General features: G+C 62.6%; 46 protein-coding genes and 1 pseudogene (2 of these 47 cut by a window edge). 17 read left to right on the top strand and 30 right to left on the bottom strand.

The features are described from left to right. Nucleotides 1-1,046 carry the 3' portion of a glycerate kinase type-2 family protein gene (locus C4S68_RS10595; protein WP_160115099.1) on the top strand. Its footprint begins 322 nt before the window's first position, so only the last 1,046 of its 1,368 coding nucleotides appear in the window; its start codon lies off the left edge, out of view; it ends in the stop codon at nt 1,044-1,046. Nucleotides 1,047-1,083: 37 nt separating this feature from the next. Here the strand turns inward: C4S68_RS10595 and C4S68_RS10590 are convergent, their stop codons facing one another. The 6 genes from C4S68_RS10590 to C4S68_RS10565 all read right to left on the bottom strand — a co-directional run bounded on the left by C4S68_RS10590 (nt 1,084) and on the right by C4S68_RS10565 (nt 9,041). Next, nucleotides 1,084-2,757 carry a M48 family metalloprotease gene (locus C4S68_RS10590; RefSeq protein ID WP_103933027.1) on the bottom strand — a complete coding sequence of 558 codons (1,674 nt, stop codon included), beginning with the start codon at nt 2,755-2,757 and terminating at the stop codon, nt 1,084-1,086. Nucleotides 2,758-2,949: 192 nt separating this feature from the next. Further along, the gene (locus tag C4S68_RS10585) at nt 2,950-4,176 is read right to left on the bottom strand and encodes a threonine ammonia-lyase (RefSeq protein WP_103933026.1); all 1,227 of its coding nucleotides are present in this window, start codon (nt 4,174-4,176) and stop codon (nt 2,950-2,952) included. A gap of 133 nt (nt 4,177-4,309) precedes the next feature. Continuing rightward, nucleotides 4,310-5,542, bottom strand: coding sequence for a DUF2264 domain-containing protein (locus C4S68_RS10580; RefSeq protein ID WP_235011513.1), 1,233 nt, complete (start codon nt 5,540-5,542; stop codon nt 4,310-4,312). 96 nt (nt 5,543-5,638) lie between these two features. Further along, nucleotides 5,639-6,784, bottom strand: a complete 1,146-nt coding sequence (locus tag C4S68_RS10575) for a D-alanine--D-alanine ligase family protein (RefSeq protein WP_103933024.1) — start codon at nt 6,782-6,784, stop codon at nt 5,639-5,641. A gap of 315 nt (nt 6,785-7,099) precedes the next feature. Then, complete coding sequence (gene ychF, locus C4S68_RS10570; RefSeq protein WP_103933023.1) at nt 7,100-8,200, bottom strand: redox-regulated ATPase YchF; 1,101 nt, start codon at nt 8,198-8,200, stop codon at nt 7,100-7,102. Nucleotides 8,201-8,300: 100 nt separating this feature from the next. Continuing rightward, complete coding sequence (locus C4S68_RS10565) at nt 8,301-9,041, bottom strand: MgtC/SapB family protein (RefSeq protein ID WP_200821526.1); 741 nt, start codon at nt 9,039-9,041, stop codon at nt 8,301-8,303. 222 nt (nt 9,042-9,263) lie between these two features. Here C4S68_RS10565 and C4S68_RS10560 point away from each other — a divergent pair, with 222 nt between their 5' ends. The 3 genes and pseudogenes from C4S68_RS10560 (at nt 9,264) to C4S68_RS10550 (ending at nt 12,114) form a co-directional block, all read left to right on the top strand. Next, on the top strand, nt 9,264-10,283 hold the full coding sequence (locus tag C4S68_RS10560) for an Atu2307/SP_0267 family LLM class monooxygenase (protein WP_103933022.1): 1,020 nt from the start codon (nt 9,264-9,266) through the stop codon (nt 10,281-10,283). 233 nt (nt 10,284-10,516) lie between these two features. Next, nucleotides 10,517-11,460, top strand: a pseudogene (locus tag C4S68_RS10555) (IS481 family transposase). A 117-nt stretch (nt 11,461-11,577) separates the two neighbouring features. Continuing rightward, the gene (locus C4S68_RS10550; protein WP_103933021.1) at nt 11,578-12,114 is read left to right on the top strand and encodes a DinB family protein; all 537 of its coding nucleotides are present in this window, start codon (nt 11,578-11,580) and stop codon (nt 12,112-12,114) included. Nucleotides 12,115-12,300: 186 nt separating this feature from the next. Here C4S68_RS10550 and C4S68_RS10545 read toward each other — a convergent pair whose 3' ends face one another. From C4S68_RS10545 to C4S68_RS10535, 3 genes are all read right to left on the bottom strand, one after another. Beyond that, on the bottom strand, nt 12,301-13,623 hold the full coding sequence (locus C4S68_RS10545) for a TROVE domain-containing protein (RefSeq protein WP_103933299.1): 1,323 nt from the start codon (nt 13,621-13,623) through the stop codon (nt 12,301-12,303). 1,294 nt (nt 13,624-14,917) lie between these two features. Beyond that, nucleotides 14,918-16,300 carry an asparagine--tRNA ligase gene (gene asnS, locus C4S68_RS10540; RefSeq protein ID WP_103933020.1) on the bottom strand — a complete coding sequence of 461 codons (1,383 nt, stop codon included), beginning with the start codon at nt 16,298-16,300 and terminating at the stop codon, nt 14,918-14,920. Between the two features lie 120 nt (nt 16,301-16,420). Continuing rightward, nucleotides 16,421-17,308 (bottom strand): sugar phosphate isomerase/epimerase family protein, encoded by an 888-nt coding sequence (locus C4S68_RS10535; protein ID WP_103933019.1) that lies wholly within the window; start codon nt 17,306-17,308, stop codon nt 16,421-16,423. A gap of 105 nt (nt 17,309-17,413) precedes the next feature. Here C4S68_RS10535 and C4S68_RS10530 point away from each other — a divergent pair, with 105 nt between their 5' ends. After that, nucleotides 17,414-18,172 (top strand): SGNH/GDSL hydrolase family protein, encoded by a 759-nt coding sequence (locus C4S68_RS10530; RefSeq protein ID WP_103933018.1) that lies wholly within the window; start codon nt 17,414-17,416, stop codon nt 18,170-18,172. A gap of 223 nt (nt 18,173-18,395) precedes the next feature. On the opposite strand, the gene ggt is transcribed toward C4S68_RS10530, so the two are convergent. Beyond that, nucleotides 18,396-20,231 (bottom strand): gamma-glutamyltransferase, encoded by a 1,836-nt coding sequence (gene ggt / locus C4S68_RS10525; protein ID WP_103933298.1) that lies wholly within the window; start codon nt 20,229-20,231, stop codon nt 18,396-18,398. 225 nt (nt 20,232-20,456) lie between these two features. On the opposite strand from ggt, the gene C4S68_RS10520 reads away from it, so the two are divergent. Then, nucleotides 20,457-20,969 carry an Hsp20/alpha crystallin family protein gene (locus C4S68_RS10520; protein ID WP_103933017.1) on the top strand — a complete coding sequence of 171 codons (513 nt, stop codon included), beginning with the start codon at nt 20,457-20,459 and terminating at the stop codon, nt 20,967-20,969. A gap of 404 nt (nt 20,970-21,373) precedes the next feature. Beyond that, complete coding sequence (locus tag C4S68_RS10515; RefSeq protein WP_103933016.1) at nt 21,374-22,480, top strand: hypothetical protein; 1,107 nt, start codon at nt 21,374-21,376, stop codon at nt 22,478-22,480. 185 nt (nt 22,481-22,665) lie between these two features. Here the strand turns inward: C4S68_RS10515 and C4S68_RS10510 are convergent, their stop codons facing one another. Beyond that, entirely contained in the window at nt 22,666-26,430 is a 3,765-nt protein-coding gene (locus C4S68_RS10510) for a carboxypeptidase-like regulatory domain-containing protein (RefSeq protein ID WP_160115098.1), read from the bottom strand. Between the two features lie 347 nt (nt 26,431-26,777). On the opposite strand from C4S68_RS10510, the gene clpB reads away from it, so the two are divergent. After that, nucleotides 26,778-29,459: an ATP-dependent chaperone ClpB gene (gene clpB / locus C4S68_RS10505; protein WP_103933014.1), complete on the top strand. Its 2,682-nt coding sequence runs from the start codon at nt 26,778-26,780 to the stop codon at nt 29,457-29,459. 64 nt (nt 29,460-29,523) lie between these two features. Here the strand turns inward: clpB and C4S68_RS10500 are convergent, their stop codons facing one another. Next, nucleotides 29,524-30,669, bottom strand: a complete 1,146-nt coding sequence (locus C4S68_RS10500) for an acyltransferase family protein (RefSeq protein ID WP_160115097.1) — start codon at nt 30,667-30,669, stop codon at nt 29,524-29,526. A 174-nt stretch (nt 30,670-30,843) separates the two neighbouring features. Between C4S68_RS10500 and C4S68_RS10495 the strand changes: the two genes are divergently transcribed. From C4S68_RS10495 to C4S68_RS10480, 4 genes are all read left to right on the top strand, one after another. Then, nucleotides 30,844-32,040, top strand: a complete 1,197-nt coding sequence (locus tag C4S68_RS10495) for an acyltransferase family protein (RefSeq protein ID WP_103933012.1) — start codon at nt 30,844-30,846, stop codon at nt 32,038-32,040. A gap of 7 nt (nt 32,041-32,047) precedes the next feature. Further along, nucleotides 32,048-33,628, top strand: coding sequence for a hypothetical protein (locus tag C4S68_RS10490; protein WP_103933011.1), 1,581 nt, complete (start codon nt 32,048-32,050; stop codon nt 33,626-33,628). Between the two features lie 131 nt (nt 33,629-33,759). Beyond that, a complete protein-coding gene (locus C4S68_RS10485; RefSeq protein WP_103933010.1) occupies nt 33,760-35,466 on the top strand; it encodes an NAD(P)/FAD-dependent oxidoreductase in 1,707 nt (568 codons plus the stop codon). Continuing rightward, nucleotides 35,463-35,840 (top strand): hypothetical protein, encoded by a 378-nt coding sequence (locus C4S68_RS10480; RefSeq protein WP_103933009.1) that lies wholly within the window; start codon nt 35,463-35,465, stop codon nt 35,838-35,840. The genes C4S68_RS10485 and C4S68_RS10480 overlap by 4 nt, the downstream gene beginning before the upstream one ends. Nucleotides 35,841-35,864: 24 nt before the next feature. On the opposite strand, the gene folK is transcribed toward C4S68_RS10480, so the two are convergent. Both folK and lpxC read right to left on the bottom strand, forming a co-directional pair. Beyond that, nucleotides 35,865-36,356, bottom strand: a complete 492-nt coding sequence (gene folK, locus C4S68_RS10475) for a 2-amino-4-hydroxy-6-hydroxymethyldihydropteridine diphosphokinase (protein WP_103933008.1) — start codon at nt 36,354-36,356, stop codon at nt 35,865-35,867. After that, entirely contained in the window at nt 36,349-37,272 is a 924-nt protein-coding gene (lpxC, locus tag C4S68_RS10470) for a UDP-3-O-acyl-N-acetylglucosamine deacetylase (RefSeq protein ID WP_103933007.1), read from the bottom strand. The genes folK and lpxC overlap by 8 nt, the downstream gene beginning before the upstream one ends. Before the next feature lie 200 nt (nt 37,273-37,472). Here lpxC and C4S68_RS10465 point away from each other — a divergent pair, with 200 nt between their 5' ends. Beyond that, nucleotides 37,473-38,621, top strand: coding sequence for a M20 family metallopeptidase (locus C4S68_RS10465; RefSeq protein WP_235011512.1), 1,149 nt, complete (start codon nt 37,473-37,475; stop codon nt 38,619-38,621). 61 nt (nt 38,622-38,682) lie between these two features. Here C4S68_RS10465 and C4S68_RS10460 read toward each other — a convergent pair whose 3' ends face one another. The 6 genes from C4S68_RS10460 to C4S68_RS10440 form a co-directional block, all read right to left on the bottom strand. Continuing rightward, nucleotides 38,683-39,261 carry a Maf family protein gene (locus tag C4S68_RS10460; protein ID WP_103933006.1) on the bottom strand — a complete coding sequence of 193 codons (579 nt, stop codon included), beginning with the start codon at nt 39,259-39,261 and terminating at the stop codon, nt 38,683-38,685. An 83-nt stretch (nt 39,262-39,344) separates the two neighbouring features. Further along, nucleotides 39,345-40,307, bottom strand: coding sequence for a D-hexose-6-phosphate mutarotase (locus tag C4S68_RS10455; protein WP_235011511.1), 963 nt, complete (start codon nt 40,305-40,307; stop codon nt 39,345-39,347). A 38-nt stretch (nt 40,308-40,345) separates the two neighbouring features. Next, nucleotides 40,346-41,140, bottom strand: coding sequence for an endonuclease III domain-containing protein (locus tag C4S68_RS10450; protein ID WP_235011510.1), 795 nt, complete (start codon nt 41,138-41,140; stop codon nt 40,346-40,348). 117 nt (nt 41,141-41,257) lie between these two features. Beyond that, on the bottom strand, nt 41,258-41,881 hold the full coding sequence (locus C4S68_RS10445; protein ID WP_103933004.1) for a hypothetical protein: 624 nt from the start codon (nt 41,879-41,881) through the stop codon (nt 41,258-41,260). A 15-nt stretch (nt 41,882-41,896) separates the two neighbouring features. Beyond that, entirely contained in the window at nt 41,897-42,061 is a 165-nt protein-coding gene (locus C4S68_RS23180) for a hypothetical protein (protein ID WP_160115096.1), read from the bottom strand. A 17-nt stretch (nt 42,062-42,078) separates the two neighbouring features. Further along, a complete protein-coding gene (locus tag C4S68_RS10440; protein ID WP_103933003.1) occupies nt 42,079-42,714 on the bottom strand; it encodes a CDP-alcohol phosphatidyltransferase family protein in 636 nt (211 codons plus the stop codon). Between the two features lie 240 nt (nt 42,715-42,954). On the opposite strand from C4S68_RS10440, the gene C4S68_RS10435 reads away from it, so the two are divergent. Then, on the top strand, nt 42,955-44,382 hold the full coding sequence (locus tag C4S68_RS10435) for an MFS transporter (protein WP_103933002.1): 1,428 nt from the start codon (nt 42,955-42,957) through the stop codon (nt 44,380-44,382). Nucleotides 44,383-45,038: 656 nt separating this feature from the next. Here C4S68_RS10435 and C4S68_RS10430 read toward each other — a convergent pair. Together C4S68_RS10430 and ruvX are read right to left on the bottom strand one after the other, a co-directional pair. Beyond that, a complete protein-coding gene (locus C4S68_RS10430) occupies nt 45,039-45,518 on the bottom strand; it encodes a GreA/GreB family elongation factor (RefSeq protein WP_103933001.1) in 480 nt (159 codons plus the stop codon). 197 nt (nt 45,519-45,715) lie between these two features. Beyond that, entirely contained in the window at nt 45,716-46,186 is a 471-nt protein-coding gene (ruvX, locus tag C4S68_RS10425; protein WP_235011509.1) for a Holliday junction resolvase RuvX, read from the bottom strand. Nucleotides 46,187-46,434: 248 nt separating this feature from the next. Here ruvX and C4S68_RS10420 point away from each other — a divergent pair, with 248 nt between their 5' ends. After that, the gene (locus C4S68_RS10420; RefSeq protein WP_103932999.1) at nt 46,435-47,181 is read left to right on the top strand and encodes a hypothetical protein; all 747 of its coding nucleotides are present in this window, start codon (nt 46,435-46,437) and stop codon (nt 47,179-47,181) included. 32 nt (nt 47,182-47,213) lie between these two features. Here C4S68_RS10420 and C4S68_RS10415 read toward each other — a convergent pair whose 3' ends face one another. Further along, nucleotides 47,214-47,948, bottom strand: coding sequence for a hypothetical protein (locus tag C4S68_RS10415; protein ID WP_146072103.1), 735 nt, complete (start codon nt 47,946-47,948; stop codon nt 47,214-47,216). Between the two features lie 200 nt (nt 47,949-48,148). Between C4S68_RS10415 and C4S68_RS10410 the strand changes: the two genes are divergently transcribed. Beyond that, complete coding sequence (locus C4S68_RS10410) at nt 48,149-48,976, top strand: TIGR03435 family protein (RefSeq protein ID WP_160115095.1); 828 nt, start codon at nt 48,149-48,151, stop codon at nt 48,974-48,976. Between the two features lie 199 nt (nt 48,977-49,175). Here the strand turns inward: C4S68_RS10410 and dnaN are convergent, their stop codons facing one another. From dnaN to rpmH, 6 genes are all read right to left on the bottom strand, one after another. Further along, entirely contained in the window at nt 49,176-50,339 is a 1,164-nt protein-coding gene (gene dnaN, locus C4S68_RS10405; RefSeq protein ID WP_235011508.1) for a DNA polymerase III subunit beta, read from the bottom strand. A gap of 885 nt (nt 50,340-51,224) precedes the next feature. Further along, nucleotides 51,225-51,812: a Jag family protein gene (locus C4S68_RS10400; protein ID WP_103932996.1), complete on the bottom strand. Its 588-nt coding sequence runs from the start codon at nt 51,810-51,812 to the stop codon at nt 51,225-51,227. Between the two features lie 243 nt (nt 51,813-52,055). Next, nucleotides 52,056-53,828, bottom strand: a complete 1,773-nt coding sequence (yidC, locus tag C4S68_RS10395) for a membrane protein insertase YidC (protein WP_103932995.1) — start codon at nt 53,826-53,828, stop codon at nt 52,056-52,058. Nucleotides 53,829-53,914: 86 nt separating this feature from the next. Then, entirely contained in the window at nt 53,915-54,193 is a 279-nt protein-coding gene (gene yidD / locus C4S68_RS10390) for a membrane protein insertion efficiency factor YidD (protein ID WP_235011507.1), read from the bottom strand. Nucleotides 54,194-54,227: 34 nt separating this feature from the next. Further along, nucleotides 54,228-54,659, bottom strand: a complete 432-nt coding sequence (gene rnpA / locus C4S68_RS10385; RefSeq protein WP_103932994.1) for a ribonuclease P protein component — start codon at nt 54,657-54,659, stop codon at nt 54,228-54,230. 132 nt (nt 54,660-54,791) lie between these two features. Beyond that, on the bottom strand, nt 54,792-54,947 hold the full coding sequence (gene rpmH / locus C4S68_RS10380; RefSeq protein WP_103933293.1) for a 50S ribosomal protein L34: 156 nt from the start codon (nt 54,945-54,947) through the stop codon (nt 54,792-54,794). A 615-nt stretch (nt 54,948-55,562) separates the two neighbouring features. Between rpmH and dnaA the strand changes: the two genes are divergently transcribed. Next, nucleotides 55,563-56,981 carry a chromosomal replication initiator protein DnaA gene (gene dnaA, locus C4S68_RS10375; RefSeq protein WP_103932993.1) on the top strand — a complete coding sequence of 473 codons (1,419 nt, stop codon included), beginning with the start codon at nt 55,563-55,565 and terminating at the stop codon, nt 56,979-56,981. A gap of 194 nt (nt 56,982-57,175) precedes the next feature. Here dnaA and C4S68_RS10370 read toward each other — a convergent pair whose 3' ends face one another. Beyond that, nucleotides 57,176-57,671, bottom strand: partial view of an NADP-dependent oxidoreductase gene (locus C4S68_RS10370; protein WP_103932992.1) — the 3' portion only. Its footprint extends 431 nt past the window's final position; the window shows 496 of its 927 coding nt (coding positions 432-927); its start codon lies off the right edge, out of view; its stop codon occupies nt 57,176-57,178.

The following is a 57,671-nucleotide window of genomic DNA, read 5'->3' as shown; positions in this document are numbered from 1 at the left end:
CCACCAACGCCTTCCACGCCGCCCGCGTCATCCTCGACGACCTCGCCCGCGCCACGCCACGCACGCTGGTGCTCTTCCTCATCTCCGGTGGCGCCTCTGCCATGGTCGAGCTCCCACTCTCGCCCGCCATCACCCTCGACGACCTAGCCGCCTTCCACCGCGCCTTAGTCGCCGCCGGCCTTCCCATCGATGCGATGAACGCCCTCCGCAAGCACCTCTCTGCCGTCAAAGGGGGCCGCCTCGCCGCCGCGGCACAACACGCCGCCGCTCACATCACCCTCCTCGCCTCCGACGTCCCACCTGGCCGTGAAGACGTCATCGCCTCCGGCCCAACGCTGCCCGATCCAACCACCCTCGCCGACTGCCGCAAGCTCATCGCCGATCTCGCCTCCCGCCCCAGCGCACCGCCGCTCCCTGCAGCCGTCATCGACGTCTTCTCCTCCAGCAACACCCCCGAAACCCTCAAGCCCGGCGATCCAGCCTTCGCCCACGCTTTGCACTCCACCCTGCTCTCCTCGCGCGACCTTGCTCAGGCCGCCGCCGAAGCCGCCCGCTCCCTGGGCTTCCATACTGAAATCGATCCCATCTCCGAAGGCACCTCTGCAAACCCCGAGTTCGACTATCGCGACGTCGCCACGCACCTGCTCAACCGCAGTGCCGCGCTCGCGACTATCCACCCACTCACCTGCCTCATCAACACTGGAGAGATCGCCGTGCCTCTCGGCTCGAATCCCGGAGAAGGTGGACGCAACCAACAGTTCGCCCTCTACGCCGCAACCGAGCTATCGCGCCGTCGCCAACCCACCACAGTCCTCAGTGCTGGCTCGGATGGCATCGACGGTCACAGCCTCGCCGCTGGAGCCATCTGCGATCAGACGACTGTCGCCCGCGCCAGCTCACTAGGCCTCGATCCTCACGAAGCCCTCGAGCAGTTCAACACCGCTCCCCTGCTCCGCGCGCTCGACGCCCAGATCCTCACCGGCCCCACCGGCAATAACCTACGCGACCTCCGCCTCATCCTGACGTCAGCCTCACAACTCGCCTGAACTCGCGACCCGAAACCCGAAGCCGAATCAAGTCTTTCTAAACCACGTTCAGCAACCAGATCACTCCACCCGCCACGCAAGCTCCTGCCGCCGCAGTCTGAATCCACCGCGAGTAGCTCCGCTCCACCAGCGTCTCGTACTCTACGGGAGCTTCGCTTCCATCCTCGCGCTTGCCGAAGAGCGTAATCATCCCCGAGCCGCTGTTCTTCACCACCTTGGCCTCGACCCGCGCCATCTCCACGTAAGGCTTCAGCCCGCGCCGATACCAGCCCTGCACCGTCACGCGGTTCCCGATCAACCGGTTCACGCTCGTCATAGCGAAGAACAGCCGCCCAAGCGGCACGCTCGAGCGATACAGCAAATACATCATCCCCGAGTCATCCTGCAGCACCAGGTCGGGGCTCCAGAATGCCCCCGGCACACCATTGCCAATCACCTCGCCTTCGATCTGCACCGCCCGCGGCCGCATCTGCGATACCGTCACATCCTCCAGCAGATCCTGTACCTTCGCCGCCTTGAAGCTCCCGTGATACCGGTAAGCAATCCGGACCGCCCACGTCGCGCCCAGCGCAATCACCATCAGCGGTAGTGTCTTCTCCGGAAGATCCAGTGGCAGCTTCCGCCCCACCCACGCATAGCTCAGCAGAAGGAAGCCCAGCGCATACGGCAGCGCCCACACCACGAACTCGATCGGGAAGCCTACCCAGTTCACCTTCCGCGCATCCTCCGGCAACGGATACGCCGGCTCCTGTCCCAGCTTCACCGCTTCCTTGTTCAGCGCCTTCAGGCGCAGCGCCGTAAGCGGATGCGTCGAGTTCAGCTCATACACCTTCGCCCACGGATTCACCAGGTCCCAGCGCATCACCCGCGCGGCCTCGTCAGCGTTGGTAGCCAGCATCAGCGCCTCGCCTCCGCTCGCAGCCGAGATCCCCATCAGCCCCAGCTGCGTCCCCAGTTGCAGGCTCCGCTCCGCGTCCTTCTTCGTGTCCTTGGACGCGCCCTTATCAGCCTTGGCCTCCAGCGCTTCGCTGCGCTCCTTCACCATGCCGTAGGCAATCTTCATCAGCGCCGAGCTCAACGCCGATGGCGTACGCGTCACTTCAGCCGAGAAGTGATCCGCTCCATACTCCCGTGTCCTGCTCAGAAACATCACCAGGAACTGACCCACCCAGTACGAGACATACGCAGCATAGCTCACGATCCGCAGATTACTCACGCTCCGTGTCCACACGTACACCTGGTACAGCAGCAGCGGAGCCAGCGCCCCCAGCGTCATCACCGCAAAATCATAGTGCGCGATGTGCCCCAGCTCATGCGCCAACACCGCATTCGCTTCTTCCTCGCTGCAGATCTTCAGCAAGCCCTCGGTCACCACGATCCGCGCGTCTCGCCGCAACCTGCCGAACGCAAATGCATTCGGAGTGCCGCTATAGATCACGCCCATCCGCGGCACAGGAATCCCGCGCTGCTTACACAGGCTTTCAATGAACTCACGCTGCGCCGCAGGCATGGCGTCTGCACTGAAGTCGATCGAGAACACCCGCTCGATCAACCACGGAGCCGCCACGTACTGCAGCCCGATGAAGGCCACCGCAAACGCGAACCCCACCCAAAGCGGAGCATCGGCATGCAGCAAGGCCAGGTCGGCCACCACGAACACCAGACCGTACAACACCAGCAGAACCGCTAACGTCCGCCCAAGAAATCCCATCGCATACCTCTCGACCGCACCAGGAATCCGTAACTACGTCTGTGCAAGAGAGAATACACGCGCCCTGCGGCGACACAAGCAAATTTGCGCTTACATCTTTCGAAGCGCCGCGATCGCAGGCCCACGAACGCCGAAGCCGCTAACGCAAAGCGCTATCCGCGCAGCGCGCGGCTACCGGCACCGCCGCTGCCCCTACAGCACCCGGCTGTGCCGATATCCCTCGCGCGTCAGCGCTGCAAGCAACTCATCCACCTGCTCGCGCCCACGCGTCTCCATCGTGATATCGATCGTCGTATCTCCCAGGTTCACGCCGTAGTAGGCCCGGTTATACAGCGTATCCACAATGTTCACGCGGTGATTCGCAATGATCTCCGTCAGCTCCAGCAGCGCTCCTGGCTTGTCCAGCAGATGAATCCGCAGCCGGATCATACGCCCATCCTGCACCAGGCCTCGCTCGATGATCCTGCTCAGCAGCGTCACATCGATATTGCCGCCGCACACCAGCACGGCCGTCTTCGTGCCCTTCGGCAGCGACGTCCGCTTCTGCAGCAGTGCAGCCAGCGCCGTAGCGCCAGCACCTTCGGCCAGCGTCTTCTCGCGCTCCAGCAGCGTCAGGATCGCGCTCGCGATCTCATCCTCGTCCACTGTGACGATCTCGTCGACATACTTCGCCACCACCGGATACGTCACGTCACCCGCACGGCGCACCGCAATGCCGTCCGCAATCGTCGTCCCCGGCTCCAGCGTCATCGGGCCATGCCCGCGGACCGCCGCCTGCATCGACGGCAGCCGCGCCGTCTGCACGCCCACCACGCGAATCTTAGGGTTCGACTCCTTCACCGCGCACGCGATGCCGCCAATCAGCCCACCGCCACCGATCGGAACCACAACGGCCTCAAGCCCCTCGACCTGCTCCAGCAGCTCCAGCCCGATCGTGCCCTGCCCCGCCATCACCAGCGGGTCATCGAACGGGTGGATGAACACCATCCCCTGCTCTTTGCAAAGCCGCATTGCTTCGTCGCACGCCGCGTCGTAATTTGCGCCATGCAGCACCACCTCCGCGCCAAACCCGCGCGTCGCCTGCACCTTCACCAGCGGAGTCGTCAGCGGCATCACAATCACCGCACGAATCCCACGCTGCGTCGCGTGATACGCCACGCCCTGCGCATGATTGCCCGCCGAAGCCGCCACCACGCCGCGCGCAGCCTGCTCCGCTGTCAGCGTCGCAATCTTGTTCAGCGCACCGCGCTCCTTGAAGCTGCCCGTCATCTGCAGGTTCTCGAGCTTCAGGTACACATCCTGCCCCGTCAGCCGCGTCAACGTCCGCGAGTGCGCACAGGGCGAGTAATAGATCGATCCGGCCAGCCGCTCGCGCGCCGCAAGCACATCCGCCAGACTCAAAGTCTTTCCGCTGCTCATCCCTCTATGGTAGCTCTCCGGCAACAACATCCGGACTGGCATCTGGCCCTCTGGAATCTGGAAGCTGAACCCCCAACCCAGAACCCGAAACCCATGCCCCGAAACCCGATCACGCGCTCTTCCGCATCAAGCCTTACCCTTCCAGCGCATGGTCTGCGGGAACATCCTCACCCGCCCACACCTTCTGCGATGTCCAGCGCACATCCCCACACGACCAGAACCGATCCGACTCAGCGAGACCAAGCGGCAGAAACACCTCCGAACACAGGTACAGGCTCCCGGTCGAAATGTACGTCTCACCCAGCGCCGGCTGGTGCCCCGCAACCCCGATCGTCAGCCACCCCTTCGCATCGAACGTCCCCGCCGCTCCCAATGTCTTTTCCATGACCGCAGCGAGCCCGCACCGCACCTGCTCCGGGCTCACCCCCTCCGGCAACATCCCCCGCAACGCCGCGTCTGCCAGCAAATGAAACGCCCCACACCGGTACGTCATCGACCGCCCCACCACCGGATACGTTCCATCCGGAGCAATCATCCGCTCCTGGATCGCCGCATACCGCCGCGCCCGCGCTCGTTCGTCCTCGAGCATCGCCGCCCACGCCTTGCTCTCACCCTTCATCTCTTCCAGGACAGCCAGCAGAAACGGATGAATCACGAAGGAGTCGTAGTAGTCCGCGTGATACCGCGGTCCATCGCCGTACACCCCATCGCCGACGTACCAGCTCGCGTGCTCCCGTAGCGCGAACTCCACGCGCACCCGGTCCCACGCTTCGCCCATCGCATGCAGAGCCGCCTCGATACACGCCGCAAACAGCAACCAGTTGTTGAATGGCAGCGAGAACTTACGCGTCGTCCTCAGTGCTTCCGCCAACTGCGCTCTCACCCTCGCTGGCAGCTGCTCCCGCAAGACCGTCGGAGCTCGCAACACCGCCAGCGACAAAAACGCCGCATCCACCACGTTCTGCCCTTCCGCCCCAAACTCCAGCGCATCCGGAGACCCCGCATCCAGCCCCACCCCGAGCCCCGCCTGCGCCATCGCGACGTATCGCGATCGCAGCTCACCCGCGGCGCCCACCGTCGGCCCATGCTCCAGCCACGGCGCGATCCCGCTCAGCAACCGCCCCACCGCTTCGAGGTACGTCGTCCGCCTGCGGCTGGCCTCCATGCCTTTGGCGCACTCCACCGGCATCGTCGCCTTCAGCCTGCCCCGGCTCAACGCATCCAGCACAGGATACGCAACCCGCTCCATCTGCCCCAGCCAACACCCTCGATCATTGCGCGACCCGGCCGAAGAAGTGGCTGCAGCAGGCAAAGCTGCACAAACCACCGCTGGAACCACACCCTTCAGCACCTCACGACGTCGCACAAACTCTCCAAAACTCCGAGATCCGCTATCGGCGAAGCCGCTAACGCGAAGCGCTGCGGGGCGAAAGCCCGCTAACGGCGAAGCCGCTGCCTCAAGCTACTTGCTAAACCGCGTCTGCAGCTTCTCCGCGTGCCGCTCCATCCCCAGCGCAATCAACCGGTCGATAAGCTTCGTATACTTCAACCCGCTCGCGCCCCAAAGCTTCGGGTACATGCTGATCGACGTAAACCCCGGCATGGTGTTCACCTCGTTCAACACAAACTCTGCGGGCTTACCCTTCTTACCCTTCGTCGCCGGCGCCATCAGGAAGTCCACCCGCGCCAACCCAGCCAGATCGCAAGCCTTGAAGGCCTCAATCGCCATCGCGCGGATCTTCTTCTCCTCCGCCTTGGTCAGCTTCGCAGGGATAATCGAAACGCTCTCGTCCGGCCCATCCAGCTCGTACTTGGCCTCGTAGTCGTAGAACTCCTTCGCCGGCACAATCTCACCCACAACGCTCGCCTCGACGACATCGTTGCCCAGCACCGCAATCTCCAGCTCCCGAGGCTTCACCCCCGGGCCGCCAACACCCTGCTCCACCACGATCTTCCGGTCGAAGCCTGCCGCCAGGTCCATCGCCGCATCCAGCTCGCTGCGATCATGCACCTTGCTGATCCCCACCGAGCTGCCCAGGTTCGCCGGCTTCACAAACACCGGGTACACCAGCGTCTTCTCAATCTGCTTGCGAACCTTCCTCGCATCGGCCTTCCACTCCGCGCGCAGCACCGTCACGTGCGGCGTGATCGGGAGCCCCGCAGCCTTGAACAGCCGTTTCATCACGTCCTTGTCCATGCCCGCGGCCGACCCCAGCACACCCGAGCCCACATACGCTATATCGGCCAGCTCAAACAACCCCTGGATCGTCCCATCCTCACCGAACGTGCCATGCAGCACCGGGAAGACGATATCCAGCCCCGTCGTAGCACCCGGCTCCGCCGCAGCCGCAGCAATCGTCAGCCCGCCACCTGCGTTGTCATCCTGAGCGGAGCGAAGGACCTGCTTCTCGTCGGCGGAGCCACCCAGCAACCCCTGCGCCTCCGCCCCCTGCAGCCATCGCCCATCCTTGCCGATGCCCAGCTCCACCACGTCGTACTTCTTCCGGTCGATCGCCTTCAGAATCGACCGCGCCGACCGCAGCGACACCTCATGCTCGCCGCTCTTGCCCCCAAACAACACACCCACCCGTAGCTTCTTCTTCGCCATTCCCACAGCCTACCCCTCCTCCCACACGCATCAACCGAAAACTCAAAACCCGTAACTCGAAGCTCAATCCTGCGCTATTCCGGCTTCAACCAACCCACCATCCTGCTGAAAGCTTTCCGTCTCTGGCTGCAATGATCCCCGCAGCATCTTCTCGTAGCTCTACCCCTCGCAGCCCATAGCTCAACAGAGTTCCTCTCCCGTCCACACCTGGCAACCTCGCCCCTCTACAGCTTTAGCTCTGTCTCCCCAAGTGAAGAAAGGCCCCGCCCGCACAGCGGACGAAGCCCTCTATTCACTACCCTGTACTGTCTGCCCCTACACATTGAACTTGAAGAACAAGATATCCCCGTCCTTCACCACATATTCCTTGCCTTCCGACCGCAGCAGCCCTGCTTCCTTCACCGCCTGCTCACTCCCCAGCCGGAACAGGTCTTCGCACGCGTAGCAGTCCGCTTTGATAAACCCACGCTCGAAGTCCGAGTGGATCACGCCCGCCGCTCCAGGAGCCTTCGTGCCGCGCTTGATCGTCCACGCCCTTACCTCCTGCACGCCCGACGTGAAGTACGTGATCAACCCCAGCAAGCGATACGCCGCATGGATCAACCGGTTCAGCCCCGGCTCCTCCATTCCCAGCTCCGCAAGGAAATCCTTGCGCTCCTCTGGGTCCAGCTGCGAGATCTCCGCCTCCATCGCGCCGCAGATCAGCACCACCTCGCTGCCCTCTTCGGCCGCACGCGCCTTCACCTTCTCCGTGTACGCATTGCCGTTCGCCAGCGACGCATCATCCACGTTCGCCACATACAGCATCGGCTTCATCGTAATCAGAAAAAGGTCCCGCGCCGCGAGCTTCTCGTCGTCCGCCAGCTCCACCACCCGAGCCGGCTTGCCCGCACCCAGCGTCTCGCGCAGCTTCGTGATCGCCGACCACTCGCTCTTCTGCGCCGGCGTCGCGCTCGCGCTCTTGGCAATCTTCTCTGACTTTGCGGCACGCTTCTCCACGGTGTCGAGATCCGCCAGCATCAGCTCCGTGTTGATCACGTCGATGTCGCTCAGCGGGTCCACCTTGCCCGCCACGTGGATCACCTCGTCGTCCGCAAAGCACCGCACCACGTGCAGAATCGCGTCCGTCTGCCGGATGTGCGACAGAAACTGGTTTCCCAGCCCCTCACCCTTGCTCGCGCCCTCCACGATGCCCGCAATGTCCACAAACTCCATCGTCGTCGGCACGATCGAGTTCGGCTTCACCATCGTCACGATGCGGTCCATGCGCGCATCCGGAACAGGCACAATGCCCACGTTCGGATCGATCGTGCAGAACGGATAGTTCGCAGCCTGCGCCTCGGCAGACGTCAACGCGTTAAAGATGGTGGACTTGCCCACATTCGGCAGCCCTACGATTCCACAATTCAATGGCATAGTTCTCTCAAAATTCCTTCATCTCTATTGGAACATGCGGCCAGGGTTCACTGGCATCTGGCCAACTGGAGTCTGGCATCTGATCCCCAGTTCCAAAGCCCTACTCCGCCTCCGGATCCGTTCCCGTTACATCCACCGACTCCACCCAAGGCAGCCGCCTTAGCTCGCTCGCCAGCTCCTGCAGCGCCGCGTTGTCCCCTGCGTGCGACTCCAGCAGAGCCTGAAACAACACCGTTTGGGTCTCCTCGTTCTTCTCGGTTCGCAACGTCGTCAGGACCAGCGAGTGATACTCCACACCCTTCGTCAGCGCTTCCTCCGCTTCCTGCTCATGCCCTTGCTCGCACAGCATCCTCAGCCGGTACAGCACATGAGGATTCAGCGCCGCCAGCGACTTCTGGTCGATATACCGCGACAGCGGCCTCAGCCCCGAGTTGATCCCTATCAGCAAAGCCGTCACGAACACCGCATCCAGCAGCTCACCCGCACCCACACAGGCTCCCACCGCCGCCGAGCACCACAACGTCGCCGCCGTATTCAGCCCCCTCACGTTCGCACCGTCCTTCATGATCGCGCCCGCGCCCAGGAACCCCACTCCCGACACCACGTACGCAATCACCTGCGTTGTGTTCGGCGCGACCGACAACCCAAGGTCCACAAACGTCGCCGCGCCCAGGCAAACCAGCGTGTTCGTTCGCAACCCCGCCGCGCGCTGCCTCCACTGCCGCTCCGCCCCGATGCAAACGCCCAGCGCGAGCGCAATCACCAGCCGAACCACCGTCGCCTGCCGCAAATAGAGCACCGTGTGCTCCACAAACGCACGCGCCGGCGGAAGATCCATCATTACAACTCCAACGATCATCTCTGGAAGCATATCCCGCCCCCATAACGCCGTCGTTTTCAAGAACCCGAAACCCGATGCCCAAAACCCGCGACCCAATCCGCATCCTTTCCATCCACCCGGCAACAAATGCCACGCCGACGGGTACCCCACGTCTCGCTTCTGAGACGTGGGTTCGCAGGATCTCAAAGGATCGCAAGTCCCTTCTCCCTCATCCATAACCTCATGCAGATCGGAATCGATACCTTCGTCGAGCGCGTCGTCACTCCCAACGACCCCCTCGCCCGCAACTCCGCGGAACGCGTCGCCCAGCTCCTCGAAGAGGCCGAGCTCGCCGACCGCGTCGGCCTCGACCTCTACGCCATCGGTGAACACCATCGCGAGGAGTACGTCGCCAGCGCACCCGCGATCCTGCTCGCCGCCATCGCCGCTCGCACGAAGAACATCCGCCTCGCCAGCGCCGTCACGGTCCTCTCCTCCGACGACCCCGTCCGCGTCTTCCAGCAGTTCGCCACCCTCGACCTCATCTCCAACGGCCGCGCCGAGATCATCGTCGGCCGCGGCTCCTTCATCGAGTCCTACCCGCTCTTCGGCTACGATACGAAGTTCTACGACGAGCTCTTCGCCGAGAAGCTCGACCTCCTGCTCGCCCTCCGCGACGAGGTCCACGTCCACTGGGAAGGCCAGCACCGCGCTTCGCTCACCGGCCAGGGAGTCTGGCCCCGCCCCGTGCAGAACCCGCTCCCCATTCGCCTCGGAGTCGGCGGCACACCTGCCTCCTTCGCCCGCGCCGGGGCCCTCGGCCTCCCGCTCACCGTCGCCGTCATCGGCGGCGAACCCCACCGCTTCCGCCCCCTCGTCGACCTCTACTACCAGGCCGCCGAGCGCGCCGGACACGACCGCGCCACCCTCGACGTCGCCCTCCACTGCATCGGCTACCTCGCTGACACCGACGACCAGGCCGCCGACGAGCTCTGGCCCGCCTACCAGCACACCTTCTCCCGCATCGGCCGCGAACGCGGGTGGGGACCCACCACCCGCGCCGCCTTCGACGCCCAGCGAGGCCCCACCGGGGCCTTCCTCGTCGGCTCGCCCCAGACAGTCGCTGCCAAGATCAAGCGCTTCTCCGAAGCTCTCGGCGGCATCTCCCGCGTCACCTTCATGATCTCCGGCGGCATGCTCTCCCACGACAAGGTCCTCCATTCCATCGACCTCATGGGCACCCAGCTCAAACCCCTCGTCTGATCTCGCAGAACCGATGTGCCAGGTGGGACAAGTCTGAGACCTCATAGCTCAATCCCTCGCGGCTCGTAGCTCAACAGAGTTCCTCGCACCTGCTCACCTGGAGACCTCGCCCCTCTACAGCGCATAAGAACCCGCGCATGAGAGCCTTCTAGTTGTGAGGTTTCAATAGGTTGTCCATCGGATCGAGAACTGATTAGCTGTGTTTGCGAAGACGCAGAGGATCAGGAGGTCCGATGGACTACCACCAGCGTGCCCGACTGACGTTGTTTGGTCGAGAGCAACTTGCGAAGCGGGTTTTGGGAGAAGGTCTCACGTTGAAGCTGGCCGCGGCCAGCTTCAACGTGAGCGCGAAGACAGCGGCGAAGTGGGTTCGGCGGTATCGCGAAGCTGGTGCGGCGGGTCTGGGGGACCGCAGTTCGCGCCCGCATCGGCTGCGGAAGCCCACCACCGACGAGTTGGTACAGCGTGTTGAGACCTTACGGCGGGACCGTTGGACGGGGTTGCGGATCGCGCAGCAGACGGGTCTGAGCCGGGCCACGGTGAGCCGCATCCTGCGCCGGCTGAAGCTAAGCCGGATACGCGATCTGGAGCCTCGCCCTGTGGTGCAGCGCTACGAACATGCGGCGACCTTCTGCATCTGGACATCAAGAAGCTGGGCCGCATCGTCAGGCCGTCGCATCGCGTCACCGGCAACCGCCAGGACTCGGTCGAAGGCGCGGGCTGGGAGTATGTCCATGTGGCCATCGACGATCACTCGCGCATCGCCTTCTCGGCGATCTATCCGGATGAAACAAAGGCTTCGGTGCTGCACTTCCTCGACGCTGCGCTAGCCCACTATGCGAGGCTTGGCATCCGCTTCAAGGCCATCCTCACCGACAATGGGCCAGCCTATCGCTCGCATGCCATGGCCACAGCCTGCCGCAAACTCGGACTCAAGCATCGCTTCACCCGGCCTTACACCCCACGCACCAACGGCAAGGGCAAATGCTTCATCCAAACCGCACTGCGCGAATCGGCCTACGCCCGCACATACCAAAACTCAAACGAACGCAGCCAGGAACTCCGCCCCTGGCTGCACCAGTACAACTGGCATCGGCCGCATGCTAGCTTAGGCCTGTCGCCACCGATCAGCCGATCAGCTCTCGACCAGAACAACCTGTTGAGACTCCACAGCTAGTGCCCCACATCTCGCCTCTGAGATGTGGGTTCGCAGAAATCTCGTGGAAACTCACCCAACGAATCCTGTTGTCCCCCGTCCAAGCTCTGCGTACCCTGTTCCCGAGGAAAATCCAACATGCGTCCCACGCTTCTCGCCGCAGCAGCCGTCTGTGTCCTCGCCCCTTCGATGGCATCCGCCCAGTCCGCTCCACCCACCCCCGGCGTCGGGCCCGAAGTCAATCGCAGCTACACCGGCCTCAAAGACAACATCCTCAAGTCCGCCGACAAGATGCCCGCCGACCTCTACAGCTACAAGCCCACACCCGACATCCGCGTCTTCGCCCGCATCCTCACCCACGTCATCGAGGCCCAGGTCCGCAGCTGCGGCATCGTCAACGGCACACCCACCGCCGAAATGGCGAAGACCCCCGCCGAGACCGCCCCCAAGCCCGAGATCGTCGCCGCCCTTAAAGCCTCCTTCGACGCCTGCGACAAGGCCTACGCCTCCATCACAGACGCCAACGCACTCGACCTGCTCTCCGCCGGCCCCGTCAAGCGCACCCGCGTCAGCCTCCTCTGGGGCAACGTCTCGCATGACAACGAGCAGTACGCCCAGCTCGCCACCTACATGCGCCTCAAGGGCATCACTCCCCCCAGCGCCTCCGAGAAGTAGCGCGTACGCAACATCTTCCCCGCATCGCTCATCAGCTCGAAGCTCATCGCTCAACAGATCCACTCGCACCTGTCCACCTGAAGACCTCGCCCCTCTACAGCTCAAAACAACAAAGCCGCCGCAGCCCGGCCCTCTTTCGAGGACCAGACCACGGCGGCTTTTCCTTACCCGGAAGCGAGCCGCAGCCTAAGCCGCGGCCTGCTCCTCCATCGCGCGGATGTACTCCACAACAGCCTCGCTGAAGCCGTCGATGTGCATCCACGCACCGTACCCCACGCCGTTCTTCGCGCTGGCCACATTGATCACGTAGCCCTTGCCCTTCGGCGCAGGCACGCGGTCATGCGACTGCTCGTCCGTCACGACGATGATCCGGTCGTACCGCTCTTCGATCCGGTCCAGCGCCGAGCCAAGGTACGTCGCCATGTGCGGCTGGCTGGCGTCCATCGCATCGCGCAGCCCAAACCCACGACGCGCAGGCACCAGCTTCAGCGTGTTCGAGAAGGTGTACACAGCCACCCGCTCGCACATCTCGCGCAGCAACACCGCAAGACCATACGCCGCATCCGTGCGCCGCATCTCGTTGCGCCCGGACAGACGGTCCGTCATCGAACCCGACACGTCGACCAGCACCACCGTACGTCCCGGCAACTTCGGGACATCCGCAAGCGCCCGGAACATAGCCGCCTCCAGCGCCTCTTCCCACTGCGGCGCATACCGCGCAGCAGCCAGGAATCGGAACGGCAGCACACGATCCGTCTTCATCGTGGCCAGCGCACCCAGCACCAGCCGCTCGTCGACGCCCGCAGCCTGCATGTTCCGCAGGTTGCGCAGCAGCGCCAGCGCACCCAGCTTGCGCTCCGAGAGCAACCGCGACCAGTGCGCCCGCTTGTCGCCCCCACTCGAGAGCGCAACCTCCCACGTGTCCGGCGTCGCCAGCTCGCCATCGACCAGCCGCTTCCACACCGCCGCCTGCTCCGCATCACGCGGCTTCGCGTGGCACAGAAACAACACATCCCTCAGCCTGACAACACTTGCCCGGTCGTACTTCGCGAGCGCATACTCATCGAACTTCGGGAACGTCGCCGCCAGGCCCTTCTTCACCTGGCCCGACAACGGAACCTTACCCTCGGCCCAGTAGATCGCAACAAACTCCGCCAGCTCATCCGCACGCTGGATCACGCGAGGCAGCACCTCGCCCACCAGCCCACGGTGCGTGGCATAGCGAGCCATCTCGCGAACCACCAGTAGCGGCGCGTGACGCAGCTTCATCGCCGAGCGCGCCTCCACTGCAATCGCAGCCACCTGCTCCGCATCCACCTGCGGAACGAGCGAGCGAATCCGCGCGGCAATCGTCTCACCGCTCTCGTAGAACTCGCTCTCCCACAGCATGCTCGCCATCACAGAGCGCCGCAGCGCCTGCTCAGGAGTGATCGTCAACGCCGGCGCTCCCTCATACGTACGCGGACGCGGACGAACAAGGTGTGCCAGCTTCAAAATATTCAGCTTCATGGTCGCACCTCCCTTCAACGGTGCGGTATTCCTTGGTTGCTCTTGCGTTGCTGTTGATACTGCGTTCCTGCATCTCTCGCCGGGGAATTGGCGACAACGGGAATAGCTACCTGCACGCACGTTGCTCTGCTTACGTACAGGGCAGGGGTCGAACCTGCTCCTCCGCGTCTATAGCGGCGCTCTACCGATGAAGTACCCGTCGTCTTCGCCACCGGCGAAGCCTGTTAGAGAACCTGATCGTCTTGAAGCCCCAATGACGACACCGGGGGGCCCAGGCCTCTCATAAGGCCTGGGCTTCACCATGGCGCCACCACAACGCGATGAGAGCGCCAGTCGCACCCTTCATCACCCGGTGAACCACCATGGCGAACTTCGTTACCCTCCAGCCCATTGGCTGGAGTCTTATAGCCGGGGAACAAAACGAAAACAGTATGGGTGCTCTACCACTGAGCTACGCGAGCCGCAGCTCACGGCAGGATTCGAACCTGCGACCACCCGCGTGATAAGCGAAGGAACTGTCCTCTACACCACCGGCCAAACTTGAATTTCACGCACACGCTAACCGGGCGCAGCCCGGCTGACGCACAGCGCTAACTCGCCATAGCGAGCTGGCAGTAACTCCCCTCTATCACCACTGGAAGCTATCTCATACAAACGCACTTCTCCGCACACGCAGCAAGAGCTGCACGTCACGCCAGGGAATCAACGTTCAGAGCGCGGGGAGTTGAACCCCATCCCGAAGGATTTGCCCAGAAGTAACCCTGAACTTCACCACTGGCGGACAGGCCCCTACCTGAGGGAACAAACGAGTACAGCTGCTTTGCAATCGAGTCACAGTCGAAGAAAGCCGCACTCTACACCACTCAGGCGCGGTCCTGGTACATAAAAGCTATTCAGTTTTTGTGTGTGTTTCGTGCTTGCGTAGGTCGATCCGCCAAGGGCTAGGACCGGTTATGGAGCAGGGTCCGGCGATCGGCTGGAAAGCAATAGCCTTCCAGCGACCAACGCATCGAATTGTGATTCGTCTGCTTCATCGGACCAACTCCTACGCAGGACTTACTGTGACATCGCCACGAAGAAATAGCAAGCCATTTATCGGATTATTTTCTCTAACTCGCAGCATTCGCAAATCGCAGTGACACATTCCCGCTCCGGAGATAGAAATCCGCGCAGCAGTTCCTCATCGCTCAAACCTGTTCCCCTCGTACCTCTACAGAAGAAAGCTTGGCCTGACGCAGCAAAGCAAAGGGACGAGCCGAAGCCCGTCCCTCTCACACTCTTCACCAAGCCCAGCCTACGGATAAATCCGGTTCAGCGTCCGCGCAAACGGAATCGTCTCGCGCACGTGCTCCAGCCCGCACAGCCACGCCACGCAGCGCTCAATCCCCATCCCAAATCCCGAGTGGGGCACGCTGCCATACTTGCGCAGATCGAGGTACCACTGGAACGCCGCCAACGGCAGCCCATGCGCTTCGATGCGCTTCTTCAGCAGGTCATACGAGTCCACGCGCTGCGACCCCCCGATGATCTCCCCGTACCCTTCGGGCGCCAGCACATCCACACACAACGCCTTCGCCGGGTCCTTCGGATCTGGCTGCATGTAGAAGGCCTTCACCGCCGCGGGATAACGATGCACCATCACCGGCTTATCGTACTGGCTCGAGATATACGTCTCATCGGGCGACCCAAAGTCATCGCCATACTCATGCGGCTTCTCGATCTTGCCCGCCGCATACGCATCCTTCAGCATCGCGTGGGCTTCGTCGTACGTCAGCTTCGGGAACGCACCCTCCGCGATGATCGCCTCCAGCTTCGCTTCATCCTTACCGATCAGCTTCAGGTCCGCACCACGATGCGTCTCCAGCACCTTCGTCACGATGTGCCGCAGAAACCCCTCGGCCATCTCCATCAGCCCTTCGAGGTCCATGTACGCGACCTCCGGCTCGATCATCCAGAACTCCGTCAGGTGCCGCCGCGTCTTCGACTTCTCCGCGCGGAACGTCGGCCCAAACGAGTACACCTTGCCCAGCGCCAGCGCCGTCGCTTCGATGTACAGCTGTCCGCTCTGGGTCAGATACGCCTTCTCGTCATCGAAGTAATCCATCTCGAACAACTCGCTCGTTCCCTCGCAGGCGTTCGGCGTAAGGATCGGCGGATCGGTCCTTGTATACCCATTCGTGTCGAAGTACTCCGCCGCCGCGCGCATGATCGTCGCCCGCACCCGCAGAATCGCCGACTGCCGCGGCGTCCTCACCCACAGGTGCCGATGCTCCATCAGGAACTCAACGCCCGCCTCCTTCAACTGAATCGGAAACGGGTTCGCATCATCCACGCGCTGCGTCACCGTCACATCCTCAACATCGAGCTCATAGCCCGAAGGAGCCCGCGAGTCCGCCCGCACCTTGCCCGTAACGACCACGCTCGACTCCAGCGTCAGCCCCTTCAGCGTCTCGAACACAATCTCCGGCACCGCCGCCTTCGGCACAATGCCCTGGATCGTCCCCGACCCATCACGGAACGTCGGGAACAAAAGCTTGCCCGAACTGCGCAGGTTATACAGCCAGCCGCGCAGCGTCACACGCTGCCCTTCATGCTGGCCAATCGTGGCAATGGTGGATACAGGCGCTTCGTTCGCGCTCACAGCTTCAACAACAGGGATAGTGACTTCGCTCGACATAACAGCGTTAAGTCTACTCGCCATGACATCGGGCAGCATCGTCCCACGCGCCTGACTCGAAACTCGCGGCTCAAGACCCGAAACTCAATCGGAGCTGTTTCGCTCACCCATCACCCAGTGCTACCGTCCCACGCCACGCACCAGCGCCCAGGCATCCTTCGCCCGATCCACCGTCACCACCGAGGCCTCGCCAAGGTCATACGCAACCTCCAGCATGCCCACCGGCTGTGTCTTCATCGCCGCAACCTTCTTCGCGACCAGCGCCCAATCGACGCTGCCCGCACCCGGCCACAGGTGCTCATCGCCCTTGCCCGAAAACTGCCCATGGTTATCGTGCAGATGCAGCTCGACCAGCCGATCCCCAAAGACCTCGAACGCCTCTTCGGTCAGACTCTTCGCGCCTTCAGCCTTCGCCTCTTCTCCAACTTCGGTCATCTGCAGATGCCCCAGGTCCAGGCAGAACCCCACATTGCTGAAGTGACCCACCCGCACGATCTCCGCCAGATGCGCAGGAGTCGCCACATCATTCGTCAGGTTCTCCAGCAGCAGCTTCACACCCAGCGGTCCCGCAAAGGCCTTCAGGTGCTCAATCGCCGTCATCGAGTCATCGATCGCCCGCGTGTCCCACTCGTCGTCCCGCAGCCCCGGGTGCAGCACGCAGCTGGTAAACGGCACCTGCTCTGCTGCCTCCAACGCACGCTTCACCTCGTCCATCGACGCAATCCGCGTCGACTTCTGCATCGAGATCAGGTTGATCGTCGGCGCTGTATGCCGGCTCCAGATCGCCTCATCCTCCGCTGTGAACAGCGGCATATGCAGCGTCGGCGCCACATCGTTCGACCGGAACCACGTTGCCACATCCCGCACTGCGGCGCGGTCCGTGTAGTCGAAGTGGTGCCGCGCCGCAAAGACCTCAATCGCCTCGGCGCCGGCATCACGCAGTGAGTCCAGCAAGGCTGAGGTCAACCGCTGTGGAAAGAAAACATGGGTCGAGATTCCGTGTCGCATCGCTCTGTCACTCTAGCCTATCGCGGCAGACACCGTTCCCGGGCCCCTAACTGCGGAGCCGCTCCCCGGTAGAATGGCCCCGCACCCTCTCTACGGAGTCCTCGCATGTCGAAACGCACCACGTTCTTCCGAGCTCTCACCCTCGCCGCCCCTATCGCAGCCTGCGGGCTCGCCCTCGCGCTTCACGCTCAGCAACCTGCGAACCCCACACCCGCCGAGCTAGCCCACCTCCACCAGCTCGCCGGCAACTTCGCCCAGCTCGACCGCTACGCCGCCGCCAACGCCGCCCTGCCGCCCACGCAGAAGGGCCGCATCGTCTTCTACGGCGACTCCATCACCGACGCCTGGGCGGGCGGCAAACACATCTTCTTCCCCGGCAAGCCCTATATCGGCCGCGGCATCTCCGGACAGACCACCGCGCAGATGCTCATCCGCTTCCGCCAGGACGTCATCGATCTGCACCCCGACGCCGTCGTCATCCTCGCCGGAACCAACGACATCGCCGGAAACACCGGCGACGTCACCCAGCAACAGATCGCCGACAACTTCATCTCCATGGCCGAACTCGCCCGCGCGAACCACATCCGCGTCATCCTGGCCTCCGTGCTCCCCGCCGCCGACTACAAGTGGCGCCCCGGCAGGAATCCCATCCCCAAGATCGCCGCCCTCAACACCTGGATGAAGCAGTACTGCGAGACCTCCCACTTCACCTATCTCGACTACTACTCCGCCCTCAATGACGGCAGCGGCGGCATGAAACCCGGCCTCAGCTCCGATGGCGTCCACCCCACCGACGCCGGCTACGCCATCATGGCCCCACTCGCCGAAGCCGCCATCGCCGAGGCCGAAAAGCACAAACCTTGAGACCTCCACAGATTCGGGTGCCCCAGGTCCGGATTTTCGGACCTGGGCTATCAAGCCGCAGCAGTTCACAAAGTGCTTCAGGTTTCGTCCTCCTCCAACTGAACGAAAACAGGGGAACAGGAAGGGGAATGAGGTAAAGCAGTTTTTCCTCATCCCTCATACCTGTTCCCCTCGCAGCTCTACAGAAAACGCCTCTGTACGAGTCATTCCCCGGCCACGGGCCTCAGTACCCCGCAGCCTTCCCCATCGGATACCGGTAGTCATTCGCGCCCGACAGCATCCCCGTCTTCGGGTCCACCGCGATCATCTCGCTCGCCCCCCACACTCCGGGGCTCTTCACATCCGCCGCGCCCGACACCTTCACCGTGTAGCCGCGCTCTGCCATCGACTTCGCCACATCCTCCGGAAACAGCTTCTCGATCTGCAGCACGTCCGGCATCCACTGGTGATGAAACCGCGGCGCATCCGCAGCCGCCTTCACATCCAGCCCGTTGTCCACCACGCTGATGATGTCGTTCGCCACCGTCGTAATGATCGTCGACCCACCCGGCGAACCCAGCACCAGCCGCAGTTTACCCGGCTTGCCGTTCTTCGCCGGCTCGGCCACCATCGTCGGCGTCATCGAGCTCAACGGCCTCTTCCCCGGAGCAATGGCGTTAGCAGGTCCTTGAATCAGCCCAAAGCCGTTCGGCACGCCCACCTTGCTCGCAAAGTCATCCATCTCATCGTTCAGCACAAAGCCGAGCCCATCCACCGTCATGCCGTTGCCGAAGTAGAAGTTCAGCGTGTACGTACTCGCGACCGCATTGCCCTCGGAGTCCACCACGCTGAAGTGCGTCGTCTCGTTGCCCTCATGCACCTCCGTCATCGGAGGAGGCTCCGGCATAAATCCCGCCGGCCGCACCAGCTTGTCGTTGGGCGTCGCGTTCACCGGGTCGATCGTCTTCCGCCACGCAGTCGCATAGGCCGGATTCGCCATCTCCTTCAGCGGCATCTTCGGGTTGTAATCCGGATCGCCCAGGAAGTCCGCGCGATCCAGGTATGACCTGCGGAACGCCTCCGTAATGTAGTGCACCTGGTCCACCGATCGATCACCTGTCGCCGCTCCATTCGGCCCCAGATGCGTCAGTGGATAACCCTCAAGAATATTCAGCGACTCGATCAGCACAATCCCGCCCGAGCTCGGTGGAGGAGAGGTCAGCACCTCCAGCCCGCGATAGTGCCCCACCAGCGGCGTCCGCTCCGCCACCGTGTAGTCCGCCAGGTCCTTGGCTGTAATCAGCCCACCGTTCTTCTTCTCGAAGTCCGCAATCTGTGCCGCGATCGCTCCCTTGTAGAAGTCATCCGGGTTCTCGGCGATCCGCTCCAGCGTCTTCGCCAGATCTGGCTGCACAAAGCGATCGCCCGCCTTGTACAGGTTCCCTCCACGCAAATAGACGCGCTTCGACTCCTCGAACAGAGGCAGGTTGCGCGAGTTCTTCATGTAGCCCGCCTCCTGCTCGCTCAGCACATACCCTTCGCGCGCCAGCCGGATCGCAGGAGCCATCACTTTCTTCAGCCCCAGCTTGCCGTACTTCTTCTCCGCAAGCGCCAGCCCCGCCACACTTCCCGGAACCCCCGAAGCCTTCGGCCCGGACGTCGAGAGCCCCTTGATGATGTTCCCCTGCGCGTCGAGGTACATGTCCGCCGTCGCCGCCGCAGGCGCCTTCTCGCGGTAGTCCAGGAACGTAGGCTTGCCGCCATCCATCTTCGACGAGCCCGGCCGGATCAGCATGAATCCGCCACCACCAATATTCCCCGCCGCCGGAAACACCACCGCCAGCGCAAAACCCACCGCCACCGCCGCATCCACAGCATTGCCGCCCTGATGCAGAATCTCCAACCCCGCGTCCGTCGCGTCATGTTGCACCGACGTCACCATCGCATGCTGAGCCGTCACCGGTTTCTCGCCCTTCACCGGCGTCACCTGGCTCCAGCTCGAAGCGCCTGTAAACGAAACCAAAGCCACCACTGAAATGCCAAGGCACCCACGCCGGCGAAGCGAACCCCGAAGTACCATCTCGTCCATCCTCCAAATTTTTCGGTGACTCCTAGCCTACTCTTGCCGGGACGCTCCGCATCTCGTCCAGAAGGCCGAGGCTGGCACTCCAGGGTGTGCAACAAATATTAGCTTTTTAGGCTCACATTTCATGAATGAACTGTGCTATGATCGCCACAACAAGGGTGACGCGGGATTGCCTCCGGCTCACCCAAATCATTTCCGTCGTTTCAAGGAGTTGCAGCCATGACCCTTACTCGATTCGCTCCCTTCCGCGGTCCTCTCAACGACGTCGCCGTCCTCCAGAACCGCCTGAACGCCATCTTCAGCGACTTCGCCCGTCCCGAAGCCGAAAGCTCCGAGTCCCTCTCCATGGGGAACTTCGTTCCTGCCGTCGATATCTACGAGGACCAGCAGAAACTCGTCCTCAAGCTCGAAGTTCCAGGGATCCGCCCCGAAGATCTCGACGTCAAGGTTGAGGGCCGCAACCTCACCGTCAAGGGCCAGCGCAAGTTCGAATCCGAAGAAAAGGAAGAAAACTTCCATCGCATCGAGCGCCGCTTCGGCAGCTTCACTCGGACCTTCAGCCTGCCCAGCACCATCGACACGGAGTCGGTCGCTGCCACAACCGAGCACGGCGTTCTGAGCCTCTCCTTCGGCAAGAAGCCCGAAGCCCGGCCCAAGCAGGTCGCAATCAAGGTCGCCGAGGCGGCGAAGCAGGTAGAGGCAGCAGCCTCCAACTCGCTGCCCCGAGACTAGAGGATTTGCCCCTGGAGGTGTAGTGCGGGGATCGGAGTTCAATGGGCTTTTTCCGCGAGAAACCCTACTGCACGCCTCTCTTGGGATGCTAGCCAACGGGGAAACTGCTCTGGTCCCCACACTCACCTGAGCTACAAGCGGAGAGACGCAACGGGCGTGATCCTTCGGGGTCACGCCCGTTCCATATGAGCCGCCCAACTTGGCTCGAACTCAAAGGCTCGCCGGTTTGACTCCGTTGACGTCAATATCGGTCAGCTGGCCTCTCTTCGTTCCGATCCACCATCTTCTTCGCGGTTCAGCGGCTTGCATCGGTTTGTGACCGCATGGCCTGGCTCCTTCCGGCGGGAGCTTCCAATCGTCCCCTCGACACTTGATCTCGATGCGAGACACTACCAACAACGCCCATGTACTCCCTCTTCCGTCTCCTCTTCTCCGCCGGATACTGGCGCACCCTCTTCTCCAGTGATTTCTGGGTCCGCACCGCACGCTCGGTTCGCAGGGTGCACAAGGATCGCCGCGCCCGCAAACAGCTGCGCTCCGCGCTGATCTTCCTCATCGCCCCTGTGCTGTGTATCGTCTACGCGTTCTGGCTGCTCGCCATGGTCTTTGGCGCTGGAGTCTTCGGCATCGGCATCGTCGCTCTTGTCGCCGTCATCGTCACCATCGTGGAGGTAAATCGCCGCCGCAAAGCCTCTGAAAAGAAGCGTGCCGAGTTGGCCGCGAATCCAGAACTCCGCCCACCGCCCCCACCACCCTCACCCGAGCTCCGCCGTACCTTCGCCGAGCTGGCACTGCTTCACGCCGTCTACGCCGACCGCTCCGGCAGCGAGCAGTTCCTCCACACCAAGATCCTTCCCGAAGGCATCGAGATCATCACCCGCCGCGTGCAGCTTGACCTGCTCCGCGACCGCGGGCTCTACAACCGCATCGAGGATTCCGTCCGTAACCTCTTGCTGCGCGCCGACGGCCACTGGACCGCCGCCGACTGCCACGAAGGCTCGCTCGCCCTCGAGCCCCTGCGAGTGCTTCGCTGGTGCCTCCGCCTCGACCACTACCTCCCCTCGATCGGCGAAGCTCCCCGGCTGGACTACAAGTTGTCCTCGCAGACCGTCAAAGATCCCGACTCGCTCTTCCGCGGCTCCGATTTCGTCTCCTATGACACCCTGAACATCGCCTTCCGCGCCGCAGCCAACTTCATGCACCGCTGCTTCGCCGAGGCCGTCGTTCGGGGTCTCATGCAGCCAGCCGACGAGGAGGACGCTGCCCGGGCACGTCGCATCGTCGACGATCACAGCGGCAACGAGCATAAGGACCTGGTCCTGGGTGACACCATCGTCAGTAAAGCAACCGACGGCGACATCCTCCACGCCCGGCTCCTCGCCGCCCGCCGCTATCACCTGCTCTCCTGGATCGCTCGCGTTCAGTATGGCGACTTTGAAGTTCCCGACGTCTTGCGAATCTTCTTCAAGGATCCGCCGTCGCCAACCTCTCCTGAAGATTCCGATCTGTAGCCACAACGGCCTCGCGGCAACCCGCGTCTCGAAACCCGTACCTCGTGGCTCGTTTCCGAAAAACTCACCGTCGGTTGTATCCCGTCCCCGCTCCATGTCTCACAGCACTGGTTGTATGCCTGCAAAAGAGAACGGGCGTGGTCACAAGGACCACGCCCGCGGTTGGACTGCTTGCACAGCGGCTCTCAGAACTCGATACGCCCTGACAGCTGCATGCGACGCGCCATCTGATTGCCGCCCGAGCCCGCAAACGTCGCTCCGTAGACACCCATCTGCGTGCCGTCCGTCGAGCCCGAGTCGATCTGATGCGCGTCGAACCGTACAGAGTTCGTCACGTTGAAGACCTCCCACGCCATCTGCACCTTCAGCTTCTCCGTAACGCTGAACTGCTTATGCAGCCCGGAGTCCCACGTGTAGTAGCCCTGGCCGCGGAAGTGGTTACGCTGGCCGGCCTCACCAGGGTAGGGATCGCGCAGGTTCGCGCGAGCGACCAGCGGGTCGTCGAACACCTGCGGCGCCCCATTCGTGTTCTGATGCAGCCGCATCTTGATTGGCCCAGTCTGCACCATCGCACTCTCCCACTCCCAGTTCGTCGACCAGCCATCGCCGTCATACAGACCGAACGGGAGGCCGCTCGAGGCGCGAATCAACCCCGCCAGCGTCCAGCCACCGAGGAACGCATCCACCAGCTTCGAGGAGCTGCCTCCGAAGGCCCGTCCATGCCCGAATGGCAGCGCAAGCACGTAGTCCGCCGTGATCAGCTGCCGCGTGTCGAAGTCCGATACCGCATAGTTCTTTCGCGGATGCCACGCATCGAGGATGAATCCATACGCATTGCCCGATCCATCCACGTTCGATTCGCTGTCCGATCCGATATCCAGCGACTTGGAGATCGTATAGCTCACGTCGAACTGAAAACCATGCGTCGCATTGTGCTTCAGGATGAACTGCCCCGCGTTGTAGTTGCTGGTGCCATTCGTGGATGTCACATACAGCGACGAATACTGCAGTGGCCAGTAACGGCCAATCTTGCCGCCGCAGCCCGGGTAGCAGTAGATGTCCATGTCATCCAGCGCCGCGGTCTCATTACCCCGCGAGTACTGCCACACGTCGTTGTAGATGTTCTGCGTCGCCGAATTACCGACAGCGCCATCGCCGGCTGTATCCAGCCCCGCAGCATCCGGGAACAGATCTTCAAAGTAAGGAATGGCCGCTACCGTGGTTGCGCCGGCATCCACCTGCTTGGAAAGAATCGTGCCCGCCGTGTAGTAGTCCATGCCGCTCTTCGGGTCCACCAGGTTCAGTGGCTGGGCAAAGTCCATCGACTGGATGAGGTGCCTGCCCAGGCGACCCACATACGCTGTCTCGATCTGAAATCCGCCTTTGAGCTCACGCTGCCAGGAGAGATTCATCGCATACGAGTAAGGCGTCTTCAAACCATCGTCCAGACCGTTCGTGATCGCGAAACCGGTCGTGTACGGATCGTCCGAGGGCGTTTGTGGATAGGAGATCGATGCGGTTGGCGTACCCACCAGACCAGGCAGGTTGTGTAGGCCCGTGTAGCGCGGTGACGTATCCGGCGTCAGAACGCTTGCCGGATTGGTAAGCGAAGTGTTCAGGCTGTAAGAGCCGGTGCGAGAGTAATTCGCGACCAATCCTTGACCGAAGTGGTCATAGTACATACCGAAGCCCGCACGAATCGAACTCTTGCCGGCTCCGCCAAAGATGGCATGCATCAGGCCTTCACTGGCGTTGGGCGAGTACGCGATGGCAAAGCGCGGCGCAAAATTGTTCCAGGCCATCGGGTACAAAGGCTTGCCGCCGCGTGCCTGCCCCGACGGAGCAAACGAAATATCCGGCTGCACACTGTTACCCATCGCTGCCTGTTGACCGCGCGTCATGAACCACTGATGCATGTTGATCGTCGGCTGCACCTGCTGCCCATAGATCTCGTAAGGTGTCTGCTGGATCGTGTGGCGTACACCCAGCGTGATCGTCATGTTCGGCACAGGCTTGAAGGCGTCCTGCGCGTACCACTCGAACTCATTCGACCGATAGGTAAGCGCTACGGGAGCCCCCGTAGCCAGCAGCGTCCCAGTCTTGCCGTCCGACGAAAGATGGTAGTTGTAGTGGTCCGTCTCCTCGTTCACCAGCCCTGCGATGTCCGAGATCGCGAAGTCATAGTTGGACGTGAAGTTCGGGTTCACGTCCGGATGGCCGTACACAACCGGATCGAACGAGCTGCCCGTATCCGCAATCCCGCTGTTGACCATCCAGTACACGTTGGCAGTTGCCGAGTCATATGAGATGCCCGTGCTGTTGTTCCCATACTGGAAGTGCCGATAGTTCACGCCCACCTGGATCGTGTGCCGGCCCTTCGTATAGGTGTAGTCGTCGATGATGTTGTGCATCGGGACCAGCGTGTTGCTGCTGCGCGTGTTGTCCTCCGGCAGATCGATCGTCCGAAGGTTGACGTAGCTGCCTTTGCCAACACCCGTGCTCGCATAGCTCTGCCGCACATACCCGTAGCGCAGGTTGTTCGTCTTGTTCGGAGCAATCTGCCACGTGTAGCTGCCGGTGAGGCCCCTGGAGTTATCAGTGTCCTTCTTGCTCGCCGGTTGGCCTGGATAGTACGGCGCAAACGAGCTCGCGAGGCTCTGGAAGCTGCCGCGCACGAAGAACCGGTGATTGTCATTCGGATTGAAGTCGATACGAGCCAGATACACGTTGTTGATCGACGGAACCGACGTAGCAAACGTGTAGGTTGCCGTGTTGTAGCCGTCACCACCCAGGATGGTGTTCGGCGTGGGATAACTCCCATTGAACAGCGCCAGCACCGAGGGGTTGTCGCCCGGTCCCTGCGGGCAGGTACCGTTCGTCGTGCAGTTCTGGTCCATGCCCGCGATCTGGGCCTTGGAGAGCGTCACCAGGTTGCCATTCACGTCGGGATAGATCACGTTGCCCGCACGATAACTCGTCGTCGGCACCACACGGCTCGACGTGTTCGGCTGACGCTGACGCTCTCCTTCGTAGTTGGCGAACAGGAAGAGCTTGTCCTTCAGAATAGGACCGCCGATGCGGCCGCCAAAGACGTTGTAGATCAGGTTCGTCGGCCGGTTCGCAAGTCCGCTCTGAATCTCGGAGTTCTTGTAGATCCAGTCGTTGGCATCGCCGATGCTCGAGCGGTTGTACTCATACACCGCGCCGTGGATCGTGTTCGTGCCCGAGCGCGTCTGCAGGTTCACCTGGCCACCTGAGCTGCGGCCCTCATCCACGTTCGCATTCGAGGTCGTCACGCGAAACTCCTCCAGCGAGTCCAGAGGGGTCTTCAACACACCCGTGAACGCCGAGGGAAACACCTGGTCGTTGTCATCCACACCATCCAGAGTGATGTTGGTCTGGTCCGCGCGCGCGCCGCTCACCACACCGTTGCGGCTCTCGGTGGAATCCGAACCGCCGATGAACAGCACGCCCGGCTGCAACGCCAGCAGCGACTCCGGCTGCCGCGCCTCGGATGGCAGCTGCATCACCGCCTCGTTATTCAGCACATTGCCCATCGAGGCGTCGGTAGTGTTCACGCCCGCATCCGTGGTCTGCACCTCAACCACAACACCCGCCGCGCCCACCTGCATCTTCGCGTTCACCGTCGCCGGCAGCGAAACCTGCAGGACCGTCTTCACCTGGTACTCGGAGAAGCCCTGTGCCTCAAAACTAACCGTATAGTTCCCCGGCGTTAGCTGTTGGAACGAATACTCGCCCCGCCCGTCCGACTTGATCGTCGTCGCGTACCCAATCGCTGGATCCGCAAGCTTTACCGTCGCCCCCGGAATCACAGCTCCGGTAGAGTCCGTCACCGTGCCCCGAAGTGAAGTAGTGGCATTCTGTGCCGACGCCAAACCACACGCCAGCAATCCGATAAACAACGTAGATATGCGCCAAAGCAACCGCATCGAACCTCCTGAAGGTCGGGTAGCAGCTGAAAAGTACGGGGTCCTGCCATCAATGACAGGTGAACCCGCAGTAAATTTCATTCTTGATTCGCTCACTATATCTCCTGTCGAGCGTCGCGCAGCCGCATTCCCACAGAAGGTTCGCTGTGCGAACAAAAATAGTTCTCCTCGCGAAGACACCCTGGCCTTCACTCCGAGAATGACGCTGGACATCGACCAGGACTAATGCGATAAAACATGAGTGTAGTTCGCTCATGTTTTGCATCCCTTCGCCCTGCCGCATCGTCCAATAGTGTGTAGCGCTCCGCTTCCAACCTCAGCGTCGGCAAGCAGAAGAAGGTCAAGTTATGGCAATCAAATGGGATAAGCTCACAGTCAAATCGCAGGAGGCCCTCCAGGCCGCCCAGGGACATGCCGCCGAGAACGGCAATCCGGAAGTCCTGCCACTACACCTGATAACCGCACTGCTGGAAGACAAGGAAGGCGTCGTCCTTCCCGTGCTCGAGAAAGTGGGCGTCCCGCCCCAGCAGCTCCTCGCGCAGGCTAACCAGGTGATCGATCGCCTCCCCAAGGTCCAGGGCGCAGCCCAGCAGCCGAGCCTCAGCGCCGCTCTCACCCGCGTCCTCGATCAGGCCTTCAAAGAGGCCGACAACTTCAAGGACGACTACGTCTCCACCGAACACCTCCTCTTGGCCTTGGCCCAGCAGAAGGGTGATCTCGTGCGCGATGCGCTAGCCGCCCACGGCGCGGATCACGACGCCATCCTCAAGGCTCTCCAGGTGGTTCGCGGATCCCAGCGCGTCACCGATCAGAACCCTGAAGGCAAGTTCCAGGCCCTGGCCAAGTACGCCAAGGACCTCACCGAGCTCGCCCGCCGCGGCAAGCTCGATCCCGTCATCGGCCGCGACGAAGAGATCCGCCGCGTCGTCCAGGTCCTCTCGCGCCGGACGAAAAACAACCCCGTCCTCATCGGCGAACCCGGCGTCGGCAAGACCGCCATCGTCGAAGGCCTCGCCCGCCGCATCTTCCAGGGTGACGTCCCCGAGATCCTGCGCGACAAGCGCGTCATCTCCCTCGACCTCGGCAGCATGCTCGCCGGAGCCAAGTTCCGCGGCGAATTCGAAGACCGCCTCAAGGCCGTACTCAAGGAGATCGAGGAGTCCAACGGACAGGTCATCCTCTTCATCGACGAGCTACATACCCTCGTCGGAGCCGGTGCCGCCGAAGGCGCCATCGACGCCAGCAACATGCTCAAGCCCGCACTGGCCCGCGGCGAGCTCCGCGCCATTGGCGCCACTACGCTGAACGAGTACCGCAAGTACATCGAGAAGGACGCCGCGCTCGAACGCCGCTTCCAGATCGTCTACGTCGGTGAGCCCAACGTCGAGGACACCATCGCCATCCTGCGCGGCCTCCGCGAGCGCTACGAGACGCACCACAAGGTCCGCATCAAGGACTCCGCCATCGTCGCCGCGGCCGAGCTCTCGCATCGCTACATCTCCGACCGCTTCCTCCCCGACAAGGCCATCGACCTGGTCGATGAGGCCGCCGCTGCCCTCGCCATCCAGATCGGCAGCGTCCCCGTCGAGATCGACGATCTCGAGCGCCGCGCCGTTTCGCTCGAGATCGAGAAGAACGCCCTCACCCGCGAGAACGACCCCAACTCCCAGGCGCGGCTCACCGAAGTCGACCGCGAACTGGCAGAGGTGCGCGAGCGCGCCGCCGGCCTTCGCGCCCGCTGGCAGAAGGAGAAAGGCGCCATCGGCGAGATCGCCTCGCTGAAGGAGAAGCTCGAAGCCCTGCGCTTCGAGGCCGAGCAAGCCACCCGCAAGGGCGAGCTGCAGCGCGCCGCCGAGTTGCAGTACGGCGAGATCCCCAACCTCGAGCGCCAGCTCCGGCAACTCACCGCAACGCAGGACGGACTTGTCGCTGCCGAAAAGTCGTTGCACAATGCGGGTGCCCCACATCTCGATTCTGAGATGTGGGATGGACCTCGGCGTCTGTTGAAGGAGGAGGTCGACGAGGAAGACATCGCCAAGATCGTCTCCAAGTGGACCGGTGTCCCTGTCGCCAAGATGCTTGAAGGCGAAGTCCAGAAGCTTACGCAGATGGAAGACCGCCTGCGCGAGCGCGTCGTCGGCCAGGATGAAGCCCTCACCGTCGTCGCCAACGCCATCCGCCGCTCGCGCGCCGGCCTCAGCGATCCCAAGCGCCCCATCGGCAGCTTCATCTTCCTCGGACCCACCGGCGTCGGCAAGACCGAAACCGCCCGCGCACTCGCCGAGTTCCTCTTCGACGACGAGCAGGCCATGGTCCGCATCGACATGTCCGAGTACATGGAGAAGCACGCCGTCGCTCGCCTCATCGGAGCGCCTCCGGGATACGTCGGCTTCGACGAAGGCGGCCAGCTCACCGAAGCTGTCCGGCGCCGTCCCTACGCTGTCATCCTCTTCGACGAGATCGAGAAGGCCCACCCGGACGTCTTCAACGTCCTGCTGCAGGTGCTCGACGACGGCCGCCTCACCGACTCCAAGGGCCGCACCGTCGACTTCAAGAACACGGTCATCATCCTCACGTCCAACATCGGTGCGTCGAACCTGTCCACCGCTTGGGCCCAGGGAGAGCAAGGCTTCGAAGATGCCAAGAGCCGCGTGATGGACGAGCTGCGCAAGCACTTCCGTCCCGAGTTCCTCAACCGGGTCGATGACGTCGTGGTCTTCCACCCGCTCGGCGACTCGCAGCTCGAACACATCGTCGACCTGCGCCTCAACGACCTGCGCAAGCTCCTCGAAGCCCGGCACATCACGCTGGACCTCACCGAGGCCGCCCGCAAGGCCATCTTCAAGGCCGGGTACGACCGCGCCTACGGTGCCCGCCCCTTGAAGCGTGCCATCCAGCGCCTCGTGCAGGATCCCCTCGCGATGAAGATCCTCGACGGCACCGTCCTCCACGGCGACACCGTCAAGATCGACGCAGTAGACGGCAAGCTCACCTTCAACCCCGCGAACCGCGCGCACGTTGGAGCTTGAACTCTCAGCGAAACAAGACGCCGGAGCCCAATGGCTCCGGCGTCTTTGTCTTTCCCCCAAGCTCTCAGTCCGGCGGGTATCGGCTCTTGAGCCGTAGGAACCTCGACTCGTAGAAACGGTAGCTCAGGATAGAAAGCGCCAGCGTCGACACAAGCGCCAGGGCTGCCGTCAACGAACGCAGCCAGAGGCTGTCCCGCCCCACCAGCTTCATCGCCACCAGCAGACACTCCGAATGCAGCAGGTCGTGAAAGATGTAAAAGCCATAGCTGATCTTCCCCAGCTCGCGCAGTGGCTTCAACATCAGCAGCCGGTACACCGGTGATCCCGGCAACAGAGCCGAGAGGATAAGCGCCGCAGCCGCGGCGTCGATCATCTCCAGCGCAATCTGCATCTGCGGATGAGGCATCAGGTACGGCAGCAGCTGGTGACCCTGCAGCCGCAAGCTCGCGAACTCACAAAGCGCGATGACGCCCACAGTCCCCACCAGCGCGGCACGCCGGGAGCGGAGGAGTGCCGGCCCTTCAGGCCCGCGCAGCATCAGCGCCAGAGCCCCACCCAGCAGCAACGCGTCCGCCCGCAGAGGCGTGACCCGCAGCAGGAGAGCCGCATCCAGATACTCGTGCGGGATGACATACGCGAGCACCATACGCACCCCAAAGATCACAACGCACCCCAGCAGGCAAAGGTTCCGCAACCGCACCCTGTCTCGTACCAGGAAGACCACCAGCGGCCACACCAGGTAGAACTGCTCCTCCACCGCCAGCGACCAGAAGTGCCCAAAGAAGAGGAAGATGTGTCCGTAGCGCAAGGAGTGCAGTTGCTCTACGAGCAGGTCGCTCTGCATCCACGCCTTCAGCCAGACGAACCGCGTGTAGTTGGAAAGGTAGATCGGGAAAAACCACTGCCAGGCGTGGTGCTCCCACCGCAACCAGGGGTCCAGCAGCAGCGCCACCACGAGAACCCCGTAATACAGCGGAAAGATGCGAAGGATGCGCCGCATGTAGAAGCTGCGAAACCGGTATCGCGATTCTCGCGTGTCGTACAGAATGCCGGTGATCAGGAAGCCGGACAGAACAAAAAAGATCTCGACCCCCGCCCATCCCCAGCCATCATTGCGCTCCGTGTGAAAGTAGTGCTGCCAGAACACCATCAGGACCGCGATCGCCCGCACGCCATCGAGCGCCGGGTAGTACCGGCGATTCTCCGGCAATGGCAGTTCATCCTCCTCGTGAACCGCTGGTTCTCCAGGGTTCGGTGTATCAGATTGCGGCTGCGCTGCGGGGAGCATGCCGCATTCTATTCAATCGACACCGCCAGTAGCGTCACCCAGCCGTGCGCCGGAGCTGCAACTCTCGCAGGTAGACTATGCACACGGAGATGACGCTTGGCTGCCACCCTTCCTGTTACCGGCAACACCGAGCACACCCGGCCCGAAAATCGAGCCTTCTATCCCGCACTCGATGGCCTGCGCGCCCTCGCTCTTCTGCTCGTTGTGCTCGAACACTATCGGGAGATCCCCTGGGGCTGGACCGGCGTCGACCTGTTCTTTGTCCTCTCCGGCTTCCTGATCACCGGCATCCTTTACGACTCCCGAAACGACGCACATCGCGTCCGGAATTTCTATGTGCGTCGGACATTGCGCATCTTCCCGCTCTATTACGGTGTGATGGCAGCAGTTCTTTTTTCCTGGCCGCTGTTTCACTGGCACCTGACCTGGGGTTGGATCGCGTGGCCCCTCTACGCGGGGAACCTGCTGCATTTCCTGCCATCATTCGCCTATGGAACACCCCGGCAATGGCTCGTGGACTTCCAGCCCACCGGGAGTTGGCACGGCCATGCAGTCCGCCTGTACCTCGGCCATTTCTGGTCTCTCTGCGTTGAGGAGCAGTTCTATCTGCTTTGGCCCTGGGCGGTATTTGCGATCAAGGATCGTCGCAAGATCGCATGGTTCTGCGCCGCCTCCCTTCCGTTTTGCCTCGCCTTGCGTTTGTTGGCCTCCCATCTCGCCCCTGCGCGGATGCTCCCGACCCTCCTCTATTCCTTCCTGCCCCTGCGGTTCGACGCGCTGCTGCTGGGCGGTCTGGTCGCCATGCTCATCCGGGGACCCCACCGCGAGCTACTCCTCCTCTCTACCCGTCGCGCTCTGCTCGCCTGCGTCTTGGTTGGCGCAATCTGCGCAAGCTTTCTACCCGCAGCTCGACTATTCCTCCCGCGAAATGCCCATCCTTCATGGGCTTACACCTGGGGTCTAACCGCAATCGATATCCTCGCGGCCATGCTGATCCTTGCCGCAATCGACCACAGAAGTCTCGTCTACCGTGCGCTGCGGTTTGGGCCTTTCCGCTGGATCGGAAGAATCAGCTACGGGGGATACGTCTTCCATGACATCTGGCACTATGAGCTCAGCCGCTGGATCGCGAACCATCCTCCGAGGCATCCCGCCTTCACGACCACCGTCACCGCCCTCGCCCTGACAATCACCGTCGCGTGGCTCAGCTTCCGCTTCTACGAAAGCCCCTTCCTCGAGCTCAAAGAGCGCTGTACACTGCGGGAGCCCGCGCCGCCAGTGCCTGCAGTATGATCGCCACATGCCGGATGCAGGCAAGCAGCGGCGGCTGACGTTCGTCGCCCTGATCTTTGGCTTCGTGAGCATCGGCGCCTATTGCGTGCTGATCTCGCGTGGTCGCACCCTTTGGAGCGATGAGTTGTTCTCCTGGGTGCTCGTCACCGATCCTTCCTTCGCGCACATGATGCGAGCCTGGAAGGGCGGAGCGGATGGCGGCGGTATCGCTTTTTACCTGCTCTGCCGTGGATGGCTCAGCCTCTTCGGGCAATCTCATCTCGCTTACCGTGCCTTCTCCGCATCGTGCTGCTTCGCCGCATGGGCCCTCATGCTGGCAGCCCTGCGGCGCTACTACCGTGCTGGCATCGCCTTTCTCGCTCTGGTGGTCGTCTGGTTTGGGAGCTCAATCATCCTGTGGCAGATGGTGCAGACCCGCTTCTACGGTCTGCTGTTCGCCGCCACCGCAGCAGCACTCTACGTGACTCTCCTGGGTCGCAAAGATCGTCCTTTTCAGTCCTGGGCCCATTGGGGCCTTATCGTCGGCACCTTCCTCCTGCACCTCCTGCTCGTCAACACGCACCCCTTGGGCCTCTTGGACAGCGCTTGCCTGCTCGCGGGTGCAGCCGTGGCCGACTGGATGGCAGGCCGGCGGCGCTTCTCTCTTCACCTCGCCGCCCTCATGGCCTGGCCCTCCCTTTGGCTCTCCCGTGAAGCGCTCCGCAACTCCGCCGCAGTCGGCAGGCCGTGGTTCTGGACGACCCGTCCGCACATCCGCGAATGGCTCGACCTCTGGGATCCCATCACCTTCCAGTCTCAGGGCGTGCTTCGCCTTACACACGTCATGGTCGCTCTGGGGGGGGTCCTCGTCATCGCTCTCGTCGCACGCCCCTCCGTGCGCTCCGCCGCTCGTCCGCGTCTTGACCTGCTGCTCCCCGCGACAGCGCTGGGCCTCACTCCTCTGCCGGTCTTCCTGCTCTCGCAGCATGGCACCTCGATATTCGTCGACCGCTACCTCATAGCGTCTCTCCTCGGGGTCACGGTATGGTTCGCCGAGGCCTTCACCCAGACGCTCTCCGTCGCAACCCCGTCGCGTCACCAGCGACTGGTCCTCGGCATCGGCACGAGTGCCCTGCTCGCCTTCTGCCTTGTGAAGCTCGGGTTTTATCCCCGCTATCTCAGGCAACCATCGCACGACTTTACGATCTTGCTCTCTCAACGGGTTGGCGATACCGCACTGCCCCTCGCGATTCCCCGCGTCGACCTCTGCGACGTCATGGTCGCCGAAGCGCAGCAACCCCATCCCCGCGTTCTCTGCCCACTCGACTGGCCCTTTGCCCTCTCGCCGCTCGCCGCTCGGGGCGAGGTCTCCGGTTACCACGAGATGGAGAACTGGCGCACCTTCGGCTACTACAGTGGGAGTCTCATCGAGGCCGACGAGTTCCTCCGCAACACGCCCCACTTCCTCGTGCTGGACTCACCCACCACTCCATGGCTCAAATTCCGCATCTTCCCCTCAACCCAATGGACCGCAATTCACCTCCGCGACCTTCGAGTGGGCTCTGACGACGAACAGTTGTGGGAGGTAGCACGCAAGGATGGCCGCTGATCTCGTGCGATACCCTTGTGGAGGTCCGTCGCAGCAGTGACCGGCGCTGAGTACGGGCCCTCCCACAAAGGGCCCGACCTCAAACCTCCGAGAACTTTCTTCCCGGAACCTCGTCCAAGATTCGGAAGACCATGCCTGGAACTGCCATCATCATCGGAGCCGGTCCTGCCGGCCTCACCGCCGCGCTCGAACTCCTCCGCCGCACCGGCATTCAGCCCATCATCCTCGAGGCCTCCCACGAGATTGGTGGCATCTCCCGCACCATCCGCTACAACGGCAACCGCATGGACATCGGCGGCCACCGCTTCTTCTCCAAGTCCGACCGTGTGATGCAGTGGTGGATGGAGCTGATGCCGCCCGAGCACACCGACTCCGAGCAGATCGCCATCAGCTATCAGGGCAAGCAGCGCGTCGTCCCTGTGCCCGCCGATGTGCCCAACGAGCCGCCCCTGCGCGGCATGGGACCGCTGCAACCTCACGCTGCCGAGCACCTCGATGACGAAGTCGAGCCAACCGGCCACATCGTTCCCGTGGTCGCACCCGTCGATACCGCGAAGCCCTCCGACGATCTCGTCATGCTCGTGCGCCCGCGCAAGAGCCGCATCTACTACCTGCGACGCTTCTTCGACTACCCCATCAAGCTCTCCAAAAGCACCATCGAGAACCTCGGCCCTGCCCGCATGACGCGCATCGGCATCAGCTACATCAGCTCGCGCCTCTTCCCCATCAAGAACGAGAAGTCCCTCGAAGACTTCCTCATCAATCGCTTTGGCAAAGAGCTCTACCTCACCTTCTTCAAGAGCTACACCGAGAAGGTCTGGGGCGTGCCCTGCGACCAGATCTCCGCCGAGTGGGGCGCACAGCGCATCAAGGGCCTGTCCCTCACCACCGCGCTCAAGCACTTCGTCAAGAAGGCCTTCAGCTCCGCGCCGGCGAACTCCGGAGACCTCTCACAGAAAGGCACTGACACCTCGCTGATCGAGCGCTTTCTCTACCCCAAGTTCGGCCCCGGCCAGCTATGGGAGCACGTCGCCGATCAGATCGTCGCCAAGGGCGGCGAGATCCATATGGGCTGGACCGTCGACGCGATCGAAGTCGAAGGGACTCACGTCGTCGCCGTTGAAGCCCTCAGCGATACAGGCGAGCGACGACGCTTCGAAGGCGACTACTTCTTCTCCACCATGCCCATGCGCGACCTCGTCCGCGCCATGCGCTCCCCCGTGCCGGACAACGTCCGCGAGGTCTCCGAAGGCCTCCAATACCGCGACTTCATCACCGTCGGCGTCCTCGCCAACAAGCTCGACGTAGAAGACCCCGACGCCTCCCTCGGCGAGTCGCGTTTGATTAAGGACACCTGGATCTACATCCAGGAGCCCGACGTCCAGATCGGCCGCCTCCAGATCTTCAACAACTGGAGCCCCTACATGGTCTCCGACCCCTCCAAGGTCTGGATCGGACTCGAATACTTCTGCTACGAGAGCGATCCGCTTTGGTCCATGCCGGATGAGGATTTGAAGAAGTTTGCCGCTGCGGAACTCGAAAAGATCGGTATCCTACGCACGTCTGAGGTCCTCGACGCACACGTCGTTCGCGTCCCCAAGACCTACCCCGCTTACTTCGGCACCTACGAGCGCTTCGACGAACTCCGCAGCTTTACCGACAGCTTCGACAACCTCTTCCTGGTCGGCCGCAACGGTATGCATAAGTACAACAACCAGGACCACTCGATGCTCACCGCCATGGCCGTCGTCGATGGCCTGGCCGCCGGGCACGTCGACAAAGCTTCACTCTGGTCCATCAACACCGAGCAGGAGTACCACGAGGAGAAGAAGTCATGAAGAAGGTCGTGCTGCTGCTGATCGTCGGCTTCGTGGCGTTTGCACTCTATGCCCGCCTTCGGCTCTTCGTACGCGATCCCCTCGCAAGCGTGCAACATAACGGTGTCGCCGAGCAGGGCGCGCAGGTCTACATCAACTACGCGAGCGACGTTCTCATCGAGAACGACCACTCCCCCATGTACGTGCTGCTTATCCAGCATGGCAACCACGCTGGCCTGCCCAAGGAACTGCACTGCCTGCACTACATCGTCTGTCTCACCGACGCCGACCAGGCCACCCTTAGCGCAGCCTGGGACCTGACGGTCGAGGACATGACCCCCAAAGCCGTCACCTATCGCTCGAAAGAGACCGAGAGCATCGTCACGCTCTACTGAAACCCGACGCTCACAGATCGCAACTCACAGCCCGATCCATAACTCTTCCACCGTCCGGCCCAGCACCGGGTGCATCATCTCCGGGGCGATCTCCGCGAGAGGCTCCAGAACGAACCTGCGCTCATGCATCGCCGGATGCGGCAGCGTAAGCTCCGGCTCTTCCATCACGCACTGCCCATACAGCAGCAGGTCCAGGTCGATCACCCGCGGCCCCTTCGGGGGCGCCACAGCGCGATCGCGCCCCATCTCGTGCTCGATCCCCATCAGGCCACGCAGCAGCTCCAACGGCTCCAGACGCGTCTCCACGACCGCCGCGGTATTCACAAACTTGGGCTGATCCACATATCCGACGGGCTCTGTCACGCGCAGCGTCGCCACGCGCAGCACGACGCCCAACGCCCCAAGACGGCGCACCGCTTCCCACACATTTTCCTCAGGACTTCCGTATCGCGAAGATAGGTTGGAGCCCATCCCAATCGCAGCCAGGGCAATCTCTCGCGTCGATCCTTCAGGCATGCGACAACGTCAGGGCCGGTGTCGTTGACGCCTCGAGCGCGACGCTCTTTTCCGGCATCGGGCGATGCGCCAGCTCCCACGCCGAACGATCGCGCAGCAGCCGCTGCACCAGCGCCGTGTGCATCGCGTGGCCTGCGCGCTCCGCCACCACGCGGCCCCAGATCTGCCGTCCCGCGAGTGCGAGATCGCCAATCAGGTCCAGCACCTTGTGCCGCACAAACTCATCCGGAAACCGCAGTGGCCCGTTCACCACCGCCTCGCGCGTCAGGATGATCGCGCTCTCCTCCGACACACCGCGAATCAAGCCCATGTTCCGCAGCATCGGCTCATCTTCCTTGAAGCCGAACGTCCGCGCCGGTGCGATCCATTGCGCATAGTCCCCGGCTTCCAGATCGCAGCGCAGGTTGTCCCGCCCGATCGGCGCCGGAAAGTCGATCGAGTAGTCGATCGAATACCCCTCCCCGGGATACACCCCGATGAACTTCGACCCGTCGCGCACCTCAACCTCGCGGAGGATGCGAATATACTCGCGCTTCCGCCGTTGCCGCTTCAGGCCGACCCTCAGGATGCCTTCAACGTAAGGCCTCGCGCTGCCATCCAGGATCGGCACCTCCAGGTTGTCGATCTCGATGATCAGGTTGTCGACGCCCAGTCCGATCAGCGCGGAAAGCAAATGCTCGGTGGTCGAGATCAGCACGCCCTGTCGCATCAGCGACGTCGCATAGCTGACCTTCGCCACGTTGCGGCCGTTCGCCGGAATCTCAAACCCGTCCAGGTCGGAACGCCGAAACACCACGCCCGATCCAGCCGGCGCGGGGATCAGCTTCATCCGCACCTGAACGCCGGAATGCAACCCCACGCCACCAAACTCCACGGGCGATTCGATGGTCTGCTCGAATTGTGGATCCGTTGCCAGGTGGTCGTGCCCTTCCGGAAAGCAAAATCAGCGTATACCCGTCGGGTTAGCGGCGGCTGTGGCAGATTTACCACAGTGCCTTCGAAGCCCACTCCCGCGCTGGCCATCTGATATGCCACCGAATGGCTAGTAACCCACTGGCTTTCAACATTTTGACGATGGTTTCCTTTCTCGAATCGCTGGCGGCGTAAACTTTTCTGGTGACCAGAATCACTAACAGTCGTGCCGCCGATCTTTCGATTCCGCTCGTTGATAGCGCCCGCCTGCTCGCCCGGGTTCGCAAGCTGGTCGAGGTCGAGTCTCCCAGCGACGACAAGGCCGCCGTCGATCGCTGCATGACCGTTGCCGCCGAAATGGCCACAGCACTCGGCGGGAGCGTGAAGATCCATCGCCAGAAGCGCTATGGCAACGTCCTCGAACTCCGCTTCGGCCACCGCCGCGGCGTGAAGCCCGTCCTGCTACTCGGCCACCTCGACACCGTCTGGCCGCACGGCACGCTCGCGAAGATGCCCCTCCGCGAAGTAGACGGCAAACTGTACGGCCCCGGCACCCTCGACATGAAGGTGGGCGTCTCCATGGCCTTCGAGGCAATCGCCTCCCTCACGAACTCCCGCCGGCTGCGCCCTGTCACGCTGCTGCTCGTCTCCGAAGAAGAAATCGGCAGTCCCATCTCGCGCCCCATCACGGAAAAGCTTGCGCTCGCCAGCTCCGCCGTCTTCGTCCTCGAACCCGCGCAGGGCCTCGCGTACAAGACCGCCCGCAAGGGCGTCGGCCACTACGACCTCCGCGTCGAAGGCGTCAGCGCCCACGCCGGCGTCGAGCCCGAAAAGGGCCACTCCGCCATCCACGAGATGGCCCGCCTCATCGCAAAGATCACCGGCTTGAGCGACCCCGCACACGGACTCACCGTCAACGTCGGCGTCATCCAGGGTGGCACCAAGAGCAACGTCGTCGCCGCAGAATGCACGGCCGAGGTCGACGTCCGCGTCGTTACCATGCGCCAGGCCGCCACCATCGACCGCGCCATCCGCGCGCTCAAGCCCGCCGACAAGCTCTGCAAGCTGACCATCACCGGCGGCATCAATCGCCCGCCCATGGAGCGCAAAGCCGGCACCATCGCCCTCTTCAAGCGCGCTCGCAAACTCGCTGCCGAGATCGGCTTTGCTCTCGACGAAGCCGCCACCGGTGGCGGCTCAGATGGCAACTTCACCGCCGCAGTCGGCGTGCCCACCCTCGATGGCATGGGAGCCATCGGCGCCGGTGCCCACGCCAACCACGAGCACATCGTCCTCTCGCATCTTGAGGAACGCACGAAGCTGCTCGCAGCCATGATCGCGACTCAGCCCTGACTGCTGCACAATCCGGGTGCCCCACATCTCGCTTGTGAGATGTGGGTTCTAGCGTCTGGCGCTACCGCTCCATCTGCCCCAGCAAACGCACCGTCGCCGCTACCGGCAACCCCATCACGTTGAAGTAGCAGCCATCGATCCGCGGGATCCACCGCGCGGCATAGCCCTGAATCCCATACGCTCCCGCCTTGTCCAGCGAGTCGCCCGTCGCGAGGTATCGCTCCAGCTCCGCGGTAGGAATCAGGTTGAAGGTCACATGCGTCGTCTCCACATGCGATACCGCACGCGCCCCACCCTGCACCACCACGGCAACGCCGGTATGCACCTGGTGCACGCGGCCCGAGAGCCTCTCCAACATCCCCGCGGCCTCGGTCACATCCGCTGGTTTGCCGAGAATCTCACCGTCCAGCACCACCGTCGTGTCCGAGCCGATCACCGTCGCTTCAGGAGCACCCGCCGCCACGCCCTTCGCCTTCTCCAAGGCCAAACGCCTCACATACTCCTCCGGCTCCTCTCCCGCGCGAATGGACTCATCGATGTCCGCAGCCTTCACCGTGAACTCGTACCCCGCCTGCCCGAGCAGCTCGCGCCGCCGCGGAGATCCCGATGCCAGTATCAACGGCCTTCCCAAGCTATTCATCCTCGTAGCTCATTCCCTCGACGCTCGCAGCTCAACAGAATCCCTCGCAACTCGCGACCTGCAAACCTCGCACCTCTACAGCTCTAGCTCTGCAGCGGTTCCACATGAATCCGCGCTTCCATGGTGTGCAGTGACCTTGGCTCCAGCACTAACGCGCCTTCTGACGCATTCGCCGTTTCCACGCACACCATCTCGCGCCAACCTTCGTCGCTCATGTCAGCCAGCTTGTGGCTCAGCTCGCTCCACGGATTCCACACCACGGTCGTCTGAGAACCCGACTTCTCCACCACCAGCGTGCGCTTCAACACCGGATCGTCAACAAATACCGTTGCCTCCGTGTTCAGATACACGCGGTCCGTCTCGCGCTCTAAGTGCAGTGGCTCTTCGCTCTGCGTCTTGCGCTTGAACCCATCCGGCTTGTCCAGGAACTCCGTGCCCTGCAAACCACGGACAGATATCTGCGTGGCGTCGCCCACATGCAGATAGGTGTGCAGCGCCTCTTCAAAGCGCAGCGGCACGGTGTCTTCGTTGGCCACCGTCATCTTCACCGTCAGTGAGCGCCCCAGCGTGAACTGCAGCGCCACCCGAAAGCGGTCGTATCCCAGAGCCTTCGCGTTGTCGTCCGGCACCAGCGTCAACGCCAGATGCAGCTCCTCGCCGACGACCGCCGCGAAGCTCACATCCCACTCCGTGGTCCGCGCAAAGCCATGCGACGGCCCATCGGTACGCGGCGACTCCGACGTAGCCGTACGCGCGCCAAACCACGGAAAGATCACCGGAATGCCGCCACGAATCGCCGCACCCTTCTCAAACTTGGACTTCTCGCTGAGGAACAGGACAGGCTCCAGGCCTGTCGGCTGCCACAACGCCAGGTGCGCGCCATGCGTGTACAGCTCCGCGGTGCACGAGGGAGTCGTCACCTTCGCAAGCACCAGACCGGCCTCGGTCGTCTCAAACGCCAAGGCCCCAGGAATCCCAAATCGCTCGTTCAGCTCGTCGATGTTCACTGCAACAGTGTAGCCATACCCAGGGTCTGGGTGCCCCACGTCTCGCTTCTGAGACGTGGGTTGTTGGGATATTGCCACTATTGCGGCGCCGTCAGTTGCAGCTCCGCCATATTCCGTTGCCCGCTCGGACAGATCTTCAGCAGCGGGCATCCCTCGCACTTCGGGTCGCTGAAGACGCACAACGTCTGCGCATGCAGCTTCACCAGCATGTGATCTTCGTCCAGCATCTCGGCGTCCCAGGTCTCGGGGACCAGCCGCATCAACCGCTCTTCCGTCAGCTCCGCATTGCCGCGCGGCACCACGCACAGCCGCTGAATCACGCGGAGATGATTCGCATCGATCACCAGCGCCCTGCGCCGCAGCGTGGAGAAGTTCACCACCGCCGCCGATACCTGCGGCCCCACGCCCTCAAACTGCTCCAGCCAGCTGCGGATCTTGTCCGTGCGGTACTTGTGCAGGAACTCCAGCGTCAGCTCGCCCACACGCGCGCTGATCTGGTTGAGCAGCAGCTTGATCCGCTCCGCCTTCTGCTCCGGAAAGGTCACTAGCGCAATCGCTCGCTCGATGTCCCTCACAGCAGCATCCCGCACCGGCTCCCAGTTTCCCGGACCCGCCTGGAACGCCCGCTGCAGGTCCCGCAGCGCCGCCTCCGAGGCCTCTGTCTTCGTCCGCGAGGCCATCATCGAATAGATCAGCTGCGTCAGAGGATCGCGCGGTTCCCGACGCTTCGGCTGGCCGTAGTACCCCAGCAGCAGCCGATGGATATGCGGCAGCTTATCCGCCTGCTCCGGCGTCAGCGGGCGACGTCCCGCCTCCTCCATCTCGGAGCTCGGAAACAACCCGTTTCCCGTCCCATTGTCCGCCGCAGCCATGCTCTCTATGATGCTTCAGCCGCACGGGTTTCGCACAGAATCTCCAACGCTTGCCCCGCACGATGCCGCGGGCCCACGTCTCGACTTTGAGACCAGGCTTCGCAGCAGGCTCGCGACTTACCGGCGCGCCCACCACGCGTAGGTCTCCGCCAAATGAAGCAGAAAGCCAATGCCCATGCCTGTTGTCGGATTGTGCTCGCCGACATGCACCTCACCGGAGACCGAACTCCGCTCGCCGGGAAACATGGTCAGAATCGCGTGCCCCGAATCTGCTCCAGTCAGCCAATGCCCACGGCTTCGCAGATGCACCAGAAAACCCCCGGCTGGCGCCTGATGCTGCTTGTTGAACCGGTTATCCCACCGCGAAACGCAATAGCCCGCCCCCAGAAAAGCCGCAATCGCTTCCTCAGTCTTGCCTTCGAACCGAAAACGCGCATTGAGCCGCTGATTCCCACGCCCGTGATCGAGGAATGTGAAATGGAAGCGCTCACTCAGATCACCCCCGCCGCTGATGCCCGTGACCTCGCCGCTTCCGAGAACCCACGCACCTTCGCATGGCAACCCGTCGGCGCTGCGGAAGACAACCTGCCGGCCGTCGAAGGTTCCGGCGTACCGCCTGCCGCTCTGGTCCACGAGATGCCCGTCCGCATCGTTCGAGACGAAGATCTCCGGGCTCCCTTCGCAGCGCAGCACGAAGCCGATGCCACCGCGATCTCCCCGAGAGCCGGGCCTGTCACTCATGAGCACACGAACGTTCTATTTCAGCATTCGAAGCAGGATGAGGATCAGTACCGCGATGCCCACCCCGATCGCCAACCGTACCTGGGAGGTCAGGCCGCTCTTGCGGAGGAGCGTCGGCACTGCGAGCAGGATGATCAAGGCTAACGCCAGGATCTCGTACTTCTGCCGCGTCGTCGTCATCTCACGCCTTCTTGCTCTTAGAGAGCTGCCAGTTCGGCCTTGCGCCGCTCTGTCTCGGTGTACGTGTATCGCATGCGATGGATGACGGTCATCGTGGAGAGTGCAGCCAGCACCCACAACGCCGGCGCCATCACGCCCCAGCGCTCACCCAGAGCACCCAGGATGATCAGCACGATCCGCTCCGGCCGCTCCATGAAGCCCACCTTGCAGCTGCCGATCAGCGCTTCGGCGCGTGCTCGCGTGTAGCTCACCATCAGGCTCGCCGTCATCACGAACGCTACCAGGAACACATAGAAGTAGCGGTTCCCGCGCGCATAGAACACCAGCAGCCCGAAGAACAACGCCACATCCGAGTACCGGTCCAGCACCGAATCGAAGAATGCCCCAAACACCGACACCTGATTCGTCTGCCGGGCCACCCGGCCATCCACCATATCGAAGAGCCCGGCCCCGATGATCACCAGCCCGGCATAAAAGAACATCCGGACGTAATTGTCCTCACGCGCGTAGCCGAAGAAGAACGCGGCAACCACGTTGATGATGAGCCCGACGAAGGTGAGTGTGTTCGGCGAAATCCTCGACAGGGCTAGCCCGTTGACGATCTTCTGCAGCAGCCAGCCGCTGCCTTTGCCGAATGCGCTGGTCCAGGTCATGTGACCTGATTAGTGTATCGCGTGTTTAGTGCGCCGCCGCGGCCTTCGGAATCTCCGCCCGAGTAAACACATACCGGTGGCGAAACGAGAAGCCCTCCTGCGTCCCCGCAGGCCGCGCTCCGCCGGCTTCGCAGCTGACGATTGAGCACACACTGGACGGAATGAGGCGCATGCCCCGCGTTACGCACCCTCCATCCGAAGTTCACTCAGCAACTCAACAGCAGCGCTTAAAATGGAGCGATGTCGAAGAACCTCCAGACCCGGCTGACCTTCCTCGTCGCCGGTACCTTCTTCATGGAGCTGCTCGACGGCACCGTCATCGCCACGGCCCTGCCGCAGATGTCCCGCACCTTCCACGTGACTGCCGTCCACATGAACATCGGCATCACGGCCTACCTGCTCACGCTGGCGATCTTCATCCCCATCAGCGGCTGGTTCTCCGACCGCCTCGGGCCCCGCACCACCTTCGCCTCCGCCATCGCGATCTTCACCCTCGCGTCGCTGCTCTGTGGCCTGTCCAACTCGCTGCCAGTCTTCGTGATGATGCGTGTCCTGCAGGGCATCGGCGGCGCCATGATGGTCCCTGTCGGCCGTCTCGTCGTCCTGCGCGTCACGCCCAAGGAGAAGCTCACCGAGACCATGACATTCATGCAGTGGCCTGGGCTTATTGCCCTGGTGCTCGGCCCACCCGTCGGCGGCTTCATCACCACCTTCACCAACTGGCGCTGGATCTTCTTCCTCAACATCCCGCTCGGCGTCATCGCCCTGGTCCTGGCCCTGCGTTGGGTCGAAAGCACCCGCGAAGACGAGATCCACCCCTTCGACTGGTACACCTTCGTCCTCGGCGGCGCAGCCTCCACCGGCCTGGTCTACGCCATGGAATCCCTCGGCGCAGGCAACGACAATGCGCGCCTGGCCTACACCGTGCTCGCGCTCAGCTTCCTCTGTGGCATCGCCGCCGTGCTCATCGCAAAGCGCCGCCCCGAAGTCTCGCTGATCGACCTCGTCTCTATGCAGCGCCGCAGCTTCGCCCAGGGCATCTACGGTGCCGCCGCCTACCGCGCCGCCGTCTCGGTGCTTCCCTTCCTGCTGCCACTGATGTTCCAGCTGGCCTTTGGCCTTAGCGCCTTCCGCTCCGGCGGTTACCTGCTGGCCCTCTTTGCTGGCGACCTCAGCATGAAGTTCTTCGTCGTCCGCGTGCTGAGCCGCTGGGGCTTCCGCAGCACCATGATCGTGGACGGCCTTCTAGCCGCCGGAACGCTCGCCAGCATCGCGCTGCTCACCCCGCACACGCCCGTCCCGCTGTTGCTCGTGATGCTGTTCCTGCACGGCGCCTGCCGCTCCCTGCAGTTCACCTGCATCAACACCCTGGCCTACTCCGAGATCCCGCCCGCACAGATGAACCGCGCCAACAGCTTCCTGAGCACCATCCAGCAGCTCAGCACCGGCCTCGGCGTACCCCTGGGAGCGATCAGCGTGCGCCTCGTAGCCCGCGCCCACGGCGACCCCATCGCTATGCCCGCCCTGCGCGACTTCCACTGGGCCATCCTCGTCGCCGCCGTCTTCGCCCTCGGCCCCGTGATCAACAGCTTCTTCCTCGCACCCGACGCAGGAGCCGCCGCCAGCGGCCACCGCCTGCACCTGGAGCTCGACACCGAGACGGTCTAGCTGAGAGACCCACGTCTGGATATACCGGTGAGCCGCCCATCTTCGGCACCGGGAGTGAAACAACCAATCTCGACCCTCAGGGAATACAGCTCTGATACCTTTCCGTAATGGTTAGCGCCCTTCCTCCCGCCGAGCCTCCTGCGCCTAGTCCATCGAGCCTGTGCCGGATCGTCGCGCATCCGGCTGCTTACCGGCATCAACTGCTCAGCATTCCTGCAAAGATTGTGCTCGCCTTACCGCATGGTGCGTTCATCGAGGACGAATCCTGCAATGGCCGGATACTGATGCTTGGCTATGATCTTGAGTCCGCAGATGACTCGGCCCGGAGTTTGGTGCCAAAGCTACTCGGTGATTGCTCGCCTGACCCGAAGCCTTCGAAAGTCGCCGGGAACTTTGTGGGAAGGCTTTCCTGGGACGCTGAAGGCCGAATTGTTCTGCGTCTTCAGTCGGTGACAGACCTCGCGGTTGTCCCCTGCCCTAAACCCCCGTTGCCACTTCTGGGTATACCTTCGCTGCCCCCAAAGTCCTGACCGCAAAAGTAAAACGGGAGCCCGAAGGCCCCCGCTTTCTCGATCTTCACACTAACGGTCCGAAGGACCGCTACCGAGCGAAGCTCGCTAACCCGGCGCAGCCGGGCCAACGCGCAAGCGCTCTGCCTAAACCTCTGGCGTGCCGTCGTGGATCGTCCACAGCTTCTTGATCTCCATCAGGCGCTTGCCCGTCGGAGTTACCACTGTGGCCTCGTCGCCCACTTCCTTGCCCAGCAGACCCCGCCCGATCGGCGATGTCGTTGAGATCAGCCCCTTCAGCACGTCCGCTTCCTCGCTGGTCACCAGCTTGTAGGTCGTCTCCGCGTCCTTGGCTTCCTCATACACCACCACCGTCGAACCGAAGCCCACCTTGTCCCGCGGGATGTTCTCCAGGTTCACCATCGCCAGCTCGCCCATACGCTTCTTCAGCTGGCCCAGGCGCGCGTTCACAAACTCCTGTCGCTGCTTCGCCGAGTGATACTCCGCGTTTTCGCTCAGATCGCCCAGCGCCACGGCCCGCTTGATCTCTGCCGGCAGCTCCGTCGTCAGCTCGTACTCGAGTTGCTTGATCTGCTCTTCAAGAGCCTTCTTGATGTTTTCTGGCATAGGGTCACCGGTCCGCTCGCGCGCGATGTCGGCAAACGTGAGCTTTTTCTATTGAACATCCATTATACGGACTGAAACCTCCGGACACCCCGGGTGCCCGGCCAAGGCTTTCCCGCCGCAATCCGCAGCCACGCAGACTCACAGCCCGAAACTGACGGCCCGAAACTCGATCGCACCTTCTTGCTTCACGACGCGCGCTACTCCTCAGGCAACAGCACCACCTGCTCCCGCGAGAGAAAGCTCTCCAGCAGCACCGCAGCGGCCACCTGGTCGATGAACTCGTCCCGCGTCACGCGCGCGTTCCGTCCGGCCACGCGACGCTCGAACTCATTCAGCCGCTCATGCGCCTCATGCGTCGTCAGCCGCTCGTCCAGCAGGTGCACCGGGATCGCCGGCTCCGCATCCCGCAGCGCTTCCCGCAGCGACTCCGCAAACCGTTCCGCCTTCTCCGCCTGCGGTCCCACAGTCCCATCCATGTTCAGCGGATAGCCCACCACCAGCTGTTCAATCCGGTGCTGCCGCACGAACCGCAGGATGGCCTTCAGATCGGCACGCTCATTGGTCCGCGTCAGCGTGAACAGCGGCATCGCGCCCAGCCCCGCTTCGCTGGTAATCGCAATCCCAATGCGCCGCTTCCCCGGATCGATCGCCAGGATGCGCGCGTTCAAGCTCTGAGGCTCCGCCATCGATCCAGTGTAGGCCGCCCGAAGGTCGTAGCCTATCACCCGAAACCCGCAACCCAACTTCTACCTCTCTTCCGTCGGTCCGAGCACCCCGAAAACCCTCGCCACACGCCATGTTCTGAGGCATACTGACTGCGCTCCCCTGCAGATCCTGTTTCTTTTGCTTTCCCCGGTGATGACTGCCGTTTCGCGCTGCGCCGCATCTCCCAATCTCTCTCCTCACAGGAGCCCTCATGAGCGCCTCTGCCGCCTCTGCCGTGCCTGCTGCCCACCCACTCCGCAAGCCCAACCGCACTCTGGAACGCGCCTTCTTCGCCTTCATGAGCCTGCTCATGCTCGCGACCGTCCTCTTCGGCTTTGCGCGCACCTACTTCCTCGCCGGCATGGTCACCGCGCCGCTGCCCAATAGACTCATCCATTTCCACGGCGCAGTCTTTTCTTTGTGGATCCTTCTGCTGCTCGTGCAGACCGCGCTGATCACCACCGGCAACGTCCGCATCCACCGCGCCCTCGGCGTCTATGGCTTTTGCCTCGCCATTCTGATGTGCATCCTCGGGCCGCTGGCCTCGCTGGACATGCACCGCCGCGGCGAAGCGCCTCTCGGCCTCACCGCCGACCAGTTCCTCATCATCCCGCTCACGGGGATCAGCATGTTTGCCTTCTTCATGGTGTGGTCCTGGCGCACCCGCCGCGAGCCCGCAGCGCACAAACGGCTCATCCTGCTAGCCACGATCGTGCTCACCGACGCCGCTCTGGGCCGCTGGCCCGTCGCCGCCCTGCAGCAGCACCCACCGCTCATGGGCGTGGTCGAAGTCAGCTTCGTCCTGCTGATCGTCCTCTATGACCTGATCTCGCTGCGCAAAGTCCACCGCACCACAGCTATCGGCCTCGCCATCGTGGCGGTCGTCATCTTCACCCGCGTCCCCATCGCGCAAACACATCCCTGGGCTACGGTCGCTCGATCCATCGGCCGCCTCTGAGGCTTCCAGGCCCCGTCCCCGCGATGGCCGCGTTAGGTCTGCCCCGGAGCTCCGTATGGTCCTTCCACCAGCAGCCGTCTGCCGGCCATGTGCTGCCAGGCCATCCTGATCCCCAGGAAGATGATGAACAGGTTGAGCAGGCCGTGAGGCACCGACGATGCCAGCTCCAGAAACGGCGAGATCAGCCCGAGCCCCAGCAACATGGCAATGCCGCCGATCCATCCACCGATCGTTGCCGGCGGCTTGGCCTTCGGTGCGCCGTCGCCTTCCGAGGCTGAAGCTCCCTGCTGATTCGAAGTCGTCGCGTGCGCCTGCACCCCGGCCCGCTCCTCGCGCAACTCGTGAATCGCCACCGGAACAAACGCCACGGCAACAGCCGCATACGTCAGCAGTGCGGCTGCTATCTGGTACCGCCGGCCTCCCAGACCATGCGAACCCTTGCGCATCGCCCACCCCACCAGGTAGCCCACGGCGATGGCCACGTAGCCAATCATGATGCCTGTAGCGATCTGGAAGATCGCATACGCCGCACAGCCCAGCACAGCCGCCACGGCTCCCAGCGAGACAGCGCGCACAAAAGCGGCATGGGAATCCGGAGGCACAAGCGTTGCGGCCTGCCGCGCACAAGCTTCGCAGGCCAGCAACTCGTTTACCCGGTAGTAGCCCCCGTCGAGAGGGCGTTTGCAGAAGGCGCAGGCGTCCCCTTGTGGTGGGTCGCCTTCGTAGGAGGCTCGCGTGAAGCTCAATGCGGGAGGTGTTGTCGACATGGTGGTGCGGTGACTCTACCAAACCCGAGCCGCGCTGAGAACTCTTTTCTACGTCTCGAAACTTGTCCGTTGAGGGTCCGCTCGAAGAGCGGCCCGCAAAAATTTTCGGGCCCACTCCACCACCTCGCAACCCGCCTTCTCTGCCCCAGCAAGAGCCTCAGGTATCCTGCAAGGCATTCCCCCGTCCAAGGATCATGCGCATGAGAGATCTCCTCCGCCTTGTCGCAGCGCCATTCGCATTTTGTGTCCTGTTCGGCATAGCTGCCTCCGCGCAGGAACTCGCCATGGCGCCTCCCGGTTCACCGCGCCTCAGCTTTGACGTCGTTTCGGTACGCCCTTCCGCGCCACCTCAGCCGCGGCAACCGTGCTTCATCAAGGGAACGCCGGGAGGGTTCGGCTATCAGGCGCGCTGTATCAACGTGAAGACCATGATCGCGCTGATGTACAAGATCCCTGCGCGACAGATCACCAGCTCTCCATCCTGGGTCAACGACGAGCTCTTCGACATCGATGCCAAGGCGGACAAGGCCTACTCCCTCGATGATTTGCATGCCATGTTCCAGGATCTGCTCGCCGATCGCTTCGGCCTCAGGTTCCATACCGAGAAGAAAGAAGGCAACATCTACGCGCTCACCATCGATAGCTCCGGCCTGAAGATGAAGCCGAACACCAGCGCCGAGAACTTCCAGATCCCCTTCCAGGGCAGCATCGATGGCTTCACTGGCATCCGCGTCCCGATGAACTATCTCTGCTGGCAGCTCGGCCAATTCCTTCAAAACGACGAGCGTCCCGTCGTCAACATGACGGGGCTGACCGGCAACTACGACTTCAAGCTCGTCTTTCTGCCTGAACTGCCCCCCGGTATCGACAAAGACGCATTGCCGCCCGGCTTCCTGGACCGCCCAAGCCTCTTCACCGCCGTCAGGGAGCAACTCGGGCTCAAGCTCACACCCCAGAAGGGTCCCGTCACCTACCTCGTCATCGACCACATCGAGAAGCCCACAGACAAACTGAGACATCTCCTCTGAGGTGTAGCTCTCTTTGTTTGTCATTCCCGGAGGGAATCCGGGTCTCGATTGGACCAGCAATACCGCACCTGGAGAGACGGTCTTGAAACGCGAATCGTCGAACAAAGGGAAAACGCCCTCTCTGCGAGAGGGCGTTTCGTCTTTGTCTTTGTCTTTGTCTTTGTCCTTGCGCGAAGCGCGTTCCGCTGCAGGCAATGCCTCAGATGCGCATGGGCATCAGGATGTAGCGATACTTCACATCCTCATTGCCATCTTCAGGCCGCATCTGGCCGGCCGACTGCGCGTCCTTGAACTCCAGACGCACCTCGCCCGTCACTCCGGTCGCCTTCAGGAAGTCCACCAGGTAGCTCGAGTTGAAGCCCACCACCAGAGGATCGTAGTTGTACGGCGTCTCGATGATGTCTTCCGACTCACCGGCATCGGTCGACTGTGCGCTCAGCTTCAGCTCATTCTGCTCCAGCCGCATCTTGATCGCGCCCGAGCGCTCATCCGCGAACTGCGCGACGCGCTGGATGCAACCCATCAGGTCTTCGCTGCGCACGATGACGAACTTCGTGTTGTCGCGCGGCAGCACAGCTTCGTAGTTCGGGAACTGGCCTGTGAGCTTGCGGCTGGTCAGCACGCGCCCGCCCACCTTGAAGAACAACGTCTGCTCGTCATCGGCAAAGTCGATAAACTCGGCGTCCGTGTTGGAGAGCAGGCTTTGCAGCTCCGCCAGCGCCTTGCGCGGGATCAGCGTACGCTTCTCGCCGGTTACGCCTTCCAGCGTCTCGCCATGCTTCTCAATGTGCGCCAGGCGATGACCATCGGTCGCCACCATCGCCATCGACTCCGCCTTCAGCACCAGCAACGCACCGTTCAGCGTGTAGCGCGACTCCTCGCTCGAGATCGCAAAGATCGTCTTCGAGATCATGTTGCGCAGTGCCGGCGCCGAGATCTTGAACAGCCCGCCGCCCGGAATCTCCGGAACCTGCGGGAAGTTCGCCCGCGCCATGCCCACCATTTTCGTGTTCGAGCGGCCGGCGCGGATCTGCACCCAGTGGTTGTCCATCAGCTTGATGCTGATCTCCCCCTCGGGCAGCAGCTTGATGTAGTCGTACAGCTTGCGCGCAGGAATCGTGCACGCGCCAGCCTTCTTCACCTTGGCCGGGCAGCTGGTGCGCAGCGACTGATCGAGATCGGTCGCCGTAATCGTCAGCGTCTCGCCGTTGGCCTCAAACAGGAAGTTCGACAGGATCGGGATCGTAGTCTTTCGCTCCACCACGGACTGCGCTGCGGTGAGCTCGCGCAACAACTCTGCGCGCGAAACGCTGATCTCGAGATTGCCGGTGGGCGCTGCATCGGGAATGAGTGAGCTGGACACGGAATCGATTCTCCCATCTTCGGGCGGTGCAATGGTAGCGGACACGGCGGCTCCCCTCTCGTCTGCGGCTGCAAACACCCTCTGGCACACTGCTCGCGCTCAGCAGAATTGCAGGAACGCGCAGGCCGGAGTTGTGTTGATTCTAGGCAAAGAAAAGGAGTAACGCGAGAGGGTCGAGCCTGTGAATTTCAGGGCATTCGTCTGATGATCCCGCCCCATACCGCATGGATACCCGCTATGGGCGCCTGCAGCGATGTGGGTATGGCGTCCTTTTCGGATGGAGGGGCCTGCCAGGCAGCCGAACTGCGGTGTTCTGGCCCGCCGCCATAGGCGCGACACGCTGAGGCGCTGTGGTGGCAATGCCTTCGGGAGCAGGGGAGGAGTGGTGCTGATCCAGGAACGATGCTGGCGCGAAGAGGTACTTCTTAAACCTGACCAGAATGAGAGTAGGAAAGAGTAGTAACAGCCGTTCACCGTGGAAGAGTGGATAAGCAGTCCTTGCGCAGAAACGACGCGCCTTTTCGTCTGCCCCCGGTTTAGAAAACTCCCTGTCGAAAACTCGAACACCTTGGGTAGAAGGACACTCACCTCCATGAGCGTCCCTGCTTTTCCCCGTCTTCCACATTGGCCTGAGGACAGCCTCCGAAGCCGATCCGTTCTTGTGTGAGGATCGCGTCCTGCGGCAGGCTTTATGCGGGTGCAGGACGACCGCAATTTTCTACAAGTTCAGGCGGATGCATAGGAAAACGCGTCCCTGCCGTTTCAGGCACCGTCCCGCGTGCGTTGCCGGGTTGTGTGGCCCGGATGCCAAAAGCAAAAGCCCACACCTCGCGATGAGGTGTGGGCGTTCTTCCTGCAGACGAATCTCTCTTGCAGCGGAGAGCGCTAGTATCTGCCGCGCCCACCGCCACGGCCACCACCGCCGCCACGATTGAATCCACCTCCACGGCGGTCGCCAAAGCTGGGACGCTCCACCGGGATCTTGTAGCCCTCGGGGTACAGCACCACCGCTCGTTCCGGACCTTCGCCTGCGCTGGCCGTCTGCAGCCCGCTCTCCTTCAGGAAGAGGTGCAGGATGCGGCGTTCCCGGCTGTTCATCGCCGGGAAGCGGAACGGCTTGTCATTGTCATCGACGTAATCGATCGCACGGTCCGCTGCATCGCGAAGGTTTTGTGCCCGCGAGGCCTTATAGCCATTCGTATCGAACGAGACTCGGTCATGGTCCTCTGGCTCCAGGCGCAGGATCTTCGCTGCAATGTGCTCCAGGGAGCGCAGCAGCTCGCCATCGTTCTCCAGCAGCAGCTCCGCGTCCGCACCTTTGCATTCCACGTAGATGTCGCGCCGCTCGATCTCATCCGGATCGGCAGCGCCGGCTCCGGCAGTAATGCGGTACTTCAGACGCAGGCCGCCTACGGTGGTCAGCGTACGCATAAAGGAGGCGATTTGCTCTGCCGCCTGCGCGAGATCTTCCATGGTTCTAACTCCCATTCAGTCCGCCGTGGCGGACCAGCCCTTTCGTTCGTGGGACTAGCGTTTGTCGAGAACCGTGGGCCGGCGCGGTCTCTACTTTATGAGCGCCGCTTCTGGTGCGTCAAACCTTTGATTCGACACACCAGAGAGCGGTTTCACTTAGCCTCCGATACAAACGCAGTAAGTCGCGTCATATATCAGTAGCCTGATAGTCAGGGGAATCTCCGCAGTCAACGGCTTAGTGACTTAGCGCTTCCCCTGGATCACCTTGGGACCGGCAGATTTGCGGGCTGCGCGGTCTGCCGCCAGCTTCTTCATCTCCTTGCCCAGCGAAGAGTAGTTGATCCCCAGCTGCATCAGGATCATCACCAGGTTGCCGGTGTTCCAGTACAGCGCCAGGCCCGAAGCATAGTTCCAGGTCATCCAGCCAGAGAACGCCGGCATCATGAAGGCCATCATCCTCTGCTGCTGCGGATCGACTCCAGGCGATGGCGTATAGAACTGCACCAGGAACGACGTCAGCACCATGAAGATCGGAAGGATGTGGTACGGATCCGCTGCGGAAAGATCATGCAGCCAGTACCAGTGTGCCTGCCGGAGCTCCACCACGCGGGTCATCATCGTGAAGAACGCGAACAGCAGTGGCAGCTGAATCAGCGAGGGGATGCAGCCGCCAAACATGCTGACGCCCTGGCTCTTCTGGTAGTCCATGATCTCGGCGTTCATCTCCGCGGCCTTCGGATCGGTCGGCCCCGGGTTCTTGTACTTCGCCTTGATCTTGTCCAGCTCCGGCTGGATGCGCTGCATCTTCAGCGCCGAGCGCATGCTCTGGATGCGCAGTGGAAGCAGCACGATGTTGATGAACAGGGTGAACAGGATGATCGCCCATCCCCAGTTCGAGACCACATGCTCCTGCACAAAGTGCAGTGCCACGAACAGGTACTTGCCGATCGGACCGAAGAAGCCGAAGTCCAGTACCGACTTCAACGACGTGCCGGTGGCCGTGGTGACGCTTGCCAGCACCGTCATCGCCTTCGGTCCGACGAAGACCCGCTCCTCGTTATGTCCGGAGAGGCTTCCTACCGCTGCGCCCAGCATGGGCAGCTTCGCAGGCTTGTCGTTGGTCACAAACTGGCGCAGGCGCGAGCCCTTGGTGAACTGTGCCGCGTCGACCATGTCGTGGAAGGTGACAACCGTCGCGTCCGTCGGCTGGTCCGGCATGAAGATCGCGGCGAAGTACTGGTCGCTCGTGCCCGCATAGTCGAACGGGCCATTGAGGGTCGCTCCGCCGGTGACCTTCTTGAAGGCCACGTGATCGTCGTTGTTCTTATAAGCGGTGTCGATCTGCGAGCTGGCAAAGGAGCTTGTGCCTTCCATATCGCCAAGGCCCATGGGCCACGAAAGCAGGGCACGGACAGGAGAGCCACCGCGCGTGACCAGAGTGTCAGCGTGGACCACATAGTCGGCCCCGAAGCTGAAGGTCTTCTTTACGGTGACGTTGCCGGCTGCGTACTCGAAGCTCAGCGTCGCCGGCGCCTGCAGCGTACCCGTGGCGGAAGGCACATACAGCGCCTGCGAGATGGCCTGCGTCAGCGTCGCGTCATAGGTGTACAGCGACATCGGGTAGCCGTAGATCTTCGCCGCCTCGTCGTGCACCAGGTCGAGCGGATGCCCCTCGCCGTCCTTGTACTTCTTCAGCACCCAGGAGGTCACCTGCGCGCCGTGGTTGGAGAACGTGATCCTGTAGAGCTCGTTCTCAACGACCGTTGTGCTTTCGCCGGTGGCCTTCACCTCGGCCACCGTCGCAGGGCCGGTTGGCGCTCCCTGCGTCGCCGCTGCGCTGGAGGCGCTCTGAGACTGGGCGGCCGGCGTCGCATGCTGCGGCTCCGGTGGCGGTGTGTGCTTCAACTGCCACCACTGGTAACCGAAGATCGCGGCGAACATGACGAGGATCATGACCGTGAACAGGCGGCTGTCCTGGCCACCTCCGGTCTGGTTTGGATTTGTGTACTCGGGCAAAGGGGTTTCCTGTTCTCGCTTCAGCCGCGCGGAGACGCGCAGGCGCACTTCCTCTCATTGTATGAGAGCGGCCGTGGCCCTGCGTGTTACGGAACGGGGTCAAAGCCGCCTGCGGCCCACGGATGACAGCGTGCCACCCGCCTTACGGCCAGCCAGCCCCCGCGCAGCCAGCCATGCTTGACCACCGCCGCATAGCCATATTCGCTGCAGGTCGGCAGGTACTTGCACTGCGAGAACCCGAAGGCATGCAGCGCGGGAGAGAGCAGCTTCTTATAGACAGAAAAGAAGATCCGCGCCGATTGCGCCCGCCAGCGCGAGGGAGATCGCGTCTCCTGGGACGGTTCGGGCTGCGGTGCGCTTCGCAAGATTGGCTGTCCGGATGAAACCAGGGATCCCGGTTTAGGGTTGCTGGACGGCTGGGACGCGCTGAGCAGGCTCAACTTCCGACCCCGCACGGTTCGCCGCATTCTTCGTCCGGTCGCAGGCAGCCTGCACGGATCGGAAGATCATCGCTACCTCCCGCTCCAGCCCAGCAAACTCCGTCGTCAGTACGCTGCGCCTGGGGTGCAGGATCACGTCGACATCGGAAGTGAGCAGCGAAAGAGCCCCGCGGACACACTCACGCAGGCGTCGCTTGATGCGGTTGCGATCGACGGCCTTGCCCAGCGCCTTCGGCACGGTAAGGCCCACACGCGGGCCCCGGGCAACCTCTCGCCCTGCGACGGGAACGCCACGCAATACATGGAAGTAGGCGATCTGTTTGCCAAACTGCTTCCGGGACGTCTTGTAGACGCGCTGGTAGTCGGCGTGTTGGCAAAGGCGATGATCCATGTTTCTGCAGCCGATGAGTTCTGGGTTGTCATCCCCGTTGGGGATCTGCGTCTGTCTACCAACACGAAACGGCGCTCAGGACCGAAGTCCGTGAGCGCGCGTTTTCGGAAAGCAGAGAACGATGCCCGCGAACTAGTCGCGGTAACCGGCCGAGACGGCAATCTTGTGACGGCCCTTGGCGCGGCGGCGGCTGAGAACCTTTGCCCCGTTCTTGGTGGCCATGCGGCTCAGAAAGCCGTGAACCTTGCTGCGACGACGGCGGTTGGGTTGGAAGGTGCGCTTCGGCATTGTCGGGATCCTCTTGCGTGCAACGTCCGCCAGCATCTCGCCGTGCAACGCTCCCCTCAGTGAGGGCAGCAGTCAGGTAGCTGATAGCGGATCGAAAAGATGAGTGGTGCACTCAAGCACCGGGCCGCCGGAGTACGCCAAAATGGCCCCGCGGCAACTCTCCGAGTATAGCTCAAATTGAGGAAAACGGGCAACGAATTGGTGTGTGTTTGCTATCACACCGAATGGTCAAAGCGTATGAGAGAAACAGCACTGGATTCCTTCGACGGGACAGCGGAGGGTTCTTCACTACTCTTGGTGCAACTGCCCGGAATTCTTGCGGCAACGTGACTTTTGTCTTGCCATGGGGTCCCCTTTAGCGTGCTACTATCGAGTCCGTTCCGTGATCGCTAGAGCGTTCACGCTCGAGTTGCACAGGGCCTTCTGAGCTTGTTCCACTCTCCCTCGTCGCCACCGCGCCACCAGGGATTTCAGAACCAAACCCAGCGACGGATGTTGCGGCGCAGTGGCGTTGCCTGCTGCGCAGGGGAGAGTTCTTTTTTTATTTCGCCCAGTGTCGATCGAACGCTGCCCCGCAGCACAGCATCAGTAGACATAAGAAGGAAGATCGAACGAATGTCATTCGTACCCATTCCAGCCGCCGTACTCAATCAGTGGGTTCGCATCCTCGGCGCGCTCGAGAAAAAGATCAATCGGCAGAGCTTTGAAACGTGGCTGAAGCCCACGCGCTTTTCGCACGTGGCAGAACGCGTGCTCTACATCCGCGTCCCCTCGGTGGAGTTTCAGCACGTTGGCGATCGCTACGCCGATCTCATCATGGAGGCCATCGACAACCTCGGCCTTGATCTCGACCGCGTCCAGTTCGAGGTGCCCGCCCCTGATCCCAACGCCAACCGCGTGCGGGAAGACGGTGGCTTCGGTCCCCAGTCCAGCCATTCGCTCAATGCTCCCCGCAGCAGCCGCGTCAACACCGGCGCCGGTGTTGGCCCGGAGCAGTCGCGCTTCGACTGGAACTCGGCGGCGCTCCTCAACCCGCGCTACCAGTTCGATAACTTCGTCACCGGCCCTGGCAACCAGTTTGCCTACGCCGCGGCTCAGGCTGTTGCGGAACGTCCCGCCAAGGCCTACAACCCGTTGTTCGTCTACGGCGGCGTGGGGCTCGGCAAGACCCATCTGATGCACGCCATCGGTCACCAGGCGAAGCTGCGCTACCCGCAGTACTCCATCTCGTACATCTCCGGTGAGAAGTTCACCAACGAGATGATCAACATGGTCCGCTACGAGAAGATGTCCACCTTCCGCGACAAGTTCCGCACTGTGGACATCCTGCTCATCGACGACATCCAGTTCCTCGCCGGCAAGGAGCGCACCCAGGAGGAGTTCTTCCATACCTTCAACGCGCTGCACGAGAGCAACAAGCAGGTCGTCATCGCGTCGGATCGCCCTCCCAAGGAGCTGAACGACTTCGAAGAGCGTCTCCGCTCACGCTTCGAGTGGGGCCTTGTCGTCGATGTGCAGCCGCCCGATCTCGAGACCAAGGTCGCCATCCTGCAGCGCAAGGCTGAGGCCGAGCAGACCACCCTGCCCACCGACGTCGCGCTGTTCATCGCCGGCAACGTGCGCACGAACGTCCGCGAGCTCGAAGGCGCGCTCACGCGCCTCATCGCCTGGTGCTCCATGCACGGCGTCGAGATCACGCTGCCCACGGCGCAGATGTGCCTCAAGCAGTTCATCGACACGCAGGTGCGCAAGATCACCATCGAAGCGATCCAGCGTGCGGTCGCCGAGCAGTTCGGCATGCGCGTCGCCGAGCTGAAGCAGAAGAACAACTCCCGTCAGATCGTCGTCCCGCGCCAGATCGCGATGTATCTCGCCAAGCAGATGACGGAAGCCTCGCTGCCTGAGATTGGGCGCCAGTTCGGCGGCAAGCACCACACCACCGTCATGCATTCGATCGCCAAGATCGACGAGCAGAAGCGCCACGACAAGGACCTCGCCCGCACCCTCTCCAAGCTGCAGGAGATCCTGGGCTAGCACCGCAATCCCAGCAACGACAAAGGCCGCTCAACCGAGCGGCCTTTGTGCATTGGAAATTACTTCAGCGGGCTTACGTCCCTCTGTACAAGTCGTGCTTTGTCAGGGCGGGGCTTCAGCCCCGCCGTAAACGGGCCCACGCAAGGGGCTTCAGCCCCTCAGGTATCGAATGCTCGGCCCGGTGCAGCGCTTCTCTAGGCCGTCAGCACGATCTTCCCCAGCCCACCCTTCTCACCGGCTGCCTGTGCCTCTGCGGCTTCGCTCATCGACATCACGCGGTCGATGGGAAGCACCAGCTTGCCGTCACGCACCGCCTCGCCATAATGCACAAAGGCTTTCGGGTCCGGATGTTGCTGGAAGCTCTTCGCGACGATCGTCGGATGAAGCTTCGCCTCTGCGGGAGCCCCCACGGCGCTCGCAAAGATCCCACCCGGCTTCACCTTGCTGAGCAGCTTCACGGCCAGCGGCCCACCGACCAGATCCGCGACCGCATCCACCGTGCCCAGCTTCGCAAGCTCCGCATCGTCGCTGCTGTCGATCGCAGCATCCGCGCCGAGCTTCAGGGCCTCATCGATGTTCTTCGCCCGCACCAGGGCGATGACCTTCACTCCGGCCTCCTTTGCCGCATAGAGGGCTACACGCCCCACGCTGCCCGTCGCGCCTGTAAGGACGACCGTCTCGCCAGCCTTG

Origin of the sequence: Bryocella elongata, from assembly GCF_900108185.1 — a bacterium.
GTDB classification, from domain to species: Bacteria; Acidobacteriota; Terriglobia; order Terriglobales; family Acidobacteriaceae; genus Granulicella; species Granulicella elongata.
The sequence above is the reverse complement of the archived record's forward strand: the minus strand, read 5'-3'. Positions and strand labels throughout refer to the sequence as shown.

Coding starts and splice junctions, on each gene's coding strand:
- C4S68_RS10480 (WP_103933009.1), top strand. CDS start 35,463: ATGAAGAAGGTCGTGCTGCTGCTGATCGTCGGCTTCGTGGCGTTTGCA.
- C4S68_RS10460 (WP_103933006.1), bottom strand. CDS start 39,261: ATGAATAGCTTGGGAAGGCCGTTGATACTGGCATCGGGATCTCCGCGG.
- dnaA (WP_103932993.1), top strand. CDS start 55,563: ATGTCATTCGTACCCATTCCAGCCGCCGTACTCAATCAGTGGGTTCGC.
- C4S68_RS23180 (WP_160115096.1), bottom strand. CDS start 42,061: ATGACGACGACGCGGCAGAAGTACGAGATCCTGGCGTTAGCCTTGATC.
- C4S68_RS10420 (WP_103932999.1), top strand. CDS start 46,435: ATGAGCGCCTCTGCCGCCTCTGCCGTGCCTGCTGCCCACCCACTCCGC.
- C4S68_RS10450 (WP_235011510.1), bottom strand. CDS start 41,140: ATGGCTGCGGCGGACAATGGGACGGGAAACGGGTTGTTTCCGAGCTCC.
- C4S68_RS10575 (WP_103933024.1), bottom strand. CDS start 6,784: ATGGCGAAGAAGAAGCTACGGGTGGGTGTGTTGTTTGGGGGCAAGAGC.
- ychF (WP_103933023.1), bottom strand. CDS start 8,200: ATGCCATTGAATTGTGGAATCGTAGGGCTGCCGAATGTGGGCAAGTCC.
- C4S68_RS10445 (WP_103933004.1), bottom strand. CDS start 41,881: ATGAGTGACAGGCCCGGCTCTCGGGGAGATCGCGGTGGCATCGGCTTC.
- C4S68_RS10520 (WP_103933017.1), top strand. CDS start 20,457: ATGACCCTTACTCGATTCGCTCCCTTCCGCGGTCCTCTCAACGACGTC.
- C4S68_RS10585 (WP_103933026.1), bottom strand. CDS start 4,176: ATGAGCAGCGGAAAGACTTTGAGTCTGGCGGATGTGCTTGCGGCGCGC.
- C4S68_RS10530 (WP_103933018.1), top strand. CDS start 17,414: ATGTCGAAACGCACCACGTTCTTCCGAGCTCTCACCCTCGCCGCCCCT.
- C4S68_RS10515 (WP_103933016.1), top strand. CDS start 21,374: ATGTACTCCCTCTTCCGTCTCCTCTTCTCCGCCGGATACTGGCGCACC.
- rpmH (WP_103933293.1), bottom strand. CDS start 54,947: ATGCCGAAGCGCACCTTCCAACCCAACCGCCGTCGTCGCAGCAAGGTT.
- C4S68_RS10535 (WP_103933019.1), bottom strand. CDS start 17,308: ATGCGACACGGAATCTCGACCCATGTTTTCTTTCCACAGCGGTTGACC.
- folK (WP_103933008.1), bottom strand. CDS start 36,356: ATGCCTGAAGGATCGACGCGAGAGATTGCCCTGGCTGCGATTGGGATG.
- C4S68_RS10410 (WP_160115095.1), top strand. CDS start 48,149: ATGAGAGATCTCCTCCGCCTTGTCGCAGCGCCATTCGCATTTTGTGTC.
- asnS (WP_103933020.1), bottom strand. CDS start 16,300: ATGTCGAGCGAAGTCACTATCCCTGTTGTTGAAGCTGTGAGCGCGAAC.
- C4S68_RS10490 (WP_103933011.1), top strand. CDS start 32,048: ATGCCGGATGCAGGCAAGCAGCGGCGGCTGACGTTCGTCGCCCTGATC.
- C4S68_RS10415 (WP_146072103.1), bottom strand. CDS start 47,948: ATGTCGACAACACCTCCCGCATTGAGCTTCACGCGAGCCTCCTACGAA.
- C4S68_RS10485 (WP_103933010.1), top strand. CDS start 33,760: ATGCCTGGAACTGCCATCATCATCGGAGCCGGTCCTGCCGGCCTCACC.
- ggt (WP_103933298.1), bottom strand. CDS start 20,231: ATGGTACTTCGGGGTTCGCTTCGCCGGCGTGGGTGCCTTGGCATTTCA.
- C4S68_RS10590 (WP_103933027.1), bottom strand. CDS start 2,757: ATGGGATTTCTTGGGCGGACGTTAGCGGTTCTGCTGGTGTTGTACGGT.
- clpB (WP_103933014.1), top strand. CDS start 26,778: ATGGCAATCAAATGGGATAAGCTCACAGTCAAATCGCAGGAGGCCCTC.
- C4S68_RS10510 (WP_160115098.1), bottom strand. CDS start 26,430: ATGCGGTTGCTTTGGCGCATATCTACGTTGTTTATCGGATTGCTGGCG.
- C4S68_RS10560 (WP_103933022.1), top strand. CDS start 9,264: ATGCAGATCGGAATCGATACCTTCGTCGAGCGCGTCGTCACTCCCAAC.
- C4S68_RS10550 (WP_103933021.1), top strand. CDS start 11,578: ATGCGTCCCACGCTTCTCGCCGCAGCAGCCGTCTGTGTCCTCGCCCCT.
- C4S68_RS10400 (WP_103932996.1), bottom strand. CDS start 51,812: ATGGAAGATCTCGCGCAGGCGGCAGAGCAAATCGCCTCCTTTATGCGT.
- C4S68_RS10565 (WP_200821526.1), bottom strand. CDS start 9,041: ATGATGGATCTTCCGCCGGCGCGTGCGTTTGTGGAGCACACGGTGCTC.
- C4S68_RS10545 (WP_103933299.1), bottom strand. CDS start 13,623: ATGAAGCTGAATATTTTGAAGCTGGCACACCTTGTTCGTCCGCGTCCG.
- C4S68_RS10430 (WP_103933001.1), bottom strand. CDS start 45,518: ATGCCAGAAAACATCAAGAAGGCTCTTGAAGAGCAGATCAAGCAACTC.
- C4S68_RS10440 (WP_103933003.1), bottom strand. CDS start 42,714: ATGACCTGGACCAGCGCATTCGGCAAAGGCAGCGGCTGGCTGCTGCAG.
- C4S68_RS10435 (WP_103933002.1), top strand. CDS start 42,955: ATGTCGAAGAACCTCCAGACCCGGCTGACCTTCCTCGTCGCCGGTACC.
- rnpA (WP_103932994.1), bottom strand. CDS start 54,659: ATGGATCATCGCCTTTGCCAACACGCCGACTACCAGCGCGTCTACAAG.